This window comes from Qipengyuania algicida (assembly GCF_009828025.1).
Classification (GTDB): domain Bacteria; phylum Pseudomonadota; class Alphaproteobacteria; order Sphingomonadales; family Sphingomonadaceae; genus Qipengyuania; species Qipengyuania algicida.
This window is the reverse complement of the sequence record NZ_WTYA01000008.1, coordinates 57,672-112,942: the sequence shown is the minus strand read 5'-3', so window position 1 is coordinate 112,942 and position 55,271 is coordinate 57,672. Positions and strand designations below refer to the sequence as shown.

The window sequence follows — 55,271 nt, the reverse complement described above, 5'->3', positions numbered from 1 at the left end:
CGCTTGCTCGCGCAGCAAGTGCGGTTGCGCCCCATCCATACGCCGGGGAACAGCGCGATCAGGGCGAGCGGCGCGAACTGGGCGTATTTTTCGGGGATGATGTCGAACACGGCCAGCACGGCGATGCCGATCATGGCGGCGGCGAGCAGGAGTGCGGGAATAAGCTTGCGCATGAGAGGTGTCCTTTCCTTTATGTAAAGTGTATTTGTCACACGATGGAGGTAATGTCAACTAAGCTTTCCATATAGGCGCGAGTGCTTGTCATATCGGACTGACTTGAACGGACACTGTTGCAGGGCTATCTCCTCACCATGGCTCGACCATTTGCCATTTCGCTGACTACCACCACCCGGTTCGCCCGGGGGCGGTCGCTCGCGCTCTGACGCGAGGCTCCGTCGCCCGGTTTCGGGCGGCGCGGCGTTGGCTTCCCGAAAACCGGTTCACCCAATTCGCAACGCCCCACTTCCGGCGCGCGCCCGCTTGTGCCATGGCGCCACCGCGACAAGGACAAGCGTGGAAACGATGACGGAACTTCTCAAGATCAGCCTCCCCGATGGATCGGTGCGCGAAATGCCCGCGGGATCGACCCCGGCGGATGTCGCCGCGGCGATCGGCCCCGGCCTTGCCAAGGCAGCGCTGGCCGCGCGTGTGGATGGTGAGCTGCGCGACCTGACCCGCCCGTTCGAGGGTGATGCGCAGCTGGCGCTGGTCACTTCGCGGGACGAGGCCGATGCGCTCGAATTGGCGCGCCACGACTATGCCCATGTGCTGGCAGAGGCGGTGCAGGCGTTGTGGCCCGGCACGCAGATTACCTTCGGCCCGGCGACCGACGACGGGTTCTATTATGACGTGATGGCGCCCGAGGGTCGCGAGCCGTTCAGCATGGATGACCTGCCCGCAATCGAAGAGGAGATGCGGCGGATCATAAAGGCCGACAAGCCGCTGCGCCGAGAGGTGTGGAGTCGTGAGGATCTGATCGCGCGCTGGAAGGAGGAGGGCGAAAGCTTCAAGGCCGAATGGGCCGCCGAATTGCCAGAGGGCGAGGACCTGACGGTGTATTGGAGCGGCGAGGACTGGCTCGACATGTGCCGCGGCCCCCATCTGCCCAGCACCGGCAAGCTCGACCCGCAGGCGTTCAAGTTGATGCGGGTGGCGGGCGCGTACTGGCGCGGCGACCAGAAGAATGCGCAGCTTACGCGCATTTATGGCACCGGCTGGCTCAACAAGAAGCAGCTCGACGCGCATCTCAACCGGCTGGAAGAGGCCGCCAAGCGCGACCACCGCAAGCTGGGGCGCGAGATGGACCTGTTCCACCTGCAGGAAGAAGCGCATGGCAGCGTCTTCTGGCACCCCAAAGGCTATCGCATCTGGCGCGAGCTGGAAGCGTATATGCGCCGCAAGATGGACGGCGGCGGCTATCGCGAGATCAAGACCCCGCAAGTGATGGATGCCCGCCAGTGGGAACAGTCGGGCCACTGGGGCAAGTATCGCGAAAACATGTTCGTCATCCCCGACGAGGTGCCCAATACCGAGGACGAGGGCGCGCTGGTCTCTGACGAAGCCGAGTGGATGGCGCTGAAGCCGATGAACTGCCCGGCGCACGTTCTCGTCTTCAAACAGGGCATCACAAGCTATCGCGACCTGCCGATCCGGCTGGGCGAAATGGGCTGCTGCCACCGCAACGAACCGCATGGCGCGCTCCACGGACTGATGCGCGTGCGCCAGTTCACCCAGGACGATGCGCATATCTTCTGTACCGAGGATCAGGTGGTCGGCGAGGTCCAGAAATTCTGTGAGCTGGCCGACAGCGTCTACAAGGATTTCGGCTTCAGCTATGACATCAAGCTGGCGCTGCGGCCCGAGATGCGGTTCGGCAGCGAGGAGCTGTGGGACAAGTCGGAGCAGGAATTGCGCGATGCGGTTGCCGAAGCGGGCATGGCCAATGCCGAATACGGTTGGGAAGAACTGCCCGGCGAAGGCGCCTTCTACGCGCCCAAGCTCGAATGGCATCTGACCGATGCGATCGGGCGAACCTGGCAGGTGGGCACCATCCAGTCGGACCGCGTGCTGCCCGAAAGGCTCGATGCGAGCTATGTCGGCGAGGATGGCGACAAGCATCGCCCGGTGATGCTCCACCGCGCGATCTTCGGATCTTATGAGCGCTTCATTGGCATTCTGATCGAGCACTATGCCGGTCGCCTGCCGATGTGGCTCGCCCCGGTGCAGGCGGTGGTAGCGACGATCGTCTCCGACGCCGACGACTATGCCAAGGAGGTGCTGGCCAAGCTGGAAGCGGCGGGCCTGCGCGCCGAGAGCGATCTGCGCAACGAAAAGATCAACTACAAGGTCCGCGAGCACTCGCTGGCCAAGGTTCCGCAGCTGCTTGTGGTCGGCAAGCGCGAGGCCGAGGAAGGCACTGTGGCGTTGCGCACGCTGGGCGAGAAGGATCAGCGCGTGATGACACTCGACGAGGCGATTGCGATGTTGAAGGCCGAGGCGACTCCGCCCGATCTCACGGCGTGATCGCGCGCGAATTGCTGGGCCGGGCGCAAGTGCCTGGCGGAGAAGTGCTCGAGCTTTACCGCCACGATCGCGATTTCATGATCGTGCTCGGCTACAACGAGCTGATGTCGACGCGCAAATGGGGGTCCGAAGAGGCCTTGGCCACGATGGCCATCGCGCGATTGACCGGCGTGAAGCGGCCGCATTTGCTGATCGGCGGCTATGGCATGGGCTTCACCCTGCGCGCCGCCTTGCGCGCGCTTCCCGCCGACGCGCGAATTACCGTAGTCGAGCTGGTGCCCGAGATCATCGAATGGGCGCGTGGGCCAATGGCGGAACTTGCCGCGGGCTGTCTCGACGATCCGCGGGTCGAGCTGGTGATGGGCGATGTCGCCTCCGCCATCGCTGGCGCGCGCGGCGACTATGACGCGATCCTGCTCGATGTCGACAACGGTCCCGACGGATTGGTCCGCGCCGAGAACGATGCGCTTTATACGCCCACCGGATTGAGAGCGGCGAGACGTGCGCTTACCCCCGAAGGAACGCTTGCAATCTGGTCTGCAGCCCCCGACCCGGCGTTCACCCGGCGATTGTTCAAGGCCGGATTCTCGGTCGAGGAAAGCATAGTTGCATCACGCAGCAATGGCAAAGGGCCGCGTCACGTGATCTGGTTTGCTTCGGCGCGCGAATAGCACCTCATTCCAGCGATTGCGCCTTACAGCGAGGGTGGAAGCCCTCTCCGTCACGGCAAGTCAGAAGGGCAGCCAGCCCTGGGCCAGTATCAGCGACAGTGCGCAGCCTGCCACGATCACCATTCGTGCGACCTCGAAGGGATCGGTGAGCGCGTTGAACTGCGTCCGCGTAAGAGCGATTGCCTTGGCCATGCCCGCATTGTCCGCCGAAAAGGCTAACGAAAGGTTAAATCGCGCCCCGGGGCATCTGCTGGCTGGCGCAGTGGAAACCGCCGCCGCCCGCCAATACCGCGTCGGCTGGCAGGCCAATCGTGCTGCGGTCCGGGAACAGCGCCGCGATCGCTTCAACCGCTTCGTTATCATGCGGTGATCCGAAGGTCGGCACGACGACGAGGTGGCTGGTGATCGCGAAATTGGCATAGCTTGCCGGTTCGACGAAATCGCCCCGTGTCATGCGACCGGGCGAGGGTATCTCGCAGACCTCAACCCCGAAATCCTCCGCCCGCCGCTTCGCATCGGTATAAATGGCTGCGTTGGGGTCGTCCGGCCCGGTTGCGCGGGGCAGAGCGAGGCGGTTGGGGCCGACGAAGCGCGCCAGATTGTCGACGTGGCCGTCGGTGTGATCGTTGATCAGTCCGTCCCCAAGCCAGAGCACCCGGTTGAAACCCAGATCGCTGGTCATCCGCTGCTCTATATCCTCGCGCGACAATTGCGGGTTGCGATTGGGATTGAGCAGGCATTGTTCGGTCGTGACTACCAACCCGGTGCCATCGCCATCCACTGCGCCACCTTCCAGAATCCAGTCCGACGTATCGAGTGGCAGGCCGGCGTCGCGCGCCAGCTCGGCCCCGATCGTCTGGTCCCCGTCCATCAGATATTTGCCGCCCCAGCCGTTGAAGCCGAACCGCCGCGCACTGCGGCGGCCGTTTTCGTCGAGCAGCACCAGCGGCCCGGTATCGCGCAGCCAGACATCGCCGTACTCTTGCCGCTCAAGAGTGACGGACGGCGCTACGAGCTGGCGCGCGCGCGCCTCGTTTGCCGCGTCACGCACCAGCAGGCGCACTTCCTGGCCACTGTCCGCAACCGCACTGGCGAATGCGGCAATTTGTTCCTGCGCACGCGCAAGCACCTCGGGCCATTCGTCAGCGTCGTGAGGAAAGCCGATCCAGAGCCATTCCTGCGGTGCCCATTCGGGCGGCATTCGAAGGGTCATAAACGCGATTTCACCTCAACATCCCGCATCAGCTTTCGCGCAATCCTTGTCGCGCACTGCGCGGAATTCATCGGTCTTGCGCCAATTGGGCCACACGTCGCTGTCGGCGAGCATCCGGCCGAGCTGGTAATAAAGGCCGAGATCCTGGGTGATCCCAGCCCAGTTCCAGTTGTCGGACCATTCGTCGCTCGGCTGGTGATAGCGGTTCTCGACATAATCTTTGGCCGCAGCTTCCCCAGCCGCCTTGCCGCCATGAACCCAGTCGGTCCCGCGTCCGATATCGAACATCGGCACGCCCCGCTTGGCGAAGCTGAAATGGTCAGAGCGGTAATAATGCCCCTTTTCCGGCGATTCCTCGGCGGATTCATAAAGTCCCTGATCCTTCAGGGCGCGGCGGAACAGGTCGGTCAGCTGCGATTTGTCACCGCCGGTCATCGAATAGTCGCGTGCGCGGTCTCCCGGCAGCAATGCGTCGATATTGACCCCGCCGACCGTGCGGTTGAGCGGATAGATAGGGTTCTGGGCGTAATATTCCGATCCCAACAGGCCCGATTCCTCCAGTGTCAGCGCGATGAACACCTGACTCCTTTCGGCGGGGCCATAGCGATGATTGGCATCGGCCAGCGCAGTGATCGCGCCGACACCGGTGGCATTGTCGACCGCGCCATTGCAGATGTCGTCACCGGTCTTGTCGGGCGTGCAGTGGCCCAGATGGTCCCAGTGTGCGGAATAGAGCACGTATTCGTTGGGGCGCTTGGTTCCGGGCAGGATGCCCACGACATTGTGCGAAGTCGCCCGACGGATCTTGTTGTCGAAACCGAAACTGGCGGTGAGGCCTAGCGGGACGGCCTTGAAGCCCTTGCGCTGAGCGGCGGCGGTCAGCGATGCCAGATCCTGCCCGGCATCCTGCAGGATTGCTTCGGCGACAGGCTTCTGGACCCAGCCATTGGCCATGGTCTGATCCATGTTGTCGTTCTTCTTCTGGACGTAATATTGCGCGCCGGTCCAGCTGGAGTTGACGACGTTCCAGCCATAGGCGGCGGGGAAGGTGTCATGGACGATGATTGCTGCGGCGGCACCCTGGCGCGCAGCTTCTTCGAACTTGTAGGTCCAGCGCCCATAATAGGTCATCCGGCGGCCTTTGAAGAGCCCGGTCTGCTCGTTCATCGCATAGTCGGGATCATTGACCAGGATCACCGCCGTCTTGCCGTGCATGTCGATACCGGCATAATCGTTCCAGCCCAGCTCGGGCGCGTTGATGCCGTATCCGACGAACACCAGTGGGCTGTCCTTGATTTCGGTCTTGGGTGTCACGCGGTAGCTGACGGCAACATATTGATCGCCGAAATTAAACGACAGTGGCTGCGCGCCGCCTTTGATGGTCAGCGGCGTATAATCGCCCCCGGTGATTTCGACCGTCGGCACTTCCTGAAGCCATTGACCATGGTTGCCCGGCTTCAGCCCGACCTTTTTGAACTCCGACACGATGTAATCGAGGATTTTCGTTTCGACGGCGGTGCTCGGTGCCCGGCCTTCGAAATCGTCCTGCGAGAGGCGCTTGGTCACTGCCTTCATCAGCGGAATCGAGGGTGCCACGGCGACTTCCGCCTGCGCGGCGGTGAGGTCGGTTTCCGCCGGTACAGAGATCATCGAGGTGTCGATGGGAGTGCTGGCGCAGGAGGTCAGCGCGATGGCGCTGGCGGCGATGGCGAATTTGCGGAACATGTGAGACCCCTCTCTGATCAAGAACGTGCGAGCGATTTGGCAGCAATGCCGGGCAGGGGCAAGCGGGCTGCGTTCAACCGCGACTTGTTCGCCGGACGGACGCAGGGCATGGCAGCGCGATGGGAAAGCTTGTCTCCGAAGCTGACTGGGATGGGGCGCTTGTTCGCGCTCGAACCCATGCTCCTTTTCTCGCGCATGGTCTCGACAGATTGCCAGAGCTTGCCGATCTCCTCGCGGCAGGCCGGGCTGAGGATGCCCTCGATTATGCTCGGCAGGCAGGGCGTGAAGACGCCGATCCGGCGGTCGCGATGCGCCGCGAGCGGCTGGCGCTGGCGGTCGCGTTGGCTATCGGTGATCTGGCCGGGGCTTTCCCGCTTAGCCGGGTGATGGGCGAATTGAGCGCGTTGGCCGACCGCTCGCTCGACCGCGCGATTGCCACCGCGATCACGGGGCGGGTGGAGAATGCCGAGCCTGCCGGTTTCATCGCACTGGCGCTGGGCAAGCACGGTGCGGGTGAGCTCAACTACAGCTCGGACATCGATCCGATCCTGCTCTATGATCCCGATACGTTGCCGCGGCGCGAGCGTGACGAACCGGGCGAGGCGGCGCAGCGCTATGCGCGCGAGATTATGCGGCTGCTCTCGGAAAACACGCAGGACGGGTATGTCTTTCGAGTCGATCTGCGCCTGCGTCCGGCGTCCGAAGTGAGCCCGCTTGCCATCTCGCTCGACGCAGCGCTGTCTCATTATGAAAGCTCGGCGTTGGCATGGGAGCGGGCCGCCTTCATTCGCGCGCGCGCTGCGGCAGGCGATGTCGCGGCCGGTCAGAAATTCCTCCACACGATCCGACCGTTCGTATGGCGCAAGAGCCTCGACTTCGGGGCGATCGAGGAAAGCCGGCGCCTCTCGCTCAGGATTCGCGATCGCTATGCCGGACCGACCGAGCCCGGACCCGGTTTCAATCTCAAGCAGGGGCGCGGAGGCATTCGCGAGATCGAGTTCTTCGCGCAGACGCACCAGCTGATTCATGGCGGGCGCAATCCCAAGCTGCGTCAGCGCGGCACGCGGGCTGCACTCGATGCGCTGGCGCAAGCAGGGATCATCACGAGCGAAGACGCGCAGGTCCTCGGCAAGGCCTACGATCGGCTGCGCATCGTCGAGCACCGCTTGCAGATGGTGGGCGATCATCAGACCCACACGCTTCCAGAAGGCGACGCGCTCGACAATGTTGCGCGGCTCGATGGGTTCAAGGGTGGGCGCGAACTGGTCGAGCAATTGCGGGACGTTTGTGCAGATGTGGCGTCGCGCTTCGACAGGCTGATCGATGGTCCCGAAAGGCCCAGTTGCGAGTTGGCCGGGGCGAGCGCGCCCGAACAGCTCATCGAGCGGGTCGAGCGTTGGACCGACGGACGCTATCGCTCCCTGCGCAGCCCGGCGGCCATTGCCGCCTTCGATGCTATCCGCCCGCAATTGCTTGGGGCTTTCGACGGCGCGGAAAATGGCGAGCTGGCGCTGGTGCGGTGGGAAACGCTGCTCGAACGCCTGCCCAGCGCGATCAATATTTTCCGCCTGCTCGAAGCACGACCCGGGCTGCTCGATCTGTTGATCGATTGCCTCGCCATCGCCCCGCCGTTGGCCGACGAACTAGCGCGTCGACCCGAACTGCTGGGCACGCTGATCGATCGCAGTGCGTTTACGTCGACCGCCAGCGTCGACGAACTGGCGGGGGACATGCGCCGTCGCGAGGTGGGCGACACCTATGAAAAGGCGCTCGACCGCATCCGTGTGGTGGTCAGCGAACGGCGCTTTGCCTTCGGGATGCAATTGATCGAGGCGTCGCAAGATCCGCTGGATATCGCAGCCGGGCTGTCGCGCGTGGCGGAGGCGGCCATAGAAGTCGCCAGTCAGAAGGCGCAGGACGAGTTTGCTACCGTCCATGGCCGGATCGAGGGCAGCGAATTGTTGGTACTGGGCCTCGGGAGGCTTGGCGGTGGTGCGCTGACCCATGCGTCCGATCTCGATGTCATCTACCTCTTCACTGAAGGAGAGGGCGAATCGGATGGTCCGCGACCACTTGGCAAAACGCTTTATTATAATCGACTCGCTCAGCGCGTAACTGCCGCTCTGAGCGTCCCGACCGCTGAGGGTGCGCTGTACGAGGTCGATACGAGATTGCGTCCGCAAGGCGCGCAAGGGCCGCTGGCGGTAGGACTGACGGCATTCGAGCGCTACCAGCGCGAAGACGCCTGGACATGGGAGCATATGGCGTTGACCCGCGCACGGGTGCTGGCCGGGTCGCCTGAAGCGTCTGCGCAACTGGATGCGATCGTCCAGACGATCCTCAATATCCCGCGCGCTCCCGACAAGCTGCGCGGCGACGTTCTGGCGATGCGCTTCGAGATGGCTCAGCACAAGCCACCGCGCGGTCCACTCGATGCCAAGCTGCTGCGTGGCGGATTGGTCGATCTCGAATTCCTGGTTCACTTCCTCCAACTGCGCGACAGGATTGCGCTAACACCCGATCTCGATTCAGCGGTCGTCGCGCTGGTCGAAGCAGAGCTCCTTGCGCCGGAACTGATCGAAGCCCATCGGCTGATGACGCGGCTATTGGTCGGGGCGCGGCTGCTGGCGCCTGAACTGGAAATGCCGGTGGGGAGCGCGGCGGGGGTTCTCGCACGGCAGACCGGTCATGGCGATATCGCCGGACTACTCGACGGTTTGAATAGCGCGCGCGAAGCTGTAGCGAGCGGCTGGAAACAGCATTTCAACGAGGAGCTGGAAACGACATGAGCGACACGGCAGCGGTGGGCGACCCCATTCCCGATATTTCTCTGGAGACCCCGGACGGCGGGACCGTTAGCATTGGCGATTTTTCCGGCAGGCGGGTCGTACTGTTCTTCTATCCCAAGGACAACACGCCCGGATGCACTACAGAGGCGACCGATTTTTCAGCGCTCAAGCCCGATTTCGACGAAGCTGGCGTGGCGCTGCTCGGGATCAGTAAGGATTCGCCCCAAAAGCATCGCAATTTCATCGCCAAGCATACGCTGACAGTGCCGCTGGCGACCGATCGCGAGGAGGACGGGCTGTCCGATCGGCTCGGCGTTTGGGCGGAGAAGAAGATGTACGGCAAAAGCTTCATGGGCATGGTCCGCACGACCTATCTGGTCGGGCCTGACGGGGGTATCGAGCGCGTTTGGAACAAGGTCAAGGTCAAGGGCCACGCCGCCGAAGTGCTCGCAGCCGCGCGCTCTGCGTGAGTGCGGATAAGCCATCGCTGGGCTCGGCGATCCGCGCTGCCTTGCTGACCGGGGAGCCGAAGGAGAAAATTCGCGCCACACGCCGGGTTGCGCGCGACTGGCGGCTCGGGCGGCTCGTATTTTCCTTTCCTGAGCCCATGCCAGATCGGCCAGTCTGGCCGGACGGACTCGAACTGCTGCCGCCAACGCAAATGCCGAGGCGCGGACGTGGCGGGTCCTTGCGAGCGCAAGTCGCATCGTGGCACGCGCTGGCGCATATCGAATTCGTGGCGATCGATCTGGCGCTCGACATGGCTGGCCGCTTCGGGGCGCAGCAGGGCGAAGAGTTCGTCTCCGATTTCCTCGGAGTTGCCGCCGACGAAGCGATGCATTTCGCCCTGCTGGCTCGCAAGCTTGGCCAGTTCGGCAGCCTCTACGGCGCTCTCCCGGTGCACGATGGGTTATGGCAGGCGGCCTGCGACACCAAAGGTGATGTCGCTGCCCGACTGGCCGTCGTGCCGATGGTGCTGGAAGCGCGCGGGCTGGATGTTACGCCCGCAATGATTGATCGCATACGCCAAGGCGGTGACGAATCGGGCGCGCTGATCCTGTCTCGAATCCTTGACGACGAAGTCCGCCATGTAGGAATCGGTGTAAAGCACTTCGACAAGGTGAGCCTCACCCGCGACGAATGCCCGCGGAAATTATGGCAAAATCTTGTCAGGAAGCATTTCGTGGGGCGCATTAAAGCACCATTCAACGACTCGGCGCGCCAAGCAGCCGGTCTGCCGCGCGGCTATTACGCGGGTATTGCTTCGTAAACCTTTGCGCCCTTAACCACTAACTCACGAGACGGCGGAGGGTTCCGAAGTCAAACGCAAAGCCGGGCGGAAACGCGGGGGCGTTCCATTCGGTCAGAAAAGAAGGGTCGCGACACAAGTCGCGGGTTGGACGGGTCAAATATGGACAATCGCATTATTCGGCGCGCTACGGTCGTGCTTGCGGCATCAGCCGCAGTTTTCGGGATCGCAGCCACTCCGGCTTCTGCTGAATCTCCCAATTATGTTGCCCCGGTGGTCCAGCCCGCAGCGGGCACGGGCGTCACCAACCAGAACCCCGACACCCAGTTTCACCAGCTCTTTGCCAGCTGGAGTGCCCAGCAGAGCCAGCCGCGCACGATTGCCAACAGCGTTGCGATCCCGTCGCGCACCCCGGTCAACAATTTCCGGGTGACCAGCCCATTCGGTGAGCGTGAGCATCCCGTGCTCGGCGGCCTGCGGATGCACAAGGGCATCGATCTTGCCGCGCCGCGCGGGACGCCGGTCTATGCTCCGGCGGATGGCGTCGTCGAGCGTGCAGGTCCGTTCTCGAGCTATGGCAATTATATCGCCATCGAACACGGTGCGGATATGGAAACGCGGTACGGCCACCTTTCCAAGGTTGCGGTTCACGCCGGCGAGACCGTCAAGAAGGGCCAGCTGATCGGCTATGTCGGCTCGACCGGTCGTTCGACCGGCCCGCATCTGCACTATGAAGTCCGCGTCGATGGCCATGCCGTCAATCCTGCGCCCTATATGGAAGCGCAGGGCGACCCGACGGCACCGATGCTGGCGATGATGGACAACAGCGACGACGACAGCGAATAATCTTACTGTCTGGCTGACGGGCTGGGGACGAAGAGGCGGCAGGGAAACCTGCTGCCTTTTTTCTTGCCCGTACTCTCCAGAGGCGTAGGTTTCTTCTCGCAACTATTCGGTCCGCCAAGAGGCCGGTTGGGAGAGAACACGATGCATCCGATTACCCATGCGCAGGCGCGCCCCGATCATCCCGCGATCATCATGGCCGCCAGCGGGCAGACGATCAGCTATGGCGAAATGGATCGCACGGCCAACCGCTTCGCCCGGTTGCTGCGCGGCAAAGGACTGGGGCGCGACGACCGTTTCGCCGTGCTCATGGAAAACCACGCGCTCTATCTGCAGCTGGTGTGGGGTTCGCAGCGTGCGGGCACGATGATGGTCCCGGTATCGACCCGGCTCACCGCTCCCGAGATTGCATACATTATGCAGGATGCCGGGGCCGGGATGCTGGTCACCTCGGTGAAATATGCCGATCTCGTTGCCGAATTGCGCCGCGAGTGCAGCGGCTGCTCGTTCCTGGTGCTGGGCGAAGGCGGCGCAGATGATCTGGAGGCCGCGCTGGCGGAGCATGACGATGCGCCGCTCGATGACCCGCTGCCCGGGCAATATATGCTTTATTCCTCCGGAACCACGGGACGTCCCAAGGGGGTCAAGCCCAAGCCGCCGGAAAATGACGACGTGCTGGCGGTGAACGCGCTGGTCGGGCTGGCGGTAATGGGCGCGGGGATGCCGACCGATGGCAGCATGGTCTATCTCTCGCCCGCGCCACTATATCATGCTGCGCCGCTTGCTTGGTGCACGACTGCGCAGCGTCTGGGCGGCACGGTGATTGTCATGGAGCGATTCGATCCCGAGGAGGCGCTGGCCGTAATCGAGCGCTATCGCGTGACCGACAGCCAGTGGGTGCCGACCCATTTCGTGCGTATGCTCAAACTCGATGAGGCGGTGCGCAGCCGTTACGATTTGTCGAGCCATAAGCGCGCCATCCACGCCGCTGCACCTTGCCCGGTGCCGGTCAAACGGGCGATGATCGAATGGTGGGGCCCGATCATCATCGAATATTACGCAGGGTCGGAAGGGATCGGCATGACGCTGATCAAATCGGAGGACTGGCTGGCCCATCCCGGCAGCGTGGGCAAGGCGATCCACGGTACGGTGCACGTATGCGACCCGGATGGTAAGGAAGTGCCACCCGAAAGCGACGGATTGATCTATTTCGAGAATGATAGCGTCCCGACCTACCACAACGACCCGGTCAAAACCGCAGAGGCGATGCACAAGCGCGGCTGGATGACGCTGGGCGACATCGGCCATCTCGATACTGACGGCTATCTCTACCTCACCGACCGAAAGAGCCACATGATCATTTCCGGTGGCGTCAATATCTATCCGCAGGAGATCGAGAACCTGCTCGTCACCCATGACAAGGTGATGGACGCGGCGGTGATCGGCGCGCCGGATGCTGACCTTGGCGAGCGGGTCGTTGCGGTCATCCAGCCGATAGACATGGATGAGGCTGGCGAGGGCCTGGAGCAGGAATTGCGCGACTTCCTCGCTCCCAGTCTCAGCCGCATAAAGATGCCGAAGCAATTCGATTTCCGGGCCGATTTGCCGCGCGAGGCCAACGGCAAGCTCTACAAGCGCGAGTTGCGAGACGAGTATAAGCTCAAGGCCGCGGAAGGAGCGGCGGCGTAAGCGCCGCGCCCTCGCCCGAAGATACCAAGGTCGACCGGCTGATGCTCAAATATGTCGGTGCCCACCAAGGCTAGGTGCAGTTCGAGGATCCGCGCAAATTCGATACCGGTCTCAGCGCCAACCGCCATCTCGCCCTTGTGGAAATGCGAACCCTGCCCGGAGAATTGCTTGACCGGATCGAGACGGTCGAGCTGGAAGGCGATCCAGTATGCGCTATGAGCACCTTCATTTGCGGCCTCAATCGTTTGTCGTTGCGAATTGTTGAACGCTAAGTTGACGGCATTCGCGACCAGGACTGGTGACTCAGAATCCTCTCGCGGTAGTGATTTCACGGGTTTTTGGACAAAATTGGCACAGGTCGGCAGGTTGGGCGTTCATTGCTGTTGACTACCCGAAAGCGAACAGCTTCTATTTGCAGTGCAGCATTTTAACATGAGGGCCGGGATTTCAACGGGCGTTCACCGCAATGCAGTGGTTACGTTAGGCAATTGATTTTTAAGTGGAAATCACTCGAACGCTAAAGGACATCTTTTCCAATGAAGCTTCGCGGGTTCCTTCTTATCATTGCGACGGCTATCAGCTTGTTGTGGCCAGCCTATATCAACGGCGGGCCCTTCTGGTTTCCAGACACCAGCTCTTATATCCGCTCCGCCGATGCGGCGACATTGTTTGTCACAGGCTCCCCATCGGAATGGTCCGACAGGATCAAAATCGGTTCTGCAGACCATTCGCAAGCGCAAGTGAATGCGCATGGCATGTCAGATCGGGATAATGTCCTGCAACCGACCCGGCCGGTTCTCAAAGGACGGTCGATCTATTACGGTTTTCTGGTCTATTTCCCGATGCGGGCGCTCGGTGCATGGGCTGCAATTGCCTTGCAGGCGTTGCTGGTTGCCGGGCTCTTGATCTTCTGTAGTTCTGTCGCCTTGCGCGGGCTGCCCGCGGAACGACGATTTTGGCCTTACATCGGCCTTGCTGTACTCGTGTTCCTGTCTCCACTACCATTCTATGTTTCGATGCTGATGCCGGACATCTATTCCGGTATGCTCATCCTTTCTCTCGCCACGCTGATCGTCTTCTGGGCCAGACTGTCGCGCCGCGAACGGGTATTGCTGGCACTCGCTTGCGGCATCATGGCCAGCTTTCACACGACGATCCTGCTGCTCACGATCGTTATCGGCTTATTGGGTGGCTTGCTCTGGCTGCTCGGACGGATCAGCTGGCAAGCGGCGATGATGCCAATTCCGATCGTGCTCATCGCAGTGCTGGGGAATCTTGCCTTCAATGTCTCGGTTGAGCGTGCATTGCGCACCCAGCCGATGTCTCCGCCGTTTCTTTCCGCTCGCCTGACCGAAGATGGACCTGGGCTGGCGTACTTGCGTGAAACTTGCCCGACGAAGCCGAACAGCTGGGAACTGTGCCAACATCTTGCCAATCTTCCTCAACCCAGCGATTATTTCCTCTGGAGCGACCGCGAGGGGCAGGGGGTTTTCCAAGTGGCGACCGCAGCCCAACAAAAGCGGATGGCGCGTGAGGACAAGCGATTTGCCTTGGCTGTTCTGAAATACGAACCCGGCACCGTTATCGGGACTTCCGTGCAGGGGGCGATAAAAATGCTGGTCGGCTTCGACCTCGCCAATTTCAATTATCCCGGCTCTCGCGTGGACGGTCTTGCGATACGATATCCTGCGTCTATCGCTGCCGATATTGCCACGACGCGAGCGGCACGGAATACCATGCCAACGTCATTCAGCGTGGTCGCCACGATCGTCACCTCGTTGGGCGCGCTGCTTGTTGTCATGTGGTATTTGTCGCGTGCGGCGATCAGACGCGATTTCTCGAAAGACGACATCGCAATTTATTGCGCGCTCGTGCTAGTCGCGATCCTTGCAAATGACGCGATTTGCGGCGCCCTTTCGACGGCCCATGCACGTTATCAAATGCGGTTGATCTGGCTTCTTCCCTTTGTAGGAGCAGTCGTTCTAACGATGCGCAAAGTTGAGTCTGCCAAACGGACTAGGGCCACGCGGTAGTCGGGAGGGGACGAATGAAACTTATAATCCAGATACCGTGCTACAACGAGTGTGGAACACTTGAGCAGACGGTTGCCGATCTCCCGCGCGAAATTGCCGGCATAGATGTCATCGAATATCTCGTTATCGATGATGGATCGAGTGATGGAACCGCTGAGCTCGCCAGAAGGCTTGGCGTGCACCACGTTTTGGTGAATCCGTCCAATCTCGGTCTGGCGCGCAGCTTTGCGCGCGGACTTGATTATGCGCTGGGTGCCGGTGCGGACATCATCGTGAATACTGACGGCGACAACCAGTACTACGGCGGAGACATCGCCAATCTGGTCCAGCCGATCATCCGCCACGAAGCTGAAATTGTCGTGGGTGACCGCGAAACCGGCAAGATCGAGCATTTTTCGCCCGGGAAACGGTTGCTCCAGAAGTTCGGAAGCTCTGTCGTGCGGACGTTCTCGACCGTCAGGATACCCGATGCCGTCAGCGGTTTTCGCGCGATTTCCCGCGCGGCGGCGCTTCGCATCAATATTGTGTCCTCGTTCAGTTATACGATCGAGATGCTGATCCAGGCCGGGCATAAGGGCATGGCCGTGGCCAGCGTTCCCGTGCGAACGAATGCCAAAACGCGCGATTCACGCCTGTTCAAGTCGATCCCGAGCTTCATCAAGAAATCGGGCGCAACGACATTGCTCATGTATGCGATGTACCAGCCGCTGCGCATCTTCTCGGCGATCGGTGCGGTGATTGCCATTATCGGCATGATCCCGATCATCCGCTTCCTGTACTTCTATTTGTTTTTCAGTGGCGCCGGCAAAATTCAATCATTGGTGATCGGCACCGCGATGATGACTGCCGGAACGGTGACATTCGTCATGGGCCTGCTCGCCGACCTGGTCGGCCGGAACCGGCAGCTGATGGAACTAACGCTCGAGCGGGTCAGAAACCTGGAGCTCCGCGGCCGAACGGGCACGGTCGGAGCGGTGACCGAAAATCAACCTGTAGGCAAAGAACTTGATGATTGACGAGGTTGCGAGAACCAGAAGTATCGCCACCCGGTAATCGACACCCAGATGCTGGAAAAGACCGACAACGGCAAAATACTCGCACAGGCGGAAAAATCCGTTCGTGGGAATATAGCGCGACATCTGGTGCAGCCATGAGCCGCTTGAACGGAACACATACAGTCTGAGAAGCAGAATGTTGCCGAGATAAGCGGTAACAAAGCCGATGGCGACGGCGGTGGTCTTTGGGGCGTTTGCAAGTTCATGCAGCGCAACAGGCAGACCGAAAGACATGGCTGCGCTGAAACCAGTCGAAACCAGGAAGCGCAGCATCTGGCTGCCGATTTCGGATCTGAGGAATTGTTTCATAAACGGTCCGAATGCCCCCCCGCGAATGGATGTTTTCCGGCTGATGCCGATTGTCAAACCGCGTCCGGCTATTCAGGCCGGGTGTTTTTAGTCGCGGAGCAGCCGCTTGGCCATCGCGCGCACATCGGCGCCCATGTCTTCGCGTTCCAGCGCCAATGCCAAGGTCGCTTCGACGAACCCGATCTTGCTGCCGCAATCGAAGCGCCGTCCGGCAAATGTCACCGCGTGAAACGGCTGGTTGCCGATCATGCGGGCCATGGCATCGGTCAGCTGGATCTCACCGCCCGCGCCCTTGCCCTGATCCTTCAGCACGCCCATTACCTCGGGCTGGAGAATGTAGCGGCCCGAGATGATCTTGTTCGACGGTGCTTCGGCAAGAGACGGCTTCTCGACCAGCCCGGTAACCTCGGTCAAAGTATCGGACAGGTCCTTGCCGGGCGCGATCACGCCATAGCTGGACACATCCTCTTGCGGAACTTCGAGCACCGAGATCAGGTTGCCGCCAACTTCGTTATAGGCCTCGACCATCTGCTTCATGCAGCCGGTGCCGCCCTTTGAGGCGACCATGAGTTCGTCGGGCAAGAAAATCGCAAAAGGATCATCGCCCACGATCGCCCGGGCGCACCAGATCGCATGGCCGAGACCCATGGGCACCTGTTGGCGCACGGTGATGATATCGCCCGGCGTGGCGCGAGTCGGATCGAGCACGGCGAGCGACTTGCCGCGCTCTGTCATGGTGGTCTCAAGCTCGTAGGCCATGTCGAAATGCTCGACGATTGCCGTCTTGCCCCGACCGGTAACGAAGATCATTTGCTCGATCCCCGCTTCGCGCGCCTCGTCCACGGCGTACTGAATCAGCGGGCGATCGACTATGGGCAGCAATTCCTTGGGGATCGCCTTGGTTGCTGGCAGGAAGCGCGTGCCCATGCCGGCCACGGGAAAGACGGCTTTCTTGATCGGTTTGTGCGAATTCATCGGTATCCCCAAGCAATGTTCGCGCGGCATCTCGCGCCCAAGTCAGCGTTTTCCTAGGAGCATGGGCAGTGCTTTGCCACCCGTTGCAAAGTGTTTAAGGCAGGCCCCATGGATAAGCTCATCATTAAAGGCGGCAACCGCCTATCCGGTTCCCTGCCGATTTCCGGCGCGAAGAATTCCGCGCTCACTCTGATCCCCTGCGCGCTGCTGACCGAAGAGCCGCTGACGCTGCGCAATTTGCCGCGGCTGGCGGACATCGATGGGTTTCAGCACCTGATGAACCAGTTCGGCGTCACCACCAGCGTCCAAGGCTCGCGCCCGGAAGATTTCGGGCGCGTGATGACGCTGGAAGCGCCGCGGATCACCTCCAACGTCGCGCCCTATGACCTGGTGCGCAAGATGCGCGCCTCGATCCTGGTACTCGGCCCTCTGCTGGCACGCACGGGCGAGGCGACCGTATCTCTGCCGGGTGGGTGCGCCATCGGCAACCGCCCGATCGACCTGCATTTGAAAGCGCTGGAGGCTTTTGGAGCGGAGATTGAACTGGCGGCGGGCTATGTGAAGGCCACTGCTCCCGGAGGCAAACTGCCGGGCGGCGAATATGATTTTCCGGTGGTTTCGGTTGGCGCGACCGAGAATGCGCTGATGGCGGCGGTTCTGGCGAGCGGGACCAGCCGCCTGTTCAATGCCGCGCGCGAACCCGAGATCGTCGATCTGTGCAATTTGCTCGTTGCAATGGGCGCAAAGATCGATGGGATCGGAAGTTCCGACATCACCATCCACGGCGTGAAGCGACTGCACGGCGCAACATATAAGGTCATGGCCGACCGGATCGAGGCGGGGTCTTATGCCTGCGCGGCGGCCATCACCGGTGGCGAGGTGTATCTGGAAGGCGCCAATGGCGAAGACATGGGCGCAACGCTCCACGCGCTGCGCAACATCGGCTGCGAGGTGGAAAGTGACGCGGGCGGTGTGCGGGTCGCGGCGAACGGACCACTCAAGCCCGTGAACCTCTCTACCGCGCCCTATCCGGGACTTGCCACAGACATGCAAGCACAGTTGATGAGCCTGCTGCTCAAGGCGGAAGGCACCAGCGTGCTGAACGAAACGATCTTCGAAAACCGGTTCATGCATGTGCCGGAACTCAGGCGCATGGGTGCCGACATCGAAGTTTCGGGCCGCACCGCCGTCGTCAAAGGTCCTGCTTCGCTTACTGGTGCGGCAGTCATGGCGACCGATCTGCGCGCCTCGATGAGCCTGATCATCGCTGCGCTTGCTGCCGAGGGTGAAACCGAGGTCCGTCGGATCTACCACCTCGACCGCGGTTACGAGCGGCTGGAGGAAAAACTCAAGCTGATCGGAGCGGATATCGAGCGGGTCGGAGACGACTGAACGGGAACAGGCGGCCTCCTCTCGCGTCCATTAGGTACAAGGACGCGAAAGGATTACCCATGTTCAAACTACTTGCACTCGGCGCGCTCGGCTATGCCGGGTATCGCTATTACGAGAAAACGCAGCGTGAGGCCGAACCGGCCTTTGCTGGCGGACAGGGCGAAGGCTCGATTCGCAACGCCGGACCCGAATCGATGCGCGACAAGCCGGCGCGCGCATGGACGGAGGTCGACGAAGACAGCGACCAGAGCTTCCCTGCGAGCGATCCGCCGGCAAACTACTGATAGCAAACGATCAGGTTAGGGGGCAGCGAGGCTATTCTCGCTGCCCTTTTGCTGTGTCACAAGCCAGACCCGGATCGCACCGGCAAGGCCCTGCGCAGGATCTGTCTTGATACGCTCGGCATCGATTCGCGCGACCAATGCCGCAAGACGCACCCCATCGCGCGTGACGGCTGTGCGAAGCATGGTCCAGAACACGGGATCGAGGCTGATTGCGATCTTAAAACCCTCGAGAGCGAGGGGCTCCAATCACATTTCGCCGAACAATTCGCGCTGGCTCAGTTCGATCTCCTCCGCATAGCGACGGCGCGCATATTTCTCTGTTACCACACCGATGACGGAATCGTTGGCGTCGATCACGGCCAGTTCGTCGACCGCATGGCGGTCGAAACTCTTGAGCACATCGTCGATCCGCGTAGCCGGGACCAGCGCAAAATCCTTGAGTGTAGCAATCGAGGACAGCGGCGCATCAGGAGCGATGTCTTCCCGGTGCGCAGTAGCGGTCGAGACGATACCCGCATAGCGCCCCTGGCGATCGTTGAGGATTGCCTTGCTCGCCGATCCAAGAGGAACGCGCCGCCGGAACTCGCGAACTTTGGCTGTCTCCTCGATCGAAACCCAGTCGCGGCGCATGACCCGCCCGGCCGTTAAAGAGATGGACCAGCCGATATCGCGCGCGCTGCGCATGGAGGAGCCGCGCAAATGCAGGCGCCAGGTCGAGAACGAATAGCCGAAAGCCTCCCGCGTTGCGGCGGTCGACAGGATGGCCGCGGTCAGCACGACGCCGGTCAGCGCGAAATTGTGTGTGATCTCGAGCGCCAGCATCGCCAAGGTCATTGGACCGCCGACGATCGACACACTGAGCGCCGCCATCCCGACGAGCGCGGCGTCGACCGGGTCGAGGGTGAACCCCAGTCCGAGCAGATTGATTGCTTGCGCAAAAGCCTGACCCACCACCGAGCCAAGAAACAGCGAAGCAAAGAACAATCCTCCGCGGAAACCGAAACTCAGAGATATCACTGAAGCGGCGATCTTGCAGGCGATAATCACCAGCAGCACCGAGAGAGCTGGTCGCAGCAGCAGGTCCAGATGCAGAGCGCCATGCCCTGAGGACAGGGCTTGCGGCGATATATATGCGATCGGAATCAGCAGTAGCCCGCCGACGAGCGGCTTCCATCGCCCCAGCAGCTTCGACCCCTGCACGTTCATTTCGGCTGCGGTCACAAGGCGCATAATAAAAATGCCCAGCGCGGCACACAGCAGGCCCAATGCGGCATAGGCGAGATAATCGGTGAAAGTCAGATTTAGCGAGGCGCTGGTCGCGATCAGATAGGGTTCGACCCCCAGCCATTGCGAGGCCACCGTTCCCATCAGCGATGCGGCCACCACCGGGGCGATGGACGCGGGGACATAAGAACCGATGACGATTTCGAAGGCGTAGAACGCTCCGGTCAGCGGTGCACCGAAGGCCGCCCCGATCGCCGCACCCGCTCCGGCACCAACCAGCGTGCGCAGATCCTTGCGGCGCAGATGCATCCATTGCCCGGCGAGCGAACCGAGTCCGCCGCCCATCTGTGCATAAGCCGCTTCCAGCCCAACCGATGCGCCGGTGCCATTGGAAAGCATCGTCTGCACAGAGATGATGAGATTGTCGCGCAGGGGAATGCGCCCGCCATGCATGGCATTGCCTTCCACGACATCGATCGGGGCACGCCGTTTGCGCAAGGCATAGGCAACACCGACCAGAGACAGGCCGCCGAGCGGAAGCGCAAGCAACCGCCACGGATGATCGATCGCAGCCAGTGCGCTGAGCCGATTGGCGTCGATCCCGTAGAGCAGCCGCTGGAGGCCGTGGGCGATGAATTGCTGTCCGAACGTCAGCAGACCGGCCCCGATCCCGACGAGACAGGCGAGCGCGATGAAGGCGAGTTCGCTCTGTCGCAGAATGCGCCGCTGGCGGATCGCCGCAATCAGCAGCACCCGCATCCACTTCGATTGTGTCACTGACTCGCCCTTGGTTCGCCCGAAGGATGCCGCGCTCCAGACAACTTGGCTAAGCAAAAATCAAGGGCGAGTCTGACTATCGGCGTCGAAACAACCTTGGCGCGGTGCTATCCGGGCTTTGATCGGTTGGAAGCTAGTTGCGCGTACAGAGTGCATAGCCCCAGCGCCGCGACGATGAAGAAGGAAATGGTGGTGGTGAGAAACGCACCAAAACGAGGTGCGGCAGATTCGGTGGCGCCGTCCAACTTGTCGGGCGCCAACGTCCACAGTGCCATCGCGATGGAACTCATTCCGACAGCGATACGAAACCATTGGCCTTGGAGCAGATTGGCGAGCGATCCACCGGCAAACTACTGATAGCAAACGATCAGGTTGAGGGGGCAGCAAGGCAATTCTCGCTGCCCAGTTGCCGTGTCACAAGCCAGACCCGGATCGCTCCGGCAAGGCCCGGCGCGGGATCGGCCTTGATACGCTCGGCATCGATCCGCGCGACCAATGCCGCCAGAGGCACCCCATCGCGCGTGGCGGCTGTGCGCAGCATATCCCAGAACACGGGTTCGAGGCTGATCGACGTCTTGTGACCGTTGATCGCGACCGAACGCTTTACCGGCGGATGATAGGGCGTAGGCATTGGCCTGTTCTAGCGCGCGACAAGTGGCGCGATACCAATTTTTTGGGGGTGGTTGGCTGTGACCGGGCGCTTAAAGTGCCAAGCCATGAGTGACGGGCTCGACGCGCTGACCGACAAGGAAAAGGACACGCTGCGGCTGATGCTGCGCGGTCACGATGCCAAATCGATGGCACGCAAGCTTGAACTGTCTGTGCACACAATCAACGAACGGCTGCGCAATGCTCGGCGCAAGCTGGGGGTTTCCAGCAGTCGCGAAGCCGCGCGCAAGCTGGCGGCGGCAGAGAACGCTGGCCCCAAATCGTTTGTAGACAAGGATTTGGGGGGTGCCGGTCGCGTCATGGCAGGCGATGCCTCGTCCGTGCCCGAAGTCTGCCAGCCCGGCGGACGGGGCAAGGGGCGGACAGTCGCCCTGCTGATCGGAGTCACCATCATGACCGTTCTTATCGCAGCGCTGCTGCTTTCCAGCCCTTTGGGTTCAGACCAAGCGGATGCGCCCGCCGCCCAGATCACCGCAAGCGATGCAGCGGTCGATGCCGTCGCGAGGCGCTGGCTCAAGCTTGTTGACGCGGGCGACTGGAAAGCGAGTTACGCAGGAACCGCATCGCAATTTCGTGCAGCCAACACGTTGGAGCGGTGGAGCGAGACCGCAAGTCACGTTCAAGGCGATCTCGGCAAGCTGTTGACCCGCAAGCTGGTGAGTGTGGATGATGTGCCCTCGCCGCAAGGTCTGGTGGCGGTCAAATACCGAGCCGATTACGCAAATCGTTCGGGCGCGATCGAAACCGTATCGCTGGTCCGCGAGGATGGTACGTGGAAGGTCGCGGGGATCTACGTTTCATAAATGGCGTAGGGCGCGGCAGGTCATAAGCCGCGCCCTTTGCGCCGTTCATCAATACATGTGCTGGCCGCCGTTGATGCTCATTGTCGAGCCGGTGACGAAGGCGGCGTTGTCGCTGCACAGGAAGGACACGCCGCGCGCGATCTCATGCGCCTGGCCAAGTCGGCCGACCGGAATCTTGGCGACGATCTTTTCGAGCACTGTATCGGGCACGGCGGCGACCATGTCGGTGTCGATATAGCCCGGTGCGATCGCGTTGACGGTAATGCCGTAACGTGCGCCTTCCTGCGCCAGCGCCTTGGTGAAGCCGTGGATGCCGCTCTTGGCGGCGGCATAGTTGACCTGGCCGTATTGTCCGGCCTGTCCGTTGATCGAGCCGATGTTGACGATCCGGCCCCAGTTCCGGCTTTTCATGCCGTCGAACACAGCCTTGGCCATATTGAAGCAACCGCCGAGATTGATTCGCATCACCTCGTTCCAGTCTTCGTAGCTCATCCGCAAGAGCGTGCCGTCGCGGGTAATTCCGGCGTTGTTGACGACGGCATCGATCGGGCCGACCTCTGCTGCGACCTTCGCACAACCGTCGAGGCATGCCTGATGGTCGCCGACATCCCATTTGTAGGCGGCGATCCCGGTTTCCTCGGTAAAGGCGCGGGCCTTTTCCTCATTGCCGCCGTAATTAGCGACGACGGTGAAGCCGTCCTCTTTCAGATGTTCGCAGATCGCGCGACCGATTCCGCGCGTTCCGCCAGTGACGATAGCGACTTTACCCATGTGTTGCTCTCCCAAGCATTCCGTAGCGTTACGCTAGGCGTAGATAGAAGAGCCTTGAGGGGCAAAGGGAATCTTGCTGAATACGATTGTGAGGCCGTCCGGGGCAGCACGATCAGAAGTGGAACTGGGTTCCGACGTAAATCGCCTTGCTGTCTTCCACCCCATCGGTCAGCGGCGCGATGCGATCGCGCTGCTGTGACATACGCACGCCCGCGGTCACGTCGAGGTTGCGAGTGATGCGATAGGCACCGCCGAGGTCAACCAACTGGTCGATATCGCTGTCATAGGCGCGCGGACCATGACCCGGTTCGTTGTCGCGCTTGAAAGCGATTCGCGGTTGCAGGCGCGACGGCTTGCTCGCTTCTGCCCCTTCATCCAGCTTGAACTGCGACATGTCAGGCAGGCCGATGTCGCGCGTACCGGGTTGCAATGGAGCGAGCTTGGCGGTGGGCTGGGCAAAACTCTGATAGCCGCGTGCCGTGCCGAGATTGAAGCGAGTCGGGGCAACCAACGGTGTTGTGCCGAGGCCTGGACGGGCATTATCCGCGCCATCCATCGGCGCGCGGAAGGAAATCGCCTTGGCCGTAGCCCGGTCGACTCGCACCGCCATGGTCACAACGCGATCCCCGTTTTCCGGGCGCGCGGCAGGTGTAAATCGTAGCCCGTCCGTGCCGAGCGCCTGCTCGACCACGCGGGCCAGCCGCGGATCCACCTTGGCCGGGGTGAAGGGGACGTAATCAAGCCCGAGTCGCGACGCGGGTTGGGCATTCTTGCTGACCACCGCACCGCTGACAGACGGCAGGGCAAATGCCAGACCGGCAGCCGCCAGCAGCGCAGGAATCACCCGCATTGCGCTGGATTTGCTGCCTTTCTTAGACATTGTCCTTTCATCCCCATACAAAGCCGGTTGTCAGGCCTGTCACGCAATACACGATGCACCCTGAATAACCGTCTGGCTCTATCCGGTTCCACAGATAGGCGCTCCAGACAAATGTTGCCAGTTTTTCCACAAGGCCAACCCTCGGAATTGATTCAACTGTTGCGCACTTGCACCGCTGGCAGGCGAGTTCACTACCCATTCAGCGTGGGGATGGGCAATGGATCCGGGCATCTTGCCCGCGTCCGGCGCTTGCCCGCACCGCACAGCAAGTTATAGAGCCGGGAACGACAGACCAAGGACATCTATGCGCTCCCATTATTCTGCCCGTCGAATTTCCCGCACCGCCATCGCGGTCGCCATGCTGGCGGCGCTCGGTGCTTGCTCGCACAAGGCGCGGCCCAAGTCCGATCTCGCGGCGGCCAACGTCACGACTATCGGCGTCAACGCCTACCTCTGGAAGGCGGCGCTCGAAACCGTGAGTTTCGCACCGCTGCTGCAGGCGGACAGCAATGGCGGGGTGATCGTCACCGACTGGTACGCCAACCCCAGCGATCCCAAGGAGCGGGTCAAGCTGTCAGTGTCGATCCTCGATCGTGACCTGCGCGCCGACGCACTGCAGGTCAATGCGACTCGCCAGGTGGCGCAGAACGGCACCTGGGTCGATGCGCCGGTGCAGGCCGCAACCGTCCAGAAGCTGGAAGATGTTATCCTGACCCGGGCGCGCGCCTTGCGGCGCCAGGCGATTACCGGCTGACCAGAGGATTAGGGGCGATCATGAGCGGGCAGGCGTTCGATCCGTCGCAGGCTGACGGGCGGTGGCAGCGCGCCTGGGACGAGGCGCAGACCTTCGCTGCCAATAGCAATTCCGCGAAGCCGAAAAGCTATGTGCTGGAGATGTTCCCCTATCCCAGCGGGCGCATCCATATCGGTCATGTGCGCAATTACACGATGGGCGATGTGCTGGCGCGCTACAAGCGCATGACCGGCCATGAAGTGCTCCATCCGATGGGGTGGGACGCCTTCGGAATGCCCGCGGAAAACGCGGCGATGGAAAAGGGCGTCCATCCCGGCGGCTGGACGCGCGAGAACATTGCCAACATGAAGGCGCAGCTGAAACGGCTGGGTTTTGCGCTCGACTGGAGCCGTGAACTGGCAACCTGTGAGCCGGATTATTACGGCCATGAACAGGCGCTGTTCCTGAAGCTGTATGAGGCGGGTCTCGTCTATCGCAAGCAGGCAGAGGTGAACTGGGACCCGGTCGATATGACCGTGCTCGCCAACGAGCAGGTGATCGACGGCAAGGGTTGGCGTTCGGGCGCGGAGGTCCAGAAGCGCAAGCTCAACCAGTGGTTCCTGAAGATCACCGATTTCGCCGAGGATTTGCTCGAGGGGTTGGGCGCGCTCGAGGGATGGCCCGACAAGGTGCGTCTGATGCAGGAAAACTGGATCGGCAAGTCGACTGGTCTGGAGTTCAGCTTCGACCTGTCGAATGGCGACAAGCTGCCGGTCTATACGACGCGGCCCGACACGATTTTCGGCGCGAGCTTCGTCGCGGTGGCTGCGGATCATCCGGTTGCGCAGGCAGTGGCGGCTCATAGCGATGAAGCAAAGGCCTTCGTCGAGCTGTGCAAGAAGGGCGGAACCACCGCCGCCGAACTCGAAACGGCGGAGAAGCTGGGATTCGACACCGGGATCACCGCGAAACATCCGTTCACCGGGGCAGAGCTGCCGGTCTTCATCGCCAATTTCGTGCTGATGGATTACGGCACCGGCGCGATCATGGCGGTGCCGGGGCACGACCAGCGCGACTTCGAATTCGCGACCAAATACGGCCTGCCGATCCCGCGCGTTGTCGCCGCCACCATCGAAGAGGCGGACAAGCCCTTCGCGGGCGAGGCCGAGAACGGCGACGGGGTCATCGTCAATTCCGATTTCCTCACCGGCATGAGCGTCGATGACGCCAAGGCCGAGGTCATTCGGCGGATCGAAGCCGAAGGGCGCGGTTCCGGCAAGACCGTCTGGCGCCTGCGCGACTGGGGCGTGTCGCGCCAGCGCTATTGGGGGACGCCGATCCCCTTCATCCATTGCGAGGCCTGCGGCGTGGTGCCGGTGCCCGAGGACCAGCTGCCAGTTACCCTGCCCGAGGATGTCGACTTCAAGACGCCGGGCAATCCGCTGCTGCGCCACCCCACGTGGAAGCACGTCGACTGCCCCGAATGCGGCGGCAAGGCCGAGCGCGAGACCGATACGCTCGACACTTTCGTCGATTCCTCCTGGTACTTCCTGCGCTTCGCCAGCCAGCCCGGCGACAAGCCGTTCGACGCGGCGGAAGTCGCCAAATGGCTGCCTGTCGAACAATATATCGGCGGGATCGAGCATGCGATCCTACACCTGCTCTACGCCCGTTTCTGGACTCGCGCGCTGGCCCATATCGGCATGATCGAGGTGAAGGAGCCGTTTGCCAGCCTGTTCACGCAAGGGATGGTCACGCACGAGACTTATTCGCGGCGGGACGGCGAGCGGGTGGTCTATTATGCGCCCGAAGAAATCAGCCGCGAGGCCGAGCGTGCGCTGCTCACCGCGGATGGCGGAGAGGTCGAGATTGGCCGCGTGGTCAAGATGTCCAAGTCGAAGAAGAACGTCGTCGACCCGGACACCATTATTGCGAAATACGGCGCCGATGCGGTGCGCTGGTTCATGCTGTCCGACAGCCCGCCCGAGCGCGATCTGCCGTGGTCGGAAGCGGGCATCGAAGGCTGCTCGCGCTTCGTCCATCGACTGTGGCGGTTGTTCGGCCAGCTCGACGCACAAGCGAACGGCGAGGACAAGGCACTTACGCGCAAGACCCACCAGACCATCGCCGCGGTTGGAGACGACGTGACGGCGCTGGCCTTCAACAAGGGGGTCGCCCGGATCTATGAACTGACGAGCGCAGTCGAAAAGGCACAGCCCTCGGCCAGCCGCAACGAGGCGATCCGGACACTTGCGCTGCTGCTCGCGCCGATGATGCCGCATCTGGCCGAAGAAGCGTGGCACGCAATGGACGAAGGCGGGCTGATTGCCGACGCTGCATGGCCCGCAGTCGATCCGGCCCTGTTGGTCGAGGACGAAGTTACCATTGCCATCCAGCATAAAGGCAAGCTGCGCGACACGCTGACCGCGCCAAAGGGAGCGGCCAAGGAACTGCTCGAGGAAATGGCGCTCGCCAGCGAGAAGGTCCAGCGTTCGCTCGACGGTGCGCCGGTGCGAAAGATCATTGTGGTCCCCGACCGGCTGGTCAATATCGTTACCTGATGCGAATCCCCCTCGCCCTCTTGCTCGTCCTTGCTGCTTCGCCGATGCTCGCCTCCTGCGGGCTCACGCCGATGTATGCGGGCGGTACGAGCGGCACGGTCGCGCGCGGAATCGCGGCGGTCGAGGTCGCGCCGATCGAGGGGCGCAAAGGGTGGCTCGTTCGCAACGCTCTTACCGATCGCTTGGGTGCGGCAGGGCATGCGCAGCCACGCTATCGGCTCGATGTACGGCTCGATGAAAGCCTGTCCGGGCTTGGCGTGCTGGGTGACGATACGGTGAGCCGGGAGCGACTGACCCTGCGCGCGCGATACCAGCTGGTCGATCTGGAGAGCAATTCGATTCTGCTCGACGCAAGCGACGGGACCGATGCCGGGATCGACGTGGTGTCGAGCGAATATGCGACCATCGCCGCCGAACAGACCGCCGAAGAGAATCTCGCGAAGGATCTCGCCGACCGGATCGTGACGCGCGTGGCGCTGACGCTGCGCGAGGACGGTCGGAAGGCCAAGTGAAGCTCACCAATCGCGACTTCGCTGCCAAGGCGCGCAAGATCGCGGGGGAAGCGTCGATCTTCTTCTTCTGCGGCCCGGACGAGGCAGGTGCCAGCGCCGCTGCGCGCGACATCGCTGCCATGCTGCCCAATCCGGGCGAGCGGGTCGAACTGAGCGGTGCGGAACTGCGCGGCAACCCCGCACTGCTGGGCGACGAGGCGCGTTCAACCTCTTTGTTTGGCGACAAGCGCCATATCTGGGTGCGGGCGGCAGGCGATGAGGCGCTCGAGGCGCTCAAGACCCTGATCGAAACCGGCGACGCGGGTGGGGGCGAGGCCTGCCCGGTGATTGTGGTCGCCAGCGCGGCGACCGACAAGTCGCGCACCGCCAAGCTGCTGGAGAAGCGCGGCGATGCAGTGGTGGGCATGTTCTATCAGCCCGATCTCCCCGCTGTCACCCAGACTGTCCGCGCGATGGGCGATGCCGCTGGCGTGACGCTGGGCGGCGAACTGGCCGAGCGGATCGCTCGCGCAGCCAATCTTGATGTCAGGCTGGCGCAATCGGAGGTGGACAAGCTTGCCCTCTATCTCGACGCGTCGCCGCAGGCTCCGTGTCGGGCCGATAGCGAAGCGCTCGATGCGGTAACGGCGGCGTGCGAGGATGATGGCTTCGGCCCGCTGGTCAATTGCGTGCTTGGTGGAAATACCGGCGCGTTGACCCAACAGCTCGTGCGAATGCGGCAGCTTTCACTCAACCCGGTAGGCGTGCTGCTGGCGGTCGAGCGGCGCGCGGCACAGCTGGCGCGGATCTCGGCGCAGTTGGGGCCACGGGGTCGTTTCGAGGATCTCGATCGCGGGGCCAAGGCGCGGCTCGGCATCTTCTTTCGCGAGGAGCGCGATATCCGCGCGCAATCGGCGGTTTGGCGCGGGCGGCGGCTTGATCGGCTGACCGAGCGGCTGGTCGGCCTGCATCGCGATATGCTCACCAACAGCCAGTCGAGCGAGGTGCTGCTGGCGCAAGGACTGACCCAGATAACGCGCGAAGCGGCGCGGCGCTGAGGTCGGCGTTCAGTTCTGCTGTGGTACGCTGAAAGTGCCGGTTACCCTTCCATTGGAGCTGTTCGTAGTCGATCCCGCGACTGCCGACGACCCGCTGGCGCTGCCATCAACGCTCGACACGCCGCTGCGGAGATCGATCACCAGCCGCCCGCCGTTGAGCGTATCACTGCCACGCTTCAAGTGGACATTGCCCGACATGGTGATGATCCGCCGATTGAAATCGTAGACCGCCACATCGCCGCTCGCACGTTCGTTGCCGCGCGTCACCGTCACCCCGCCGGTCGCCATGATCCGTTGGATCTGAAGCTTGTTGGTATTGGTGTAATTGACCAGCGTGCGTGCCGCGGTCAGCGTCAGTCCGGCCTGATCGAAACGGACATTGCCCGACAGAACGACCCGATCCTGCCGATCCTGCAATTCGATCCGGTCCGCGCCAAAATCGACCGGCGCGTTCGAATCGTGGCTGGCGATCGCCTGCGCATGGAGGTGGATGCCGGCCATGGCTGTCAGAGTCAGCACGAAGCCGGCCAGTGCCGATCGGGTCATGGTAGGCAGGAGATCGCGCATCAGGGCATCCTCATCTGGTTCACTTTGCCCGGGATCATGTGCAGCCGCGCGTCACCGATCAGCGATATCGTCCGGGCGGCGATATCGGCTTCGAGACGGTTGGCGGAAAAAGTGCCCGCCGGGGTCGACCCGGAGACGCCGCCCTGGCCAGTTACCATCCGGTCGGCAAGGTCGATCGAAACGTCGTTCAGCACCATCGCGTAGCCATCGGCAGCGGTCATTTCGACCGTGCCTGGGACCCGGACCATTTCATCGGCGATGTTATAGGTACCACCGGGTGCCTGAAGCCGTGCCGGCCCGTCCGGCAGCAGGATGCTGGCGACCAGATTCTGCATCCGCACGATCCCTTCGGCACTCGATCGCTGGATTGCATTGCCCGCGCTGAGGGAGAAGGGCTGGCCCTTGTTGTCGGTTCCGCGATAAAGCGCGGCGTTGGAACTCAGGCGTTCGTTCACCACCGCCACTTTCTTGCGGTCGAGCAGGAAGCTGACTTCGCCGCGCGGCGAAAGCGGCGTCACCACCATCAGCGCTGCGACGACCCCCACGCCCATCGGCAGTGCCATCGCCAGGAACTTGACCAGCCGATCGTGCGAGCCGCCGGGCTCGGCGAAGTGCTTGCGCGCGTCGCGCAGCTGCTTCGCCTCCTCGGTTTCGATTCTGCCGCGTCGTTTGAAGACCATGGGCCCCTCTTCGCCGTCGCCACCTTAGGCGTGGCTGAAGATATCCTGTTCGGCCCAGCCCGCAATATCCAGCCGCGCGCGGGTGGGCAGGAAGTCGAAACACGCCTGCGCGATCTCGCTGCGGCCCTCGCGTTCGAGCCGCCGTTGCAGTTCGTCGCGCAGTCGGTGGAGGTGGCGCACATCGGATGCGGCATATTCGCGTTGCGCATCGCTGATGTCCGGGCCGCCCCAGTCGGAGCTTTGCTGCGCCTTTGACAGCGAAACGCCGAGCAGTTCTTCGACAAGATTCTTCAGGCCATGGCGATCGGTGTAGGTACGGACCAGCTTGCTCGCGATCTTCGTGCAGAACACCGGAGCAGCGGTAACGCCGAGATAATGCTCGATCGCCGCGAGGTCGAACCGGGCGAAGTGATAGAGCTTGGTCCGCGCCGGATCGGCCAGAACCGCCTTCAGCACCGGCGCATCGTAGCTGCTGTCGGGGCCGAAGCGGACGAGATGCTCGTCGCCTCCGCCGTCGCTGATCTGGACGATGCATAGCCGGTCGCGACCGGTGATGAGGCCCATCGTCTCGGTATCTACTGCAATCGCACCATCGGCCAGAACGCCTTCGGGCAAGTCTTCTTCGTGAAAAAATATCGCCATGATCCGGCGGGCGTTAGCGGGATCGGGGATCGAGGGGAAGGGGCGCTGGAAATGACGAGGTTTGCGCTTTAGCGAAGGGGCATGACCGAAGGCGCAATTCCCGAAAGCTGGCGCGCTGCGCTGGAGCCGGTGCTGGCGACGCCCGAATCGCGGCAGCTGGGCGGCTGGCTGCGGGCCGAGGAGCAGGCGGGCAAGACCATTTACCCCCCGCGCGGGTGTCGCCTGCGCGCGCTCGAACTGACGCCGCTCGACGATGTGAAGGTGGTGATTCTTGGACAGGACCCGTATCACGGTCCGGGGCAGGCGATGGGTTTGAGTTTTTCCGTTCCCGGCGGCGTCCGCCTTCCGCCGAGCCTGATCAACATCACGAAGGAGCTGGAAAGCGATCTCGGTATTCCGCGGCGCCGGAGTGGCGATCTGACCGGTTGGGCCCGGCAAGGCGTTTTGCTGCTCAACAATACGCTGACGGTCGAGGCGGGACGCGCAGGCAGCCATGCCCGACATGGCTGGGAAGCGATTACCGATGCGGCGGTGGCGGCGGTTGCGGCCAGGAATGCGGCCAGCGTGTTTATCCTGTGGGGCAGCCATGCGCAGGCCAAGGCCGTGCGTATCGCGGGGCTCGAAGATGGCCGCCATCTGGTTTTGCGCAGCCCGCATCCAAGTCCGCTGTCGGCACATCGCGGCTTTTTCGGGAGCAAGCCGTTCAGCCGCGCGAACGCCTTTCTTGCCACGCACGGGCGCGGGACCATCGATTGGACGCTGTAGGACAAAATTAGGATCCCGCCGGGTCAGTCCGACAGGATGGAACACATGGAACACGGTCCTGATGCAAAAATTCCTGGCCACCCCGTGTACGGATCGCGCGGTCGGCAGGATGGTGCAAGGGCGGCATGGGGACATCTTGCCTGCTTGCCATGCCCCGCGCTGTGTAGGAAACTCGCCCGGTGACAGAGGAAGAAGCTCTCATCCGCCTGCTCGCGCGCCGCGAAGAACTCGATGCCGAGGATAATGTGAACGCCGATGCGCGCGGAACGGTCGAACTGCGGCAGGACAGCGTGGGGCGGCTGAGCCGGATGGACGCTCTGCAACAGCAGGCCATGGCACAAGCGGCGGAGCGGAGGCGGCTGGGCGAGAGGGCTCGCATAAATGCTGCACTTGCGCGCATCGATGAAGGCGAATGGGGCTGGTGCGTGCAATGTGGCAACGCCATCGAGCCGAGGCGATTGGCGCATGATCCAAGCGTTGCAAATTGTATCGAGTGCGCAAGCTGAGGCGATAGCAAAGTCTGTTCAGCTCTTTGCGGAAGCGTCCCATTATGGGGCGCCCAAAATTTCGGCTTCATTAAATTTCGTTAAGGTGTATTGTTGATTTGTCTCGCAGTCGAATCGACCTGCGGTGAGTCGGGCGCAAAAAACAGGACTCTCCCCTCGGGGTGATACCGAAAACCTTTGATAAAAATGCGGGATTCTCCCGTTTCCCAACGTGGTTCAAGGAGCTTGACATGAAGAAACTCGTTTTAACATCGACTGCAGTGGCGTTGGCCTCGATGGCCACTGCCGCTGGTGCGTCGGTGACTGTCACCACTTCGCCGGGTGCGGCCGTTTATGCTGGCCCTGCGCCAACCTATGATTTCGACACACCTGGGACGACACCGACCAACTCGGGTGGTGGAATTGTCGGACCGGGCACCACCAGTGGCCAGTACGCACAGCCGCTCGGTAGCACCGGCATGTATTTTTCGGTCGGCCCGTCGACGTCGTCACCGGGTACTATCGATATCGCCAATGCCACCGGCGTAAACTGGGTGTCTTTCATCTGGGGTTCGGTCGACACCTACAACACACTTGAAGTGCTCGGCACGGGCGGTTCGGTACTTGCCACGATCATGGGTGGCAGCCTTCCGCCGGCAAACGGCAATCAGGCTTCAGCGAACAGCAACCCGATCGTGACCTTGACCTTCTCGGGTCAGGATGCGTTCGATTTCAGCGGTCTGCGCCTGTCCTCGACCAGCAATGCTTTCGAGATCGATAACATTGCGGTCAATGCCGTGCCGGAACCGGCAACCTGGGCGATGTTCATCCTCGGATTCGGCCTGCTCGGCGGCGTGCTTCGCGCACGCACCGCAGCGCGCCGTCGTTCGCATAGCGCGCTTTCGTTCAGCTGAGCTGAACTCGAGTACGAATTGCAAGAACCCGGTCCGGCAGTCATGCCGGGCCGGGTTTTTATATTTCCGGAAGGTGGATCTGCTTATCGCTCGGGTGCACTGGCGGCAGGCCCGCGAAGATAGCCCAGCAGCATGGCGTGAAGTTCCCTCGCCAGCGCCTCGTCGGTCAACTCGAATCCGGGTTCGTTGGTCGCCATACTGATCGCCCCCATCATCATGTCGATCGCGAAGCCAGCGGCAATGCGCGGATTGTCATGCACAATTTCTGCGGCGCAATCGTCCAGCATGTCGAGGGCGAGAGTGCGCAACGTCTGGCGAAGGCGCTGCATGGCGTCGGTCAGAATGGGATTGCCCGATTGGCTCGCCGCTTCGTCGAATGCGCGCGCCAGCCGACCCTCGCGCCGCTGGTTTGCGACTGCCAGCTCGAGCAATGTTCGTAGCCGGGAATCGAGCCCGGGGTGCCGTTCGACAAGCAGTGCGAAACCCTGCTCGTTCGACTGGCGAACCCGCTCGAGATAGCGCAGGATTACGGCAGCGATCAGCGCATCCTTGTCGCCATAACGGCGATAGACGCTGCCCACCGAACGACCGGCGCGCCGTGCGACCTCCTGAATAGTGCAAAGCTCCAACCCGCCTTCGCGCATGGCGTCTTCGGCGGCGTCACACAGCAGGCCCTCAGTCTTGTGGCTGCGGTCCTGCATGGCTGAGGGCGGAGCGGCGTGGGAAGGCATGACCACCAGATAGGCTTGACTCGCAATAATGTAAATGTGAATTCGCATTCATAAATAGCATTAGACCGGAGTCGCTTTGATGTCGCATGGTTCACTGCCCGATTGGGTGCTGCTCGTTTTTGGGCTGGCAGCCATGCCAATTGCATCGCTGTTGGCCGGCCGCAGACTGGTCGATGCGCGATCGGGCGGGCGAGAAGTGCTGGTTCGGTATCGCTGGATCATAGGGCGCGGATTGCTGGTCTCGCTCGCACTGCTCTGCACATGGGGGGCGACGGGCCGGTCCTTCGCAAGTCTTGGCTTGGGCTCTGATTTCGACAGCCGGGCATGGCTGGGCTTCGGGATCGATGCGCTGTTGCTCGGTGCAATGGCGTGGCAAATCTTTTTGCTGCGGCCCGGACCGGAGCAAGCAGCGCTCATCAAACGCCGCTTGATCGACAGTCACATGGCACCGCAGACGCGAGCCGAATTTGTCCTCTTCCCGCAAGTCGCACTGATCGGCAGCATCGCGGAAGAGTTGTTTTTCCGTGGCTTTGTGTTCTGGATGCTGGGACCGATGTTGAGCGTGTGGGGCGCGGCGGTGGCGTCGGCTTTACTTTTCGGTATCGCCCACGCCTATCAGGGGCGCGTGGGTATCATTCGTACCGCCCTGATCGGCCTTACATTCGGGATCGGATTTGCGCTGACGGCCAGCTTGTGGTGGCTCATCATCGCGCATGTGCTGATGAACCTCACCGGTTACGCGATGGCACTCAAGCTCCGGAACGTGTTGCCCGTTCAGGCCGGCTGAGCGATCAACGTGGCAACTCGCTGACCCCCATCAATGCTTCGTCAACCGCGCGTGCCGCCTGACGTCCTTCGCGGATGGCCCAGACGACCAGGCTCTGCCCCCGGCGCATATCCCCACAGGCGAACACGCCCGCTTCGCTGGTGGCGTAGCTGATGGTGTCAGCAGCAACATTGCCGCGCTCGTCCAGTTCGACCTCCGCCCGGTCGAGCAGGCCGCGCTGCTTGGGGCCGGTAAAGCCCATCGCCAGCAGGATCAGATCGGCGGGCAGGGTGAATTCGCTGCCCTCGACTTCGGTCATGCGTCCGCTGTCCCATGATAGCCGCACGCACTCCAAACCCGTGACCACGCCATCTGTCGCCACGACGCGCTTGGTCAGCACGGCCCAGTCGCGCTCCACGCCCTCTTCATGGCTTGAGGATGTGCGCAGCTTGAGCGGCCAGTTGGGCCAGGTTACCGCCTTGTCTTCCTTTTCGGGCGGCTGCGGCATGATTTCGAGTTGGGTGACGCTGGCCGCGCCCTGCCGGTTCGATGTACCCACGCAGTCCGATCCGGTGTCGCCGCCGCCGATCACGATCACATGCTTGCCGGTCGCGGTCAGGCTTCCGCGTGGCGCGGCCCGCACTTCGTCGTCGCCCGCGTTGCGCTTGTTCTGCTGGGTCAGGAACTCCATCGCCAGCCGCACGCCGGGAAGCTCTGCCCCGGGAATGTCGAGCTGACGCGCCTTTTCCGCACCACCGGCCAGCACAACCGCGTCGAAATTGTCCTTCAACGCCTGCAAGCTGACCTCGACGCCGACTTCGGCGCTGGTACGGAACTGGACGCCTTCGGCCTCCATCTGCACCGCGCGGCGGTTGATCAGGTGCTTTTCCATCTTGAAGTCGGGAATGCCGTAGCGCAGCAGCCCACCGACCCGGTCGGACTTCTCGAACACGGTCACGGCATGGCCGGCGCGTGCAAGCTGCTGGGCGCAGGCGAGGCCAGCGGGACCACTGCCGATCACTGCAACCGATTTGCCGGTCTGCGTTTCGGGCACCTGCGGCTTGATCCAGCCTTCTTCCCAGCCCCGGTCGACGATTGCGCATTCGATGCTCTTGATCGCTACCGGCGTGTCGACGATGTTGAGCGTGCAGGCCGCCTCGCATGGCGCGGGGCAGATACGGCCAGTGAATTCGGGGAAATTGTTGGTCGAGTGCAGCACTTCGAGCGCGCGCTTCCAATCATCCTCGTAAACCAGATGGTTCCAGTCCGGGATGATGTTGTTGACCGGGCATCCGGTGTGGCAGAACGGAATCCCGCAATTCATGCAGCGCGCCGCCTGCCGGGTCAGCTCTTCGGGCGCCAGCGGGACCATGAACTCCTTGTAGTTCTTGACCCTTTCGGCGGGATCGATGCTGCCGGGAACCTGCCGGTCGTATTCGAGGAAGCCTGTTTCCTTGCCCATTATTCCGCAGCCTCCATCGCCGCCTGTTCGCGTTCGGTTTCCAGCGCTTTGAGCGCGCGGGCGTAATCGCGCGGCATGACTTTCTTGAACTTGCCCAGTGCCGCATCCCAATTGGCCAGCAGCTCGCCCGCGCGCGCCGAGCCGGTGTGGAGCTGGTGGCGTTCGACCAGTACCTTCAGCCGTTCGGCGTCGTGGTACAGCGGATCGCCCATCCCCATGTCGGTGACGTTGCGGGTGCGCTGCTGCGGGCGGCCGGTGCCGTCCTCGCTGTCGCGTCCGGTCTCGACGGCAGTCACATCGACCTGCGCCATGTTGCACAGCCGTTCGAAGCGGTCGTCGGGATCATAGACATAGGCGATGCCCCCGCTCATCCCGGCGGCAAAGTTGCGTCCTGTCGGCCCGAGCACGCAGACCACCCCGCCGGTCATATATTCACAGGCATGATCGCCCGTACCCTCGACCACCGCGACAGCACCCGAATTGCGCACCGCGAAACGTTCGCCCGCGACACCGGCGAAATAGGCCTCGCCCGCAACCGCGCCATAGAGGACAGTGTTGCCGACGATGATGTTCTCACCCGCATTGCGCGGGGCATTGTCCGGGGGGCGGACCACGATCCGGCCACCCGACAGCCCCTTGCCGACATAATCGTTGGCATCGCCGGTCAGTTCGATGCTGACGCCATGGGCGAGCCAAGCGCCAAAGCTTTGTCCGGCGACCCCGGTAAAGGCGATGCGCAGCGTTTCGGGCGGCAGGCCGGCAAAGCCATGCGCCTCGGCAATGCGGCCCGACAGCATCGCGCCGACGCTGCGGTTGACGTTGCGGATGGTGCGTTCGAGCACCACCGGCTCGCGGCTGTCGATGGCTGCGCGCGAGGCGGCGATCAGTTCGTTGTCGAGCGCCGCGCCCAGCCCGTGATCCTGCTCCATCGTATGGCGCAGCGGTGTCCCCTCGGCCAGCGGCACCTGCTGGAGGATGCGCGACAGATCGACGCCATGCGCCTTCCAGTGGCGATGCACGCGGCCCATTTCGAGCCGGTCGACCCGACCGACCATCTCTTCGATCGTGCGGAAGCCCATTTCGGCCATGATCAGCCGCAGCTCTTCCGCCACGAAGAAGAAATAGTTGATGACGTGCTCGGGCGTACCGGTGAAGCGCTTGCGCAGCACCGGGTCCTGCGTCGCCACGCCGACCGGGCAGGTGTTGAGATGGCATTTGCGCATCATGATGCAGCCCGCGGCGATCAGCGGGGCGGTGGCAAAGCCGAATTCGTCCGCCCCCAGCAGCGCGCCGATAGCAACGTCGCGCCCGGTTCTGAGGCCGCCATCGACCTGCACCGCAACGCGGCTGCGCAAATCGTTGAGCAGCAGGGTCTGCTGCGTTTCGGCAAGGCCGATTTCCCATGGGCTGCCCGCGTGCGTCAGGCTGGTCAGCGGGCTCGCCCCGGTGCCGCCTTCATAGCCCGAAATGGTGATGTGGTCGGCCTTGCACTTGGAGACGCCCGCCGCGACCGTGCCGACGCCGACCTCGCTCACCAGCTTGACCGAAATGCGCGCCGCAGGCTGGACGTTCTTGAGGTCGTGGATCAGCTGCGCGAGATCTTCGATCGAATAGATGTCATGGTGCGGTGGCGGGCTGATCAGGCCCACGCCCGGCGTGGAGTGGCGCACTGCGGCAATCGCCTTGTCGACCTTGTGGCCGGGCAACTGGCCGCCTTCGCCGGGCTTGGCGCCCTGCGCCATCTTGATCTGGATATCGTCCGAATTGACGAGATATTCGGTGGTCACGCCGAAGCGGCCGCTGGCGACCTGCTTGATCCGGCTGCGCATGGTGTCGCCATTGTCGAGCGGCTTGAAGCGATCGGGCTCCTCGCCCCCCTCGCCGGTATTCGAACGCCCGCCGATGCGGTTCATCGCCAGCGCCAGCGTGGTGTGCGCCTCCCTGGAGATCGAACCAAAGCTCATCGCCCCGGTGCTGAACCGCTTGACGATTTCGCTCGCCGGTTCAACCTCGTCCAGCGGCACCGGCTTGGCCGCCGGTTTCAGCTCCATCAGTCCGCGAATGGTCAGCAGGCGCTCGGCCTGCTGGTTGATCGCCAGCGAGAAGGCTTCGTAGCTTTCGTGCCGACCCCCGCGCACCGCGTGCTGCAGGTTGGCGATGGTCTCGGGCGTCCATGCGTGGTCCTCGCCGCGCAGGCGGAACTGGTAGATCCCGCCGACATCGAGCATCCCTTCATAGAGCGGGCTGTCGCCATAGGCATGCGCATGGCGGCGCACCGCTTCTTCGGCGACCTCGATCAGGCCGACGCCTTCGATGGTGGTGGCGGTGCCGGTGAAATAGGCTTCGATGAACTCGCTCGACAGGCCGACCGCGTCGAAGATCTGCGCGCCGCAATAGGATTGATAGGTCGAGATGCCCATCTTGGACATGACCTTGAGGATGCCCTTGCCGACGCCCTTGAGGTAATTGCTGCGCACGGTCTCGGGATCGAGCGCGGGCAATTTGCGCGCGCGAATATCCTCGAGCGTTTCGAGCGCGACGTAAGGGTTGATCGCTTCCGCGCCATAGCCCGCCAGCGCACAGAAATGGTGCACCTCGCGCGCCTCGCCTGTCTCGACCACAAGGCCTGACTGCATCCGCAGGCCCTGTCGCACCAACTGGTGATGGACGGCAGCGGTTGCCAGCAGCGCGGGCATTGGGATGCGGTCCGGCCCCTGCGCCCGGTCGGAGAGGATCAGGATGTTGGCATCGGCCAGCACCGCCTCGGTCGCGGCCCAGCACATTTCCTTGAGTGCCATCGCCAGGCCTTCGGCGCCGGTGCTGGCATCCCAGGTGATATCGATGGTCGCGGTCTTGAACGCCCCGTCGAGCGCGACTTCGACCGAGCGGATCTTTGCCAGGTCTTCATTGGTGAGGATCGGCTGGGCGACCTCGAGCCGCTTGTGCGTGCCCGCATCGCGCCCGAGCAGGTTGGGGCGCGGGCCGATCATCGACAGCAGGCTCATCACCAATTGTTCGCGGATCGGGTCGATCGGCGGATTGGTTACCTGCGCGAAGTTCTGCTTGAAATAATCATAGAGCAGCCGTGGGCGACTGGAGAGCACGGCAATCGGCGTATCGGTGCCCATCGAGCCGAGCGGATCATCGCCCGCGCGCGCCATCGGTTCAAGGAAGCGCGACAAATCTTCCTGCGTATAGCCAAACGCCTGCTGGCGTTCGAGCAGGCTGGTGGCCTCCTGCGGCAGTTCGGACAGCTCGGGCTCGATATGGTCGAGATCCTTGAGCTTGTATTGCGCTTTGGACAGCCATTCCTCGTAGGGGTGGGCGTCGGCCAGCTCTGCCTTCAGCTCGTCATCCTCGATGATGCGACCCTGCTCGAGGTCGATCAGCAGCATCCGCCCCGGTTGGAGCCGCCATTTGCGCAGGATGTCTTCCTCCGCGATCGGCAGCACGCCGCTTTCGCTGGCCAGCACGACGAGATCGTCTTTGGTGACGCAATAGCGTGCCGGGCGCAGGCCGTTGCGATCGAGCGTCGCGCCGATCTGGCGCCCGTCGGTGAAGCATACCGCCGCAGGCCCGTCCCACGGTTCCATCAATGCGGCGTGATATTCGTAGAATGCGCGTCGCGCGGGGTCCATCAGCGGATTGCCCGACCATGCTTCGGGCATCAGCATCATCATCGCATGGGCGAGGCTGTATCCGCCCGCCAGCAGCAGCTCGAGCGCGTTGTCGAGACAGGCGGTGTCGGATTGCCCGTGCGGGATCAGCGGCCACATCTTGTCGAGATCGACGCCGAGCAGCTCCGATTCCATCGTGCGGCGGCGGGCGTTCATCCAGTTGACGTTGCCGCGCACCGTGTTGATTTCACCATTATGCGCAGTGAAGCGATAGGGGTGGGCGAGCCGCCAGCTGGGGAAAGTGTTGGTTGAGAAACGCTGGTGCACCAGCCCCATCGCGCTGACGCATTCGGGATCGCGCAGATCGTCGTAGAAACTGCCGACCTGATTGGCCAGCAGCAGGCCCTTGTAGACGATCGTGCGGCTGGAAAAGCTCGGGATATAGGTGTCCGCCAGACGCGGCAGATCGTGCTTGGCGGCCAACTTCTTCAGCGGGTTGAGCGTCTGCTTGCGGATCACCACCAGCTTGCGCTCGAACGCGTCCTGATCGGGGCAGCCTTCGCCCCTTGCGATGATGCACTGGCGCATCACCGGCATCGACGCGATCACCGCATCGCCCAGTCCGTCCAGCGTCGTGGGCACATCGCGCCAGCCAAGCACGCGCTGGCCTTCCTTGATGGCGAATTTCTCAAGCTGTTCGGCGGCGAAGGTGCGTGCGGCTTCGTCCTGCGGCATGAAGCATTGCGCCACGGCATATTCGCCCGGTGGAGGTAGGGTGACGCCCTCCGCCTCGGCCCAGCGGCGCAGCAGCGGATCGGGAATCTGCAACAGGATACCCGCGCCATCGCCCAGCAGCGGATCGGCACCCACGGCGCCACGATGGTCGAGATTGCCCAGAATCTCGAGTGCGCGCGTCACGATATCGTGGCTTTTGATGCCCTTGATGTGCGCCACCATGCCTACACCGCAGGCATCGTGCTCGTTTCTGGGGTCATACAGACCCAAGGGGGCGGGCGTACCCGTCATACTCATAGCGATCCTCAATCCTCGCGGGGGCCGGGCCATCGCAACGCGCAAGGCGATCCGAAACCCGACAGCGGCTTAGATGCCGCAAGCGGCACAATCATCCTGTCGTAAGCCACAAGCATGGCAATACGAAAGAATTTTTGCAACAGCGAAAGGCGACAAGAAATTTCTCACATGGCGTTAGCCATGCAATATCCTGTCGCGTCGATGAGCGCCCTTTTGTTAGTCCCTGCGTGCGCGCGCGAGATGATCTAGCGCGGCGCGCAATTCGGTGCGTTCCGTCGAATAATCGCTTGTAACGTCCTCGATCGGCTCTGGCGCTTCCGCTTCGACCGGAATGTTCGCTGGCGAAGGTGCTTGATCAGCCTGAACGATCCGGTCCCGCTGGAAGGCGTCGAGGGCGCGGTCGAACCGTTCGACCAGTTCGGCGAGTTCGGCTTCTTCCCATCGTTCAGCTGTGTCGTCCCCGGATCGGATCGAAACATCGCTATCGGGTGGGCAGGCTTCGAACTGCGCCTCCTCGACATAGGTGGCCGTGTCATCCTCGGCGTCGAAACCTTCGTCGAGCTCCTCCCTTACGCGCAGAGGCCGCGGCATACGTTCGGCCAGTTCTTCGGGTGCACTGTCAAGCTCACTGGCCAGCTCGTTCCAATCATGCATGTGACGCCGACGCAGCGCTCGCGAGACGAGCAGGAACAGCATCAGCCCGACCAGTCCGACCACAACCGCTGCGGCAAGGCTGATCGCGATATGGCGCGCAAGGTCGAGCGGTGGGAGGAGGTCGGGGAACACGGCGTCGATCCTGCTCACAACCACTGCCCGGCCGATGACCCAGTCGGGCAACACCATAACCCCGAGCCCGACCAGCGCGGCGAGCCACAGCGCACCCCAATAGGGCAGAGCCGGATGTTCGAGGATGGATCGCTTGCGCGTCATGCGCCACAGGTTATCTCGCGATTGCCGACATGCGCAACACAATTGCGCGTTTTCCCGCCGATTCGCGGGCGTTTGCCCAGTGCAGACAATCCCTGGCTACTGCGTTTGCAGGCAATGCCGTAGCGGCACGTTAGCCGCGGTTGCGCACTGCCGGTCCATGCGCCATGACTTCGCCACACAGGCGCGCCCGATTGATGACTCGCGGAACGCCTATATTCATCTGAGGAGAGAGCCCATGACCCCACAGGAACTCGAAGCCAAAGTCGGCGAACATCTCGGCACCAGCGAATGGGTCGAGATGAGCCAGGACCGCATCAACATGTTCGCCGATGCGACCGGCGATCACCAGTTCATCCATATCGACGAGGCAAAGGCCAAGATGACGCCTTTCGGCGGCACCATCGCGCATGGTTTCCTCACGCTGTCGATGATCCCCTATCTGTCGGCCAATTCGGACCTGCCGAAAGTCGATGGCGTCAAGATGGGCGTCAACTACGGCGGCAACAAGACGCGGTTTATCGCGCCGGTGAAGTCCGGCAAGCGCATTCGCGGGCACTGGAAACTGCTCGAGCTGGTCGAGAAACGGCCCGGCCAGTGGCAGCAGACGCATGAGATCACGATCGAGATCGAGGGCGAGGACAAACCCGCCTTGATCACTGAATGGATCATGCAGTTCTTCGTCTGACCGGCACTCCTCCCCAAGGGACCGGACCAACCAACCAATCAAGGAATTACCCATGTCTCGCGATGCAGTCATCGTCTCAACCGCCCGCACCGCCATCGGTCGCGCTTACAAGGGCGGGTTCAACGACACCAAGGGGCCGACGCTCGGCTCCTATTCCCTCAAGCCCGCGATGGAGCGCGCCGGGATCGAACCCGGCGAGGTCGATGACGTGCTGTGGGGCAGCGCGCTCCAGCAAGGCACGCAGGCGGGCAACCTCGCCCGCCAGGTCGCGCTGCGTGCGGGATGCCCGATCGGCACCAGCGGCATGACCTTGGACCGCCAGTGTTCGTCGGGTCTGATGAGCATCGCCACCGCGGCCAAGCAGATCATCACCGACCGGATGGATATCGTCGCTGCCGGCGGGCAGGAATCGATCAGCCTCGTGCAGACCAAGGAAATGCGCGTGATGCCCGATCCTGAGCTGATCGCGATGCATGGCGCAATCTACATGCCGATGCTGCAGACCGCCGAAACGGTCGCCCAGCGTTACGGCATCAGCCGCGAAGCGCAGGACGAATACGCGCTTTCGAGCCAGCAGCGCACCGCCGCGGCGCAGGAAGCCGGGTTGTTCGACGACGAAATCGTACCCGTGACCACCACGCACAAGGTGCAGGACAAGGAAACCGGCGAGATTTCCGACGTCGAAATCACCATTGCCAAGGATGAAGGCAACCGCCCCTCGACCACGCTCGAAGGACTTGCCAGCCTGAAGCCGGTGATGGGCGATCCCACCACCATCACCGCGGGCAACGCCAGCCAGTTGTCCGACGGTTCATCGGCCAGTGTGCTGATGGAAGCCAAGGTCGCCGAACAGCGCGGGCTGCAACCGCTGGGCCGCTATGTCGGCATGGCTGTGGCGGGCACAGAGCCTGACGAAATGGGCATCGGCCCGGTCTTCGCCATCCCCAAGCTGCTCAAGCGGTTCGGGCTGAAGGTCGACGATATCGGCATCTGGGAGCTGAACGAGGCTTTCGCCGTGCAGGTGATCTACTGCCGCGACAAGCTGGGAATTCCGGGCGGTTTGCTCAACGTCAACGGCGGCTCGATTTCGATCGGCCACCCCTATGGCATGACGGGCGCGCGCTGCACCGGTCATGTGCTGCTCGAAGGCAAGCGTCGCGGGGCGAAATACGGCGTCGTCACCATGTGTGTCGGCGGCGGCATGGGCGCAGCCGGATTGTTCGAAATCTTCTGATTTTTCCAAACGGCATTGGCCCCATAGGAAAGGGGCGCGCATCGATCGGGATGCGCGCCCCTTTTGCGTTGTTCGGGCGTTTGACCGGCAGCCTACTCAGGCGGGGCGCATCACCGTCTTCAAATTCATGAATTCGTGCAGGCCGTGGTGCGACAGCTCGCGCCCGTGGCCCGATTTCTTGATCCCGCCGAACGGTGCCTCTGGCGCGCTGGCGAGGAACTGGTTGATCGCCGTCATTCCGGCCTCGATATCGCGGATGAAGCGTTCCTCCTCGCCCTTGTCATTGGTCCACACCGATGAGCCAAGGCCAAAGGGGATCGCATTGGCGATGGCGATCGCCTCGTCGATGTCCGCCGCGCGATAAACCTGCGCGATCGGGCCGAAGATTTCCTCCTGCGCGGTTTCGCTGTCGAGTGGCACCTCGGTCAGGATTCCGGCGGTGATATAGGCCCCCGGTCCATCGGGCACGTCGCCGCCCATCAGCTTGGCGCCTTCGTCCTGTGCCTTCGCCAGCTGGCTCAGCACGGTGTCGCGTTGCTCCATGCTGGAGAGCGGGCCCATATCGGTTGCATCATCGAAGGGATCGCCTGCGACCACGGCTTGCATCGCGGTTGAATAGCGGTCCAGGAAATCGTCATAGACATCCGTATGGACGATCATCCGCTTGCCGCAGATGCAGGACTGGCCGGTGTTCTGGATGCGCGCGGTGACCGCCTGCTCGACCGCCTTGTCCATATCGGCGCTGGGCATCACGACGAAGGGGTCCGACCCGCCGAGTTCGAGGACGACCTTTTTCAGGTTCATCCCCGCGCGCTGCGCCACGGCCTTGCCCGCGCCTTCGCTGCCGGTCAGCGTGACGGCGACCACACGGTCATCGTCGATGATCGCATTGACCGCGCCCGATCGGATGCACAGGTTCTGGAACAGACCCGCAGGTGCGCCGGCCTCGATCATCATTTCTTCCATCAGCGCGGCGGTGCCCTGAACGATGCTGGCGTGTTTCAGCAGGCCGACATTCCCGGCCAGGATAGCGGGCGCGAGAAAGCGCACGACCTGCCAATAGGGGAAATTCCACGGCATCACCGCGAGCACCGGGCCATGCGGCAGCCAGCGCCCTTCAGCGCTCTTGCCCTCGCCCAGCGCCCACAATTCCGGCTCCAGCATGGCCGGGCCTTCCTGTGCGAGATGGCGGAACAGGCTGGCGCATTTGCTCACTTCCGCGCGGGAGGAGGCAATGGTCTTGCCCATTTCGCGCGCGGCCATTTCTGCGAGCTTCTCTTCGTTTGCCCCATAGGTTTCGGCCAGTTTTTCGAGCAGGCCGGTGCGTTCGTCGATCGAAGAATTGCGCCACTCGGCGAAAGCTTGGGCAGCCTTGGCGAGGCGCTGTTCGATCTCGTCGGCGGTCAGTTCGGCGTATTCGGCCAGCGTCTCGCCGGTTGCGGGATTATGTGTCGTAATCATCGGGACAGGAACTCCAGTCAGGGTATGGTTTCCAAACCCGTGCTGCCACCTGTCCGTTCCGATTTCGCGCGAATTCCCTGACACCGCCGCCGACGCGGGGGTCAGCCGTGCGCGGCCATGAATTCCTCGACCACCGGGGCGATCTTCGTGCGCCAGCGGCTGCCGTTGAAAATGCCGTAATGGCCTGCGCCTTCGACGAGGTAATAGCGCTTCTTCTTCTCGGGCAGGTTGGGCGTCAGTTCGAGCGCAGCCCTGGTCTGGCCGATGCCGGAGATGTCGTCGCGTTCGCCCTCGACCGCCAGCAGCGCGGTGCTGGTAACCGTGCCCAGATCGACCTTCTCGCCCCGATGGGTGAGCGTGCCGCTGGGCAACGAATGCTTCTGAAACACCTCTTCCACCGTCTGGAGATAGAATTCGGCGGTCATGTCGCAGACCGAACGATACTCCTCATAGAAATCCTTGGTCGCCTGCGCCTCTTCCTGCTCGCCGACGGTGAGATGTTTGAACATCTCGTAATGGCTCATCAAATGGTTGCCCAGATTCATGCTCATGAACCCGGCGAGCTGGAGGAAACCGGGATACACCTTTCGCCCGGCACCGTGATATTGCACCGGCACGGTCGCGATAACCGACTGGCGAAACCATTCGATCGGCCGATCCATTGCCAGATCGTTGACCGAGGTCGGCGATTTGCGCGTGTCGATCGGGCCGCCCATCATCGTCAGCGTCTTGGGCGCGGCGGGGTGGTTGTTGGCGTTCATGATCGCGGTCGCGGCGAACACCGGGACCGAAGGCTGGCACACCGCCATCGCGTGGACCCCGGCACCATCGGCCTCGCCATGAATATGGTCGAGGAAGTCGATCACGTAATCGATGTAGTCGTCGAGGTCGAAGCGCCCTTCCGACAAGGGCACGCGCTTCGCATCGGCCCAGTCGGTGATATAGACGACGCTGTTTTCCAGCATCCGTTCGACCGTTCCGCGCAGCAGCGTTGCGTAATGCCCGCTCATCGGTGCGACGATCAGAAGGCGCGGCGCATCGTCGGCAAGGCCGGGATGGCTGAAGCGGCGCAGATCGCCGAACGGCTTGTTGAGGACAACGGCTTCGGTCACCGGCTGCTGCGTAGCGCCGACAGTGACGTTATCGATGCCGAATTCGGGCTTGCCGCGCGGCGCGGTGGCATGGGCGAACACTTCCAATGCACTGGCGGCGACCGGGCCAATCCCGGTATAACCCATCGGCAAGGCCGGGTTCGTAAACATTTCGGCGCCGATCGATGCCAGGGCGCTGGCCCCGCTCAGCCAGCTTTTCTGCAATTCATGGAATTGATAAAGCACGAAAATTCCCTTGCTGCGACCCCGGTTCCGGAGTGATGTATAGCTCCAAGGTGGGCCTTTCTTGCCCCTTGTGCAACGCACAATGCATAAATCTGGCTAACGCGATTGTGGATTTTCACGGATAAGCGGACTAGGCGGTTGCCCATGGAAGGCCAAGAAAACGCCTCCGAGGAGCCGCGCGGTCGCCGCCGTCGCGGGAAAATTCCCGGAGAACCGCCCAAGTCGCGCTCGCTCAAACCTCTGGGAATGATCTTTGACGCGGCGCGTGCGTATCCGCTGCAACTGACGATAGCCGCCATCGCGCTGCTGCTGACCGCGGTCATCACCTCGCTGGCTTTGCCTTCCGCGCTACGTTTGATCATCGATCGTGGATTTGGCGCCGCCGGTAGCGGGGCCGAGGATATCGGCCGCTGGTTCCGCTATCTGCTGCTGCTCGTCGCGGTGCTGGCCATCGGGACGGGCACGCGTTTCTATTTCGTCAGCTGGCTCGGCGAACGCATCGTTGCCGATATCCGCCGGGGCGTTCAGCGCAACCTCTTGCGCCTGTCGCCGGCATTCTTTGAGGAAAACAGCCCCAAGGAGATTGCCTCGCGGATGACGGCGGATACCGCGATTATCGACCAGGTCGTGGGCAGCACCATCTCGATTGCCTTGCGCAACGTGATCATGGCCGTTCTCAGCATTGGCTATCTGTTCTGGCTCGCACCCGAACTCGCAATCTGGTTGTTGGTCGCCCTGCCGCTGGTGATCGTGCCGATCGCTGTGTTCGGGCGGCGGATCAAGACGATCAGTCGCACGAGTCAGGATCGTATCGCCGACGTTGGCGCGATGACCACCGAAGTGCTTTCGGCGATGAAGATCGTCCAGGCCTTCAACCAGCAGGAGCGCGAAGCCGCGCGCTTCGGCGATGCGGTGGAACGGACCTTTGCCGTGGCCAAGACCCGCATTGTTATCCGCGCCGTGCTTACCACCATTTTGATGACTGCGATCTTCGGATCGATTACCGCTTTGCTGTGGCGCGGGGCGGTGATGGTGTCCGAAGGCCTGATTACCGGCGGTACCATCGGCGCCTTTGTCTTTGCCGGTCTGATCGCAGCCGGATCGCTGGGCGCCCTGACCGAGGTGTTCGGCGACTTGCTGCGTGCTGCCGGTGCATCGACGAGGCTGGCCGAGCTGCTCGACGAACGCCCCGGAATTGCGGCCCCCGAACGGCCGCAGGCGCTGCCGGTCCCCGCGCGGGGCAGCCTGTCGTTCCGCAACGTCACCTTCCGCTATCCCACTCGCCCCGAAGCCGCAGCGCTGCGTGATTTCAGCCTTGAGGTGCAGCCGGGCGAAACGGTTGCCATCGTCGGACCTTCTGGAGCTGGCAAATCGACCATCTTCCAGCTTGCCGAGCGTTTCTATGATCCACAGGCGGGCAGTATCCGTCTCGATGGCGTACCGCTGACCGGTGCAGACCCGGCCGATATTCGCGACCGCTTTGCCTTCGTCCCTCAGGAAGGGGTGCTGTTCAGCGCCAATGCGCGCGACAATCTGCGCTATGGCCAATGGGATGCGAGCGACGAGGAGATCTGGGAGGCGGCGCGTGCAGCCAATGCCGCCGATTTCCTGAAAGCGCTGCCGCAAGGGCTCGATACCTTCCTCGGCGAGGACGGAACGCGGCTTTCGGGCGGTCAGCAGCAGCGCATCGCTATCGCCCGCGCCTTGCTGCGCGACAAGCCGATCCTGCTGCTGGACGAGGCCACCAGCGCGCTCGATGCCGAAGGCGAGCGGCTGGTGCAGGAGGCACTTGAGCGGCTTATGGAAAATCGTACCACGCTGGTCATTGCACACCGGCTGGCGACGGTGCGGTCGGCAGACCGGATCGTGGTAATGGATGACGGGATGATCGTCGAACAGGGCACGCATCAGCAGCTGTCGGCAGGCAGCGGGCTCTATGCACGCCTGGCGTCGCTGCAATTCGGGCTGGCGCCCGGCTAAACCGCCTGCAACCGCGCGCCTTTTGCGACGGGATGACGGCTGGTGGCTTGACTTGGATGACCCATGCGCCAAGGGGGCGCAATGGACCTGACGCTCACCGCCATCCTGCTCGGCATTGTCGAGGGGGTCACCGAATTCCTTCCCGTTTCCTCGACCGGGCACCTGATCCTGGCCAGCGAACTGTTCGGCTATGACGCCAAGACTTGGGAGGTGTTCAACATCGTTATCCAGCTGGGCGCGATCCTGGCGGTGGTGGTGCTGTACTGGCGCACGATCTGGGCGGTGGTGACTGGACTGTTCAGCCGCGATCCGACCAGCCTGCGGTTCGTCCTAAACATTCTGGTCGCCTTCATTCCTGCCGCCGTGCTCGGCGTGCTGCTCAAGAGCCAGATCGATGCATTGCTCGAAAGTCCCTATCCGGTCGGGTTCGCGCTGGTGCTGGGCGGGGTCGCGATCCTCGTGATCGAGAAATACGCCAAGCCGGGCCCACCCACGGGTATCGGGCAAATTCCGGTGCGGACCGCCTTCGGCATCGGGGTAATCCAGTGCCTTGCGATGATTCCCGGTGTCAGCCGCTCAGGCGCGACGATCATGGGCGCCTTGGCAATGGGGGTCGAACGGCGTGCGGCGGCGGAGTTCAGCTTTTTCCTCGCCATCCCGACGATGATCGGCGCCACCGTGCTGCAAATGTGGGACCACCGCACCGAGCTTGCCAGCGGCAGCCTGACGGTTGGCTGGGGCCTGATCGGCATCGGCTTCGTCGTGGCCTTCGTGGTCGCGCTGGCGGTCATCCGGGCATTCGTGACGTATATCAGTCGCCACGGGTTCTCCCCCTTCGCCTGGTACCGAATCGTGATCGGTACAGCAGCAGTGGTCTGGCTGACGTTGCGCTGAGCGCAGAGGTAAACTTCGGGGAACATATTGCCGGGACAACACTTGTCTCTCTTGCGGCGCGATAGCGCGTGTGGAGAGAGCATGGGACTGGCACTGGTCATTATCATCGGCGCGATACTGGGTTGGCTTGGAGCCTTCCTGCTCGGCCGTGACGATGTGTTCGGTGGCACGATCAACGTTTTCGCCGGAATTGCCGGAGCGCTTTTTGCCGCAACCAGAGCCGGACCGGACTTGCTGCCTTACGGGGCCAGTGCGATCGAATTGATCTGGGGATGCCTCGGCGCAGCACTGGCGATCATAATCGTCAATCTCGCTAGCGATCTCATAACCAGCTCAGCCGAACACCGGTCCTGACAACAATTTCAGGGGCGCGAGGCGTGCCTGATAACGGTTTTACTAGAAGGGGAAAATTGATGAACACGACCAAGAAATTCATGCTGGCATTGTGCGCGACAGGCCTCAGCCTTGGCGTAGCCGCTTGTGACGGGCCCAAGGAAAACGCGATGGAAGACGCGGGCGAACAGCACGCTGAAGCCGTGAACGACAAGGCCGAAACAATGGAAGCGCAAGGCAAGATCACCGACGATCAGGCCGACGCGATGACCAAGAAGGCCGAAGACAAGGCCGATGCGATGGAAAAGCAGGGTGAAGCAGCGGACAACGCCAACGGGCATTGATCGCGCTTCACACTGCCGAGCAGTAAAGGAAAGGCGGCTCCGGAACGATCCGGGGCCGCCTTTCCCGTTGCATAGGTGGTGCGGCTTCAGACCGGCTTCGCGCCGCTCCCGCGCCCACCGCGCAGGAGATATTCCTGCGTGCCCCGGTGAAGCACATCGTCGACATCGATCACCGCGCTGTTGGCATAGGTGAAGGATGGCGAGAGGCTGGGGTAGAGCCGGTCGAAATTGCGCTCGACCGTCTGGTGATAGAGATCCTCGAAACTCTGAATCACGAAATACGTCGGCTGCAGATCGCTGATCACGTAATCGGTGCGCATCACCCGGTCGACGTTGAGCATGATGCGGTTGGGGCTCTTCGCTTCGGTCGCGAAGACGATCTCGGTCGGGCCTGACAGGATGCCGGCACCATAGGCCTTGATCCCGCCCGCCTCCTGGATCAGCCCGAATTCGACCGTATACCAGTAGAGCGCGCCCAACGCCTTCAGCCGGTTGTAGCGCATCGCCTTCCACCCGGCGCGGCCATATTCCTGCATGTAATCGGCATAGACCGGATCGGTCAGCATCGGCACATGGCCGAACACATCGTGGAACACGTCGGGTTCCTGGATGTAGTCAAAGGTTTCCCGCGTGCGGATGAAATTGCCCGCCGGAAAACGCCGGTTGGCCAAGTGCCAGAAGAACACGTGATCGGGGATCAGCATCGGCACCGGGACTACGCTCCACCCGGTCAGCGCCGACAGGTCTTCCGACAGTTTGCCGAATTCAGGCACGCCCCCGCGATTGAGGTTGAGCTTCTGCAAGCCGGCCATGAAGCTCGACGCGGCGCGGCCGGGCAGCACCTCCATCTGGCGCGCGAACAGATCGTTCCAGATCGCATCGTCTTCGGCGCCATAGTCGGTCTGCTTCGGTTCGAGCCAGTCCTCACCCACATGGGCGGGCTTTTTCAAGGGCGCGGTGAACACGTCCTCCGGCATTTCCGGAAGGCGGGTAAAATCGGTTTCGATATCGAGTTGTGTAGCCATAATGTTGTCTGATGGATTAGCACCTAGCACGAGGCATGACAAACGCGCGGAAGGAGTGCGGAATGAAACGCAAAGCCTATGAGGAAGCGCTGGAGCCGATGCAGCAGGAGCTGGTCGGGATGGCGCGCTGGGCGGCGGCCACCGGGCAGCGTATCGTGGTGCTGTTCGAAGGGCGCGACACGGCGGGCAAGGGCGGGGCGATCTCTGCGGTGCGCCACGTGCTCAACCCGCGCCAGTGCCGCGTGGTGGCGCTGTCCAAGCCGAGCGAGGCGGAACAGACGCAGTGGTATTACCAGCGCTATATCGCGCATTTGCCCAGCGCGGGCGAAATAGTGCTTTTCGACCGCAGCTGGTACAACCGCGCCGGGGTGGAACAGGTGATGGGGTTTGCCTCGCAATCGCAGGTCGACGGGTTTCTCGCGCAGACGCCGGTGTTCGAGCGTTTGCTGGTGGAAGACGGCATCCGCCTGTTCAAATACTGGCTGACGACCGATCAGGAACAGCAGGAAGAGCGCCTGCGCGAGCGGCTCGACGATCCGATGAAGCGCTGGAAACTCTCACCGATCGATCTCGCCGCGCGGCACAAATACGATGACTACACCCAGGCGAGAGAGGCGATGCTGCGTGTCACCCATACCGAGTGGGCGCCGTGGACGCTGGTCGATTTCAACGACCAGAAGCGCGGGCGGCTGACGTTGATCCGCAATTTGCTCGACCGCCTGCCGGAAACCGACGTGCTCCCGCCCGAGATCGATTTCGAACCGCTCGACCGCAAGCCGCTGACCGAAAGCTATGGCGTGCTCAAACCCATTCCCGTGTTCGAGGAAGACTAGGCGAGGCGCGCCTCGGCCCGCGTCACCTGCCGCCCGTCAGCGGCAAAGGCGCCAAGTTCCAGCGCGCCGTCACCCTCGCGCAACACCAGATGCAGCGCCTCGCCCGCGATCGCAGGCGACAGCCCGCGAAAGGCAAAGCTGGCGAGCGCGTTTTCGCCATAGCGGCTTGCCGCCAGTTGCAGCAGCAGGCTGGCGGTCAGCGGGCCATGCACCACCAGTCCGCGATAGCGCTCTTCCTCTTCGGCATAGGGTGCATCGTAATGAATGCGATGGGTGTTGAAGGTCAGCGCCGAATAGCGGAACAGCAGACGCGGATCGGGGGTTAGCGTGCGGTGCGCGTCCCAACCTGCCGGATCGAACGTTGTGTTGCCCTGCGGCACCGGGCTGAGCGGTGCATCGCTGGCCGCGGGCTCGCGATAGACCAGCGTCTGGCGCTCGTTCATCGCCAAGGCGCCATCCGCGCTGGTTTCGTGATCGACCTCAACGAACACCAGCGTGCCGCTCGATCCTGTCTTTTCCTTGATCGAGGCAACGCGGGAGACGCGTTCGATGGTATTGCCCACAGCAATCGGGCGGTGGAAGGTCAGGGCCGAGGACGCCCACATCCGCCGCGGCAGCGGGACTGGGGGCAGGAAGCTCGCGGTGCTGTCGTCGCGCCTCGGATGGCCGTCCTCGCCCAGATATGCGGTCGGGGCTTCGGGCGTGCAGAGACAGAAATGAATGCCCTGCGGCATTGCTGTCTCGGCGGGAACGGGCAGGTCGAAAGTGGCCAGCCAGCGCGCAGCAAGTCCGGCGTCGAGGTGGTCGGCGGCACGCTGCTCGCGCCCTATCCACTCGGCCCACTGGCTCATGCGGCGCGCTCGAAAATGGCTGCCATTCCCTGACCGCCGCCAATGCACATCGTCTCCAGCCCGTAGCGGACCTCGCGCCGCTGCATCTCATACGCCATGTCGGCGAGGATGCGCCCGCCGGTCGCGCCGATCGGATGGCCGAGCGAGATGCCCGAGCCGTTGACATTAAGGATATCGCGGCGGCTGTCGTCCGCTGACCAGCCCCAGCCCTTGAGCACCGCGAGCACTTGCGGAGCGAAGGCTTCGTTGAGCTCGACCAATCCGATATCGTCCCAGCCGAGGCCGTTGCGTTTGAACAGCCTCTCGACCGCGGGGACTGGGCCGATCCCCATGCTGCTGGGGTCGCATCCCGCCGCGCTCCACGAATGGAACCACAGCACCGGTTCGAGGCCCAGTTCCTCGACCTTGTCTTCGGCGACGACAAGGCAGGCGGCGGCTGCATCGTTCTGCTGGCTGGCGTTGCCTGCGGTCACTACGGCATCAGGATTGGACTTTCCCTCGATCGCCCGCAGTGCGCCCAGCGATTCCACCGTTGCATCGGCGCGATAGCCCTCGTCCTGCGTGAACATCACCGGATCGCCCTTGCGCTGTGGAACCGGGACCGGGACCAACTGGGCGTCGAACTTGCCTTCTTCCCAGGCCCGCGTGGCGTTCTGGTGGCTGCGGACGGCGAAGGCGTCGGCTTCCTCACGGGTGATGCCGTAATCCTTGGCGAGATTCTCCGCCGTCTCGATCATGCCGCTGATGACGCCGAAACGCTCGATCGGTTGGCTCATCACGCGGCCCCGCGTCAGCCGGTCCCACAGCTGGATATCGCCCATGCGCGCGCCGTGGCGCGCCTTGGTGGTGTAATATTCGACGTTCGACATGCTCTCGACGCCGCCTGCCACCACGCAATCGGCAGCGCCCGTCTGCACCATCATGGCGGCATTGACGATCGCTTGCAGGCCGGACCCGCAGCGCCGGTCGACCTGGTAGCCGGGCACTTCCAGCGGCAGCCCTGCGGCCAGCCATGACCAGTGCCCGATGGCGGGCGCCTCGCCGCTGCCATAGCCCTGACTGAACACGACGTCGTCGACGCGTTCGGGGTTCACTCCGCTACGCTCGACCAGCGCCTTGAGGATGATCGCCCCCAACGCGCCCGCTTCCAGCGGTGCAAGCGTGCCGAGGAACTTGCCCACCGGTGTGCGCAGGGGTGAACAGATGGCGACGCGGCGGAGTGTGGTCATGGCATGATCCTGCTTGTGGAGTAGTCGTGGCCCTTGTCGCTGGGTGCGGCGATGCCGCTGTCGAACAGCTGCCCGATCTGGCCCGAAGACAGGCCGAGCTTGTCGGCCAGGACTTCCTCTGTGTGTTCGCCCAGATAGGGCGCTCTTTGCGGCTCACCGCGCGGGGTGTCCGGGATGTTGGCGAAGCTGCGGGCGACCGGATAGTCGAAGCCGCTGGGATTGTCGGGCGTGTGCCCGAACAGCGGGTTTTTGCCGACGAGCTGCGGGTCCTGCGCGGCCTCGAACGGCGTGCGATAGCGTTCGTAGGTCATCCCCACCGCCGCCATGCGCCGTTCAAGCGATGCATAATCGTGCTGGCTGGCCACGGCTTGAAAGATTCCCAGCAGGCGGTCGCGGTGCTGGAAGCGTGGGGTATCGCCATCGGCGAAGCGCACGCCCAGCTCCTCTTCGAGTGCGGCAATGTCCTGCTCCACGCCGAACGCCTCGACGATGCCCGACCATTGCTTAGCGGTCAGCGCTGCGACCATGAAGCGCACGCCGTCGCGCGTGACCATGTCGCTGCCGAACGCCCCCCAGATCGCATTGCCCAGGCGCTCGCGGTCGCCACCGCGATAGAGCATCTCGGCCATCGTCCCCGAATTGGCCAGCGTGCCGATTGCCACATCGCCCAGCGGCACGCGAATTTCAGCTCCGTCGCCGGTGGCATCGCGATGGCGCAGTGCCGCCAGCAGGGTGAAGGCGCAATAGGCGCCGGTGAGGAAATCCCAGGCCGGCATCAGCTGGTTGACCGGAGGTGCGCGCGCCGGGTCCCAGTCGGCTGGCCCCGTCATCAGTGGATAGCCACTGGCGGCGTTGACGGTGAAATCCATCGCCTGGCGTCCGTCATGCCAGCCCATGATCCGCACCGAAATCAGATCGTCACGGTGCCGGGACATGGCGGCATGGCTAAGAAAGCTCTTGTCCGGTAGGTTGGTGACGCATTGCCCGACCTTGCCTGCCAGTTCGACGCATAATTCGCGGCCCTCGGCGCTGCGCAGATCGAGCGCGACCGACTTCTTTGCCCGGTTGAGGTTCTCCCAGGCGAGCGAGCGCCCGTTCTCGGCCAGCATAAAGCGGTCGTAGTCGAGCCCGCCCTCCTTGTGATCGACACGGATGACTTCCGCCCCGAATTGCCCGCAATAGAGCCCGACCGTGGGCGAGGCGACGAAGCTGGAGACTTCGACGATGCTCAACCCGGACAGGAGCTGGTACATCTCAACCCCGCGCAGCGAATTCGCGCAGCATGTGCTTGGCGATCTGCAATTGCAGGATCTGCGTCGTGCCTTCGTAAATGCGATAGATGCGCGCATCGCGGAAGAAGCGTTCGGCATCGTATTCAGCCAGATAGCCTGCCCCGCCATAGATCTGCACCACCCGGTCGACCACCCGGCCGCACATTTCGGATGCGAACACCTTGAAGGCGGCAGCTTGCCGAATGGTGTTCTCGCCGCGATCCACCCGCGCCGAGACATCAGTCATCATGCATTCGGCGGCGTAGATTTCGGTCTCGCTTTCGGCGAGCATCTGCTGGATCAGCTGGAAATTGGCGATCGGCTCGCCGAAAGCCTTGCGTTCATTGGCGTAGCGCAGGGCGGAATCGAGCGCACGCCGGGCATAGCCGGTCGACGCCGCGCCAACCGAGATGCGGCCATTGTCGAGGCTCTTCATCGCGAATACGAAACCTTTTCCGGTCTCCCCGCCCAGCAGCGCATCGCCCG

The 55,271-nt window shown here is 62.7% G+C and carries 53 protein-coding genes and 1 pseudogene (2 of these 54 cut by a window edge); 28 read left to right on the top strand and 26 right to left on the bottom strand.

Annotated elements, in window-relative coordinates; all coding sequences use genetic code 11:
- Positions 1 to 173: the 5' portion of a hypothetical protein gene (locus tag GRI58_RS11225; protein ID WP_160753698.1), read on the bottom strand. 13 nt of this gene lie to the left of the window's left edge; the window shows 173 of its 186 coding nt (coding positions 1-173); it begins with the start codon at positions 171 to 173; the stop codon falls past the left edge of the window.
- A 349-nt stretch (positions 174 to 522) separates the two neighbouring features.
- Between GRI58_RS11225 and thrS the strand changes: the two genes are divergently transcribed.
- Both thrS and GRI58_RS11215 read left to right on the top strand, forming a co-directional pair.
- Positions 523 to 2,523, top strand: coding sequence for a threonine--tRNA ligase (gene thrS / locus GRI58_RS11220; RefSeq protein WP_160753697.1), 2,001 nt, complete (start codon positions 523 to 525; stop codon positions 2,521 to 2,523).
- On the top strand, positions 2,520 to 3,194 hold the full coding sequence (locus GRI58_RS11215) for a spermine/spermidine synthase domain-containing protein (protein ID WP_160753696.1): 675 nt from the start codon (positions 2,520 to 2,522) through the stop codon (positions 3,192 to 3,194). Before thrS ends, GRI58_RS11215 begins: the two co-directional genes overlap by 4 nt.
- A 60-nt stretch (positions 3,195 to 3,254) precedes the next feature.
- Here the strand turns inward: GRI58_RS11215 and GRI58_RS15785 are convergent, their stop codons facing one another.
- The 3 genes from GRI58_RS15785 to GRI58_RS11205 are packed head-to-tail and all read right to left on the bottom strand — an operon-like array spanning position 3,255 to position 6,132.
- A complete protein-coding gene (locus GRI58_RS15785; protein WP_272916344.1) occupies positions 3,255 to 3,386 on the bottom strand; it encodes a hypothetical protein in 132 nt (43 codons plus the stop codon).
- Between the two features lie 34 nt (positions 3,387 to 3,420).
- The gene (locus GRI58_RS11210) at positions 3,421 to 4,407 is read right to left on the bottom strand and encodes an agmatine deiminase family protein (RefSeq protein WP_160753695.1); all 987 of its coding nucleotides are present in this window, start codon (positions 4,405 to 4,407) and stop codon (positions 3,421 to 3,423) included.
- Positions 4,408 to 4,422: 15 nt separating this feature from the next.
- Entirely contained in the window at positions 4,423 to 6,132 is a 1,710-nt protein-coding gene (locus GRI58_RS11205; protein WP_160753694.1) for a M28 family metallopeptidase, read from the bottom strand.
- Between the two features lie 119 nt (positions 6,133 to 6,251).
- Here GRI58_RS11205 and GRI58_RS11200 point away from each other — a divergent pair.
- From GRI58_RS11200 to GRI58_RS11165, 8 genes and pseudogenes are all read left to right on the top strand, one after another.
- Positions 6,252 to 8,441: pseudogene (locus GRI58_RS11200) on the top strand ([protein-PII] uridylyltransferase family protein); the annotation flags it as partial.
- Positions 8,442 to 8,917: 476 nt separating this feature from the next.
- Positions 8,918 to 9,391 (top strand): peroxiredoxin, encoded by a 474-nt coding sequence (locus GRI58_RS11195; RefSeq protein WP_160753692.1) that lies wholly within the window; start codon positions 8,918 to 8,920, stop codon positions 9,389 to 9,391.
- Positions 9,388 to 10,191 carry a DUF455 family protein gene (locus GRI58_RS11190; RefSeq protein ID WP_160753691.1) on the top strand — a complete coding sequence of 268 codons (804 nt, stop codon included), beginning with the start codon at positions 9,388 to 9,390 and terminating at the stop codon, positions 10,189 to 10,191. Before GRI58_RS11195 ends, GRI58_RS11190 begins: the two co-directional genes overlap by 4 nt.
- A gap of 141 nt (positions 10,192 to 10,332) precedes the next feature.
- Positions 10,333 to 11,016, top strand: coding sequence for a M23 family metallopeptidase (locus tag GRI58_RS11185; RefSeq protein WP_160753690.1), 684 nt, complete (start codon positions 10,333 to 10,335; stop codon positions 11,014 to 11,016).
- Between the two features lie 141 nt (positions 11,017 to 11,157).
- Positions 11,158 to 12,702, top strand: a complete 1,545-nt coding sequence (locus tag GRI58_RS11180; RefSeq protein WP_160753689.1) for an acyl-CoA synthetase — start codon at positions 11,158 to 11,160, stop codon at positions 12,700 to 12,702.
- 74 nt (positions 12,703 to 12,776) lie between these two features.
- Positions 12,777 to 12,974, top strand: a complete 198-nt coding sequence (locus GRI58_RS15675; RefSeq protein ID WP_237452264.1) for a hypothetical protein — start codon at positions 12,777 to 12,779, stop codon at positions 12,972 to 12,974.
- 483 nt (positions 12,975 to 13,457) lie between these two features.
- Positions 13,458 to 14,735 carry a hypothetical protein gene (locus GRI58_RS11170; RefSeq protein ID WP_160753687.1) on the top strand — a complete coding sequence of 426 codons (1,278 nt, stop codon included), beginning with the start codon at positions 13,458 to 13,460 and terminating at the stop codon, positions 14,733 to 14,735.
- Between the two features lie 14 nt (positions 14,736 to 14,749).
- Positions 14,750 to 15,751: a glycosyltransferase family 2 protein gene (locus tag GRI58_RS11165; protein WP_160753686.1), complete on the top strand. Its 1,002-nt coding sequence runs from the start codon at positions 14,750 to 14,752 to the stop codon at positions 15,749 to 15,751.
- Here the strand turns inward: GRI58_RS11165 and GRI58_RS11160 are convergent.
- Together GRI58_RS11160 and GRI58_RS11155 are read right to left on the bottom strand one after the other, a co-directional pair.
- Entirely contained in the window at positions 15,650 to 16,156 is a 507-nt protein-coding gene (locus tag GRI58_RS11160) for a GtrA family protein (RefSeq protein WP_160753685.1), read from the bottom strand. The genes GRI58_RS11165 and GRI58_RS11160 overlap by 102 nt on opposite strands.
- Positions 16,157 to 16,186: 30 nt before the next feature.
- A complete protein-coding gene (locus GRI58_RS11155; RefSeq protein ID WP_160753684.1) occupies positions 16,187 to 17,074 on the bottom strand; it encodes a UTP--glucose-1-phosphate uridylyltransferase in 888 nt (295 codons plus the stop codon).
- A gap of 108 nt (positions 17,075 to 17,182) precedes the next feature.
- Here GRI58_RS11155 and murA point away from each other — a divergent pair, with 108 nt between their 5' ends.
- Both murA and GRI58_RS11145 read left to right on the top strand, forming a co-directional pair.
- Positions 17,183 to 18,466, top strand: coding sequence for a UDP-N-acetylglucosamine 1-carboxyvinyltransferase (murA, locus tag GRI58_RS11150; protein WP_160753683.1), 1,284 nt, complete (start codon positions 17,183 to 17,185; stop codon positions 18,464 to 18,466).
- A 59-nt stretch (positions 18,467 to 18,525) separates the two neighbouring features.
- Positions 18,526 to 18,750, top strand: a complete 225-nt coding sequence (locus GRI58_RS11145) for a hypothetical protein (RefSeq protein WP_160753682.1) — start codon at positions 18,526 to 18,528, stop codon at positions 18,748 to 18,750.
- 15 nt (positions 18,751 to 18,765) lie between these two features.
- Here the strand turns inward: GRI58_RS11145 and GRI58_RS11140 are convergent, their stop codons facing one another.
- The 4 genes from GRI58_RS11140 to GRI58_RS11125 all read right to left on the bottom strand — a co-directional run bounded on the left by GRI58_RS11140 (position 18,766) and on the right by GRI58_RS11125 (position 21,382).
- Positions 18,766 to 18,996, bottom strand: coding sequence for a ribbon-helix-helix domain-containing protein (locus GRI58_RS11140; protein ID WP_160753681.1), 231 nt, complete (start codon positions 18,994 to 18,996; stop codon positions 18,766 to 18,768).
- Positions 18,997 to 20,733 (bottom strand): chloride channel protein, encoded by a 1,737-nt coding sequence (locus GRI58_RS11135; protein ID WP_160753765.1) that lies wholly within the window; start codon positions 20,731 to 20,733, stop codon positions 18,997 to 18,999.
- Positions 20,734 to 20,858: 125 nt separating this feature from the next.
- Positions 20,859 to 21,041: a hypothetical protein gene (locus tag GRI58_RS11130; RefSeq protein WP_160753680.1), complete on the bottom strand. Its 183-nt coding sequence runs from the start codon at positions 21,039 to 21,041 to the stop codon at positions 20,859 to 20,861.
- A gap of 77 nt (positions 21,042 to 21,118) precedes the next feature.
- Positions 21,119 to 21,382, bottom strand: a complete 264-nt coding sequence (locus GRI58_RS11125; RefSeq protein ID WP_160753679.1) for a ribbon-helix-helix domain-containing protein — start codon at positions 21,380 to 21,382, stop codon at positions 21,119 to 21,121.
- An 85-nt stretch (positions 21,383 to 21,467) separates the two neighbouring features.
- Here GRI58_RS11125 and GRI58_RS11120 point away from each other — a divergent pair, with 85 nt between their 5' ends.
- Positions 21,468 to 22,223 (top strand): helix-turn-helix domain-containing protein, encoded by a 756-nt coding sequence (locus tag GRI58_RS11120; protein ID WP_160753678.1) that lies wholly within the window; start codon positions 21,468 to 21,470, stop codon positions 22,221 to 22,223.
- 48 nt (positions 22,224 to 22,271) lie between these two features.
- Here the strand turns inward: GRI58_RS11120 and phbB are convergent, their stop codons facing one another.
- Together phbB and GRI58_RS11110 are read right to left on the bottom strand one after the other, a co-directional pair.
- Entirely contained in the window at positions 22,272 to 22,994 is a 723-nt protein-coding gene (gene phbB / locus GRI58_RS11115) for an acetoacetyl-CoA reductase (RefSeq protein WP_160753677.1), read from the bottom strand.
- 112 nt (positions 22,995 to 23,106) lie between these two features.
- Positions 23,107 to 23,874 carry a hypothetical protein gene (locus GRI58_RS11110; RefSeq protein WP_160753676.1) on the bottom strand — a complete coding sequence of 256 codons (768 nt, stop codon included), beginning with the start codon at positions 23,872 to 23,874 and terminating at the stop codon, positions 23,107 to 23,109.
- A 304-nt stretch (positions 23,875 to 24,178) separates the two neighbouring features.
- On the opposite strand from GRI58_RS11110, the gene GRI58_RS11105 reads away from it, so the two are divergent.
- From GRI58_RS11105 to GRI58_RS11090, 4 genes are read left to right on the top strand one after another with little or no spacing between them, the layout of a single operon-like run.
- Positions 24,179 to 24,628 carry a DUF3576 domain-containing protein gene (locus GRI58_RS11105; protein WP_160753675.1) on the top strand — a complete coding sequence of 150 codons (450 nt, stop codon included), beginning with the start codon at positions 24,179 to 24,181 and terminating at the stop codon, positions 24,626 to 24,628.
- Between the two features lie 20 nt (positions 24,629 to 24,648).
- Positions 24,649 to 27,168 (top strand): leucine--tRNA ligase, encoded by a 2,520-nt coding sequence (gene leuS / locus GRI58_RS11100; RefSeq protein ID WP_160753674.1) that lies wholly within the window; start codon positions 24,649 to 24,651, stop codon positions 27,166 to 27,168.
- The gene (lptE, locus tag GRI58_RS11095) at positions 27,168 to 27,680 is read left to right on the top strand and encodes an LPS assembly lipoprotein LptE (protein WP_237452263.1); all 513 of its coding nucleotides are present in this window, start codon (positions 27,168 to 27,170) and stop codon (positions 27,678 to 27,680) included. Before leuS ends, lptE begins: the two co-directional genes overlap by 1 nt.
- Positions 27,677 to 28,717: a DNA polymerase III subunit delta gene (locus GRI58_RS11090; protein ID WP_160753673.1), complete on the top strand. Its 1,041-nt coding sequence runs from the start codon at positions 27,677 to 27,679 to the stop codon at positions 28,715 to 28,717. The genes lptE and GRI58_RS11090 overlap by 4 nt, the downstream gene beginning before the upstream one ends.
- 9 nt (positions 28,718 to 28,726) lie before the next feature.
- Here GRI58_RS11090 and GRI58_RS11085 read toward each other — a convergent pair whose 3' ends face one another.
- The 3 genes from GRI58_RS11085 to GRI58_RS11075 are packed head-to-tail and all read right to left on the bottom strand — an operon-like array spanning position 28,727 to position 30,606.
- On the bottom strand, positions 28,727 to 29,284 hold the full coding sequence (locus GRI58_RS11085; RefSeq protein ID WP_160753672.1) for an LptA/OstA family protein: 558 nt from the start codon (positions 29,282 to 29,284) through the stop codon (positions 28,727 to 28,729).
- On the bottom strand, positions 29,284 to 29,964 hold the full coding sequence (locus GRI58_RS11080) for an LPS export ABC transporter periplasmic protein LptC (RefSeq protein WP_160753671.1): 681 nt from the start codon (positions 29,962 to 29,964) through the stop codon (positions 29,284 to 29,286). The genes GRI58_RS11085 and GRI58_RS11080 overlap by 1 nt, the downstream gene beginning before the upstream one ends.
- A 24-nt stretch (positions 29,965 to 29,988) precedes the next feature.
- Positions 29,989 to 30,606, bottom strand: coding sequence for a ribonuclease D (locus GRI58_RS11075; protein WP_160753670.1), 618 nt, complete (start codon positions 30,604 to 30,606; stop codon positions 29,989 to 29,991).
- A gap of 81 nt (positions 30,607 to 30,687) precedes the next feature.
- Here GRI58_RS11075 and GRI58_RS11070 point away from each other — a divergent pair, with 81 nt between their 5' ends.
- From GRI58_RS11070 to GRI58_RS11060, 3 genes are all read left to right on the top strand, one after another.
- Positions 30,688 to 31,371 carry a uracil-DNA glycosylase gene (locus GRI58_RS11070; RefSeq protein WP_160753669.1) on the top strand — a complete coding sequence of 228 codons (684 nt, stop codon included), beginning with the start codon at positions 30,688 to 30,690 and terminating at the stop codon, positions 31,369 to 31,371.
- Between the two features lie 179 nt (positions 31,372 to 31,550).
- On the top strand, positions 31,551 to 31,877 hold the full coding sequence (locus GRI58_RS11065; RefSeq protein ID WP_160753668.1) for a TraR/DksA family transcriptional regulator: 327 nt from the start codon (positions 31,551 to 31,553) through the stop codon (positions 31,875 to 31,877).
- Positions 31,878 to 32,107: 230 nt separating this feature from the next.
- Complete coding sequence (locus GRI58_RS11060; RefSeq protein WP_160753667.1) at positions 32,108 to 32,770, top strand: Npun_F0296 family exosortase-dependent surface protein; 663 nt, start codon at positions 32,108 to 32,110, stop codon at positions 32,768 to 32,770.
- A gap of 83 nt (positions 32,771 to 32,853) precedes the next feature.
- Here the strand turns inward: GRI58_RS11060 and GRI58_RS11055 are convergent, their stop codons facing one another.
- Positions 32,854 to 33,501, bottom strand: coding sequence for a TetR/AcrR family transcriptional regulator (locus GRI58_RS11055; protein ID WP_160753666.1), 648 nt, complete (start codon positions 33,499 to 33,501; stop codon positions 32,854 to 32,856).
- Between the two features lie 79 nt (positions 33,502 to 33,580).
- Between GRI58_RS11055 and GRI58_RS11050 the strand changes: the two genes are divergently transcribed.
- A complete protein-coding gene (locus GRI58_RS11050) occupies positions 33,581 to 34,288 on the top strand; it encodes a CPBP family intramembrane glutamic endopeptidase (RefSeq protein ID WP_160753665.1) in 708 nt (235 codons plus the stop codon).
- Between the two features lie 4 nt (positions 34,289 to 34,292).
- On the opposite strand, the gene GRI58_RS11045 is transcribed toward GRI58_RS11050, so the two are convergent.
- The 3 genes from GRI58_RS11045 to GRI58_RS11035 all read right to left on the bottom strand — a co-directional run bounded on the left by GRI58_RS11045 (position 34,293) and on the right by GRI58_RS11035 (position 41,308).
- A complete protein-coding gene (locus GRI58_RS11045; RefSeq protein WP_160753664.1) occupies positions 34,293 to 35,729 on the bottom strand; it encodes a glutamate synthase subunit beta in 1,437 nt (478 codons plus the stop codon).
- On the bottom strand, positions 35,729 to 40,378 hold the full coding sequence (gene gltB, locus GRI58_RS11040; protein WP_419957041.1) for a glutamate synthase large subunit: 4,650 nt from the start codon (positions 40,376 to 40,378) through the stop codon (positions 35,729 to 35,731). The genes GRI58_RS11045 and gltB overlap by 1 nt, the downstream gene beginning before the upstream one ends.
- A 216-nt stretch (positions 40,379 to 40,594) precedes the next feature.
- Complete coding sequence (locus GRI58_RS11035; RefSeq protein WP_160753663.1) at positions 40,595 to 41,308, bottom strand: hypothetical protein; 714 nt, start codon at positions 41,306 to 41,308, stop codon at positions 40,595 to 40,597.
- A gap of 235 nt (positions 41,309 to 41,543) precedes the next feature.
- Between GRI58_RS11035 and GRI58_RS11030 the strand changes: the two genes are divergently transcribed.
- Together GRI58_RS11030 and GRI58_RS11025 are read left to right on the top strand one after the other, a co-directional pair.
- Positions 41,544 to 41,993 carry a MaoC family dehydratase gene (locus GRI58_RS11030; RefSeq protein ID WP_160753662.1) on the top strand — a complete coding sequence of 150 codons (450 nt, stop codon included), beginning with the start codon at positions 41,544 to 41,546 and terminating at the stop codon, positions 41,991 to 41,993.
- Between the two features lie 52 nt (positions 41,994 to 42,045).
- The gene (locus GRI58_RS11025; protein WP_160753661.1) at positions 42,046 to 43,227 is read left to right on the top strand and encodes an acetyl-CoA C-acyltransferase; all 1,182 of its coding nucleotides are present in this window, start codon (positions 42,046 to 42,048) and stop codon (positions 43,225 to 43,227) included.
- Between the two features lie 96 nt (positions 43,228 to 43,323).
- Here the strand turns inward: GRI58_RS11025 and GRI58_RS11020 are convergent, their stop codons facing one another.
- Positions 43,324 to 44,688, bottom strand: a complete 1,365-nt coding sequence (locus GRI58_RS11020; RefSeq protein WP_160753660.1) for an NAD-dependent succinate-semialdehyde dehydrogenase — start codon at positions 44,686 to 44,688, stop codon at positions 43,324 to 43,326.
- 101 nt (positions 44,689 to 44,789) lie between these two features.
- A complete protein-coding gene (locus GRI58_RS11015) occupies positions 44,790 to 46,025 on the bottom strand; it encodes a polyhydroxyalkanoate depolymerase (RefSeq protein ID WP_160753659.1) in 1,236 nt (411 codons plus the stop codon).
- A gap of 144 nt (positions 46,026 to 46,169) precedes the next feature.
- Here GRI58_RS11015 and GRI58_RS11010 point away from each other — a divergent pair, with 144 nt between their 5' ends.
- The 4 genes from GRI58_RS11010 (at position 46,170) to GRI58_RS10995 (ending at position 49,576) form a co-directional block, all read left to right on the top strand.
- Positions 46,170 to 48,005: an ABC transporter transmembrane domain-containing protein gene (locus GRI58_RS11010; protein ID WP_160753658.1), complete on the top strand. Its 1,836-nt coding sequence runs from the start codon at positions 46,170 to 46,172 to the stop codon at positions 48,003 to 48,005.
- 81 nt (positions 48,006 to 48,086) lie between these two features.
- Positions 48,087 to 48,899, top strand: a complete 813-nt coding sequence (locus tag GRI58_RS11005; protein ID WP_160753762.1) for an undecaprenyl-diphosphate phosphatase — start codon at positions 48,087 to 48,089, stop codon at positions 48,897 to 48,899.
- Positions 48,900 to 48,980: 81 nt separating this feature from the next.
- Entirely contained in the window at positions 48,981 to 49,253 is a 273-nt protein-coding gene (locus GRI58_RS11000) for a hypothetical protein (RefSeq protein ID WP_160753657.1), read from the top strand.
- 59 nt (positions 49,254 to 49,312) lie between these two features.
- Positions 49,313 to 49,576 carry a hypothetical protein gene (locus tag GRI58_RS10995; protein ID WP_160753656.1) on the top strand — a complete coding sequence of 88 codons (264 nt, stop codon included), beginning with the start codon at positions 49,313 to 49,315 and terminating at the stop codon, positions 49,574 to 49,576.
- 86 nt (positions 49,577 to 49,662) lie between these two features.
- On the opposite strand, the gene phhA is transcribed toward GRI58_RS10995, so the two are convergent.
- Positions 49,663 to 50,553, bottom strand: a complete 891-nt coding sequence (gene phhA / locus GRI58_RS10990) for a phenylalanine 4-monooxygenase (RefSeq protein WP_160753761.1) — start codon at positions 50,551 to 50,553, stop codon at positions 49,663 to 49,665.
- A gap of 110 nt (positions 50,554 to 50,663) precedes the next feature.
- Here phhA and ppk2 point away from each other — a divergent pair, with 110 nt between their 5' ends.
- Positions 50,664 to 51,434: a polyphosphate kinase 2 gene (gene ppk2, locus GRI58_RS10985; protein ID WP_237452261.1), complete on the top strand. Its 771-nt coding sequence runs from the start codon at positions 50,664 to 50,666 to the stop codon at positions 51,432 to 51,434.
- On the opposite strand, the gene GRI58_RS10980 is transcribed toward ppk2, so the two are convergent.
- The 4 genes in view from GRI58_RS10980 to GRI58_RS10965 are tightly spaced (at most 1 nt apart) and all read right to left on the bottom strand, a layout consistent with a single transcriptional unit that may run on beyond the window.
- On the bottom strand, positions 51,431 to 52,285 hold the full coding sequence (locus tag GRI58_RS10980) for an HTD2 family dehydratase (RefSeq protein WP_160753654.1): 855 nt from the start codon (positions 52,283 to 52,285) through the stop codon (positions 51,431 to 51,433). The two genes, ppk2 and GRI58_RS10980, sit on opposite strands and share 4 nt — an antisense overlap.
- The gene (locus GRI58_RS10975; RefSeq protein WP_160753653.1) at positions 52,282 to 53,514 is read right to left on the bottom strand and encodes an acetyl-CoA C-acetyltransferase; all 1,233 of its coding nucleotides are present in this window, start codon (positions 53,512 to 53,514) and stop codon (positions 52,282 to 52,284) included. The genes GRI58_RS10980 and GRI58_RS10975 overlap by 4 nt, the downstream gene beginning before the upstream one ends.
- The gene (locus GRI58_RS10970; RefSeq protein WP_160753652.1) at positions 53,511 to 54,767 is read right to left on the bottom strand and encodes a CoA transferase; all 1,257 of its coding nucleotides are present in this window, start codon (positions 54,765 to 54,767) and stop codon (positions 53,511 to 53,513) included. Before GRI58_RS10970 ends, GRI58_RS10975 begins: the two co-directional genes overlap by 4 nt.
- Position 54,768: 1 nt before the next feature.
- Positions 54,769 to 55,271 carry the 3' portion of an acyl-CoA dehydrogenase family protein gene (locus tag GRI58_RS10965; RefSeq protein WP_160753651.1) on the bottom strand. 673 nt of this gene lie beyond the right edge of the window, so 503 of the gene's 1,176 nt are visible here — the last part of the coding sequence; its start codon lies off the right edge, out of view; its stop codon occupies positions 54,769 to 54,771.

What these genes read in the sequence shown, in the direction of transcription:
- thrS (WP_160753697.1), top strand. Translation starts at nt 523, where the DNA reads ATGACGGAACTTCTCAAGATCAGCCTCCCCGATGGATCGGTGCGCGAA.
- GRI58_RS15785 (WP_272916344.1), bottom strand. Translation starts at nt 3,386, where the DNA reads ATGGCCAAGGCAATCGCTCTTACGCGGACGCAGTTCAACGCGCTCACC.
- GRI58_RS11210 (WP_160753695.1), bottom strand. Translation starts at nt 4,407, where the DNA reads ATGACCCTTCGAATGCCGCCCGAATGGGCACCGCAGGAATGGCTCTGG.
- GRI58_RS11205 (WP_160753694.1), bottom strand. Translation starts at nt 6,132, where the DNA reads ATGTTCCGCAAATTCGCCATCGCCGCCAGCGCCATCGCGCTGACCTCC.
- GRI58_RS11195 (WP_160753692.1), top strand. Translation starts at nt 8,918, where the DNA reads ATGAGCGACACGGCAGCGGTGGGCGACCCCATTCCCGATATTTCTCTG.
- GRI58_RS11185 (WP_160753690.1), top strand. Translation starts at nt 10,333, where the DNA reads ATGGACAATCGCATTATTCGGCGCGCTACGGTCGTGCTTGCGGCATCA.
- GRI58_RS11180 (WP_160753689.1), top strand. Translation starts at nt 11,158, where the DNA reads ATGCATCCGATTACCCATGCGCAGGCGCGCCCCGATCATCCCGCGATC.
- GRI58_RS11170 (WP_160753687.1), top strand. Translation starts at nt 13,458, where the DNA reads ATGTCAGATCGGGATAATGTCCTGCAACCGACCCGGCCGGTTCTCAAA.
- GRI58_RS11165 (WP_160753686.1), top strand. Translation starts at nt 14,750, where the DNA reads ATGAAACTTATAATCCAGATACCGTGCTACAACGAGTGTGGAACACTT.
- GRI58_RS11155 (WP_160753684.1), bottom strand. Translation starts at nt 17,074, where the DNA reads ATGAATTCGCACAAACCGATCAAGAAAGCCGTCTTTCCCGTGGCCGGC.
- murA (WP_160753683.1), top strand. Translation starts at nt 17,183, where the DNA reads ATGGATAAGCTCATCATTAAAGGCGGCAACCGCCTATCCGGTTCCCTG.
- GRI58_RS11145 (WP_160753682.1), top strand. Translation starts at nt 18,526, where the DNA reads ATGTTCAAACTACTTGCACTCGGCGCGCTCGGCTATGCCGGGTATCGC.
- GRI58_RS11135 (WP_160753765.1), bottom strand. Translation starts at nt 20,733, where the DNA reads ATGCGGGTGCTGCTGATTGCGGCGATCCGCCAGCGGCGCATTCTGCGA.
- GRI58_RS11130 (WP_160753680.1), bottom strand. Translation starts at nt 21,041, where the DNA reads ATGAGTTCCATCGCGATGGCACTGTGGACGTTGGCGCCCGACAAGTTG.
- GRI58_RS11125 (WP_160753679.1), bottom strand. Translation starts at nt 21,382, where the DNA reads ATGCCTACGCCCTATCATCCGCCGGTAAAGCGTTCGGTCGCGATCAAC.
- GRI58_RS11120 (WP_160753678.1), top strand. Translation starts at nt 21,468, where the DNA reads ATGAGTGACGGGCTCGACGCGCTGACCGACAAGGAAAAGGACACGCTG.
- phbB (WP_160753677.1), bottom strand. Translation starts at nt 22,994, where the DNA reads ATGGGTAAAGTCGCTATCGTCACTGGCGGAACGCGCGGAATCGGTCGC.
- GRI58_RS11110 (WP_160753676.1), bottom strand. Translation starts at nt 23,874, where the DNA reads ATGTCTAAGAAAGGCAGCAAATCCAGCGCAATGCGGGTGATTCCTGCG.
- GRI58_RS11105 (WP_160753675.1), top strand. Translation starts at nt 24,179, where the DNA reads ATGCGCTCCCATTATTCTGCCCGTCGAATTTCCCGCACCGCCATCGCG.
- leuS (WP_160753674.1), top strand. Translation starts at nt 24,649, where the DNA reads ATGAGCGGGCAGGCGTTCGATCCGTCGCAGGCTGACGGGCGGTGGCAG.
- lptE (WP_237452263.1), top strand. Translation starts at nt 27,168, where the DNA reads ATGCGAATCCCCCTCGCCCTCTTGCTCGTCCTTGCTGCTTCGCCGATG.
- GRI58_RS11085 (WP_160753672.1), bottom strand. Translation starts at nt 29,284, where the DNA reads ATGCGCGATCTCCTGCCTACCATGACCCGATCGGCACTGGCCGGCTTC.
- GRI58_RS11080 (WP_160753671.1), bottom strand. Translation starts at nt 29,964, where the DNA reads ATGGTCTTCAAACGACGCGGCAGAATCGAAACCGAGGAGGCGAAGCAG.
- GRI58_RS11075 (WP_160753670.1), bottom strand. Translation starts at nt 30,606, where the DNA reads ATGGCGATATTTTTTCACGAAGAAGACTTGCCCGAAGGCGTTCTGGCC.
- GRI58_RS11070 (WP_160753669.1), top strand. Translation starts at nt 30,688, where the DNA reads ATGACCGAAGGCGCAATTCCCGAAAGCTGGCGCGCTGCGCTGGAGCCG.
- GRI58_RS11060 (WP_160753667.1), top strand. Translation starts at nt 32,108, where the DNA reads ATGAAGAAACTCGTTTTAACATCGACTGCAGTGGCGTTGGCCTCGATG.
- GRI58_RS11055 (WP_160753666.1), bottom strand. Translation starts at nt 33,501, where the DNA reads ATGCCTTCCCACGCCGCTCCGCCCTCAGCCATGCAGGACCGCAGCCAC.
- GRI58_RS11050 (WP_160753665.1), top strand. Translation starts at nt 33,581, where the DNA reads ATGTCGCATGGTTCACTGCCCGATTGGGTGCTGCTCGTTTTTGGGCTG.
- GRI58_RS11045 (WP_160753664.1), bottom strand. Translation starts at nt 35,729, where the DNA reads ATGGGCAAGGAAACAGGCTTCCTCGAATACGACCGGCAGGTTCCCGGC.
- gltB (WP_419957041.1), bottom strand. Translation starts at nt 40,378, where the DNA reads ATGAGTATGACGGGTACGCCCGCCCCCTTGGGTCTGTATGACCCCAGA.
- GRI58_RS11035 (WP_160753663.1), bottom strand. Translation starts at nt 41,308, where the DNA reads ATGACGCGCAAGCGATCCATCCTCGAACATCCGGCTCTGCCCTATTGG.
- GRI58_RS11030 (WP_160753662.1), top strand. Translation starts at nt 41,544, where the DNA reads ATGACCCCACAGGAACTCGAAGCCAAAGTCGGCGAACATCTCGGCACC.
- GRI58_RS11025 (WP_160753661.1), top strand. Translation starts at nt 42,046, where the DNA reads ATGTCTCGCGATGCAGTCATCGTCTCAACCGCCCGCACCGCCATCGGT.
- GRI58_RS11020 (WP_160753660.1), bottom strand. Translation starts at nt 44,688, where the DNA reads ATGATTACGACACATAATCCCGCAACCGGCGAGACGCTGGCCGAATAC.
- GRI58_RS11010 (WP_160753658.1), top strand. Translation starts at nt 46,170, where the DNA reads ATGGAAGGCCAAGAAAACGCCTCCGAGGAGCCGCGCGGTCGCCGCCGT.
- GRI58_RS11005 (WP_160753762.1), top strand. Translation starts at nt 48,087, where the DNA reads ATGGACCTGACGCTCACCGCCATCCTGCTCGGCATTGTCGAGGGGGTC.
- GRI58_RS11000 (WP_160753657.1), top strand. Translation starts at nt 48,981, where the DNA reads ATGGGACTGGCACTGGTCATTATCATCGGCGCGATACTGGGTTGGCTT.
- GRI58_RS10995 (WP_160753656.1), top strand. Translation starts at nt 49,313, where the DNA reads ATGAACACGACCAAGAAATTCATGCTGGCATTGTGCGCGACAGGCCTC.
- phhA (WP_160753761.1), bottom strand. Translation starts at nt 50,553, where the DNA reads ATGCCGGAGGACGTGTTCACCGCGCCCTTGAAAAAGCCCGCCCATGTG.
- ppk2 (WP_237452261.1), top strand. Translation starts at nt 50,664, where the DNA reads ATGAAACGCAAAGCCTATGAGGAAGCGCTGGAGCCGATGCAGCAGGAG.
- GRI58_RS10980 (WP_160753654.1), bottom strand. Translation starts at nt 52,285, where the DNA reads ATGAGCCAGTGGGCCGAGTGGATAGGGCGCGAGCAGCGTGCCGCCGAC.
- GRI58_RS10975 (WP_160753653.1), bottom strand. Translation starts at nt 53,514, where the DNA reads ATGACCACACTCCGCCGCGTCGCCATCTGTTCACCCCTGCGCACACCG.
- GRI58_RS10970 (WP_160753652.1), bottom strand. Translation starts at nt 54,767, where the DNA reads ATGTACCAGCTCCTGTCCGGGTTGAGCATCGTCGAAGTCTCCAGCTTC.